General features: G+C 69.3%; 57 protein-coding genes and 1 tRNA gene (2 of these 58 cut by a window edge). 38 read left to right on the top strand and 20 right to left on the bottom strand.

The window, feature by feature from the left end:
- The 7 genes from MICNX66_RS09675 to MICNX66_RS09645 all read left to right on the top strand — a co-directional run.
- Positions 1 to 1,024, top strand: the 3' portion of a protein-coding gene (locus MICNX66_RS09675; RefSeq protein WP_187661698.1) for a glutamate-5-semialdehyde dehydrogenase. Its footprint begins 230 nt before the window's first position; only the last 1,024 of its 1,254 coding nucleotides appear in the window; its start codon lies off the left edge, out of view; it ends in the stop codon at positions 1,022 to 1,024.
- 67 nt (positions 1,025 to 1,091) lie between these two features.
- Positions 1,092 to 1,313 carry a hypothetical protein gene (locus tag MICNX66_RS09670; RefSeq protein ID WP_187661697.1) on the top strand — a complete coding sequence of 74 codons (222 nt, stop codon included), beginning with the start codon at positions 1,092 to 1,094 and terminating at the stop codon, positions 1,311 to 1,313.
- A 6-nt stretch (positions 1,314 to 1,319) separates the two neighbouring features.
- Positions 1,320 to 1,922 carry a nicotinate-nucleotide adenylyltransferase gene (gene nadD / locus MICNX66_RS09665; RefSeq protein WP_082749995.1) on the top strand — a complete coding sequence of 201 codons (603 nt, stop codon included), beginning with the start codon at positions 1,320 to 1,322 and terminating at the stop codon, positions 1,920 to 1,922.
- Positions 1,919 to 2,998: a hypothetical protein gene (locus MICNX66_RS09660; RefSeq protein ID WP_187661696.1), complete on the top strand. Its 1,080-nt coding sequence runs from the start codon at positions 1,919 to 1,921 to the stop codon at positions 2,996 to 2,998. Before nadD ends, MICNX66_RS09660 begins: the two co-directional genes overlap by 4 nt.
- A complete protein-coding gene (gene rsfS / locus MICNX66_RS09655; protein ID WP_187661695.1) occupies positions 2,998 to 3,378 on the top strand; it encodes a ribosome silencing factor in 381 nt (126 codons plus the stop codon). The genes MICNX66_RS09660 and rsfS overlap by 1 nt, the downstream gene beginning before the upstream one ends.
- 1 nt (position 3,379) lies before the next feature.
- A complete protein-coding gene (locus MICNX66_RS09650) occupies positions 3,380 to 4,069 on the top strand; it encodes an SDR family oxidoreductase (RefSeq protein WP_187661694.1) in 690 nt (229 codons plus the stop codon).
- 136 nt (positions 4,070 to 4,205) lie between these two features.
- Entirely contained in the window at positions 4,206 to 4,463 is a 258-nt protein-coding gene (locus MICNX66_RS09645) for a hypothetical protein (RefSeq protein ID WP_231919629.1), read from the top strand.
- A gap of 57 nt (positions 4,464 to 4,520) precedes the next feature.
- Here the strand turns inward: MICNX66_RS09645 and MICNX66_RS09640 are convergent, their stop codons facing one another.
- Positions 4,521 to 4,700 (bottom strand): hypothetical protein, encoded by a 180-nt coding sequence (locus MICNX66_RS09640; protein WP_187661693.1) that lies wholly within the window; start codon positions 4,698 to 4,700, stop codon positions 4,521 to 4,523.
- Between the two features lie 99 nt (positions 4,701 to 4,799).
- Entirely contained in the window at positions 4,800 to 6,005 is a 1,206-nt protein-coding gene (locus MICNX66_RS09635; RefSeq protein WP_187661692.1) for a DUF3500 domain-containing protein, read from the bottom strand.
- Between the two features lie 172 nt (positions 6,006 to 6,177).
- Here MICNX66_RS09635 and MICNX66_RS09630 point away from each other — a divergent pair, with 172 nt between their 5' ends.
- On the top strand, positions 6,178 to 6,600 hold the full coding sequence (locus MICNX66_RS09630; RefSeq protein WP_187661691.1) for a hypothetical protein: 423 nt from the start codon (positions 6,178 to 6,180) through the stop codon (positions 6,598 to 6,600).
- A gap of 88 nt (positions 6,601 to 6,688) precedes the next feature.
- On the opposite strand, the gene MICNX66_RS09625 is transcribed toward MICNX66_RS09630, so the two are convergent.
- The 3 genes from MICNX66_RS09625 to MICNX66_RS09615 form a co-directional block, all read right to left on the bottom strand.
- Positions 6,689 to 7,825, bottom strand: coding sequence for a hypothetical protein (locus tag MICNX66_RS09625; protein ID WP_187661690.1), 1,137 nt, complete (start codon positions 7,823 to 7,825; stop codon positions 6,689 to 6,691).
- Between the two features lie 124 nt (positions 7,826 to 7,949).
- Positions 7,950 to 10,004, bottom strand: coding sequence for an acyltransferase family protein (locus tag MICNX66_RS09620; RefSeq protein WP_187661689.1), 2,055 nt, complete (start codon positions 10,002 to 10,004; stop codon positions 7,950 to 7,952).
- A 172-nt stretch (positions 10,005 to 10,176) separates the two neighbouring features.
- A tRNA-Ala gene (locus MICNX66_RS09615) sits at positions 10,177 to 10,249 on the bottom strand.
- A 135-nt stretch (positions 10,250 to 10,384) separates the two neighbouring features.
- Between MICNX66_RS09615 and MICNX66_RS09610 the strand changes: the two genes are divergently transcribed.
- Genes MICNX66_RS09610 through MICNX66_RS09590 form a run of 5 tightly spaced genes read left to right on the top strand, consistent with a single transcriptional unit; the run spans position 10,385 to position 14,721 of the window.
- Positions 10,385 to 11,452, top strand: a complete 1,068-nt coding sequence (locus tag MICNX66_RS09610) for a flavin-containing monooxygenase (protein ID WP_187661688.1) — start codon at positions 10,385 to 10,387, stop codon at positions 11,450 to 11,452.
- Between the two features lie 42 nt (positions 11,453 to 11,494).
- Entirely contained in the window at positions 11,495 to 12,286 is a 792-nt protein-coding gene (locus tag MICNX66_RS09605; RefSeq protein ID WP_187661687.1) for a hypothetical protein, read from the top strand.
- Positions 12,283 to 12,810, top strand: a complete 528-nt coding sequence (locus MICNX66_RS09600; RefSeq protein WP_187661686.1) for a DUF3592 domain-containing protein — start codon at positions 12,283 to 12,285, stop codon at positions 12,808 to 12,810. Before MICNX66_RS09605 ends, MICNX66_RS09600 begins: the two co-directional genes overlap by 4 nt.
- Positions 12,811 to 12,838: 28 nt before the next feature.
- The gene (locus MICNX66_RS09595; RefSeq protein ID WP_187661685.1) at positions 12,839 to 13,495 is read left to right on the top strand and encodes an SDR family oxidoreductase; all 657 of its coding nucleotides are present in this window, start codon (positions 12,839 to 12,841) and stop codon (positions 13,493 to 13,495) included.
- A 5-nt stretch (positions 13,496 to 13,500) separates the two neighbouring features.
- Positions 13,501 to 14,721, top strand: a complete 1,221-nt coding sequence (locus MICNX66_RS09590) for a glycoside hydrolase family 3 N-terminal domain-containing protein (RefSeq protein WP_232089035.1) — start codon at positions 13,501 to 13,503, stop codon at positions 14,719 to 14,721.
- 3 nt (positions 14,722 to 14,724) lie between these two features.
- Here MICNX66_RS09590 and MICNX66_RS09585 read toward each other — a convergent pair whose 3' ends face one another.
- The 3 genes from MICNX66_RS09585 to MICNX66_RS09575 are packed head-to-tail and all read right to left on the bottom strand — an operon-like array spanning position 14,725 to position 17,291.
- A complete protein-coding gene (locus tag MICNX66_RS09585; RefSeq protein ID WP_187661684.1) occupies positions 14,725 to 15,588 on the bottom strand; it encodes a 3-methyladenine DNA glycosylase in 864 nt (287 codons plus the stop codon).
- 1 nt (position 15,589) lies between these two features.
- The gene (locus MICNX66_RS09580) at positions 15,590 to 16,615 is read right to left on the bottom strand and encodes an App1 family protein (protein WP_187661683.1); all 1,026 of its coding nucleotides are present in this window, start codon (positions 16,613 to 16,615) and stop codon (positions 15,590 to 15,592) included.
- A 4-nt stretch (positions 16,616 to 16,619) separates the two neighbouring features.
- Positions 16,620 to 17,291, bottom strand: a complete 672-nt coding sequence (locus MICNX66_RS09575; RefSeq protein ID WP_025104953.1) for a DedA family protein — start codon at positions 17,289 to 17,291, stop codon at positions 16,620 to 16,622.
- A gap of 41 nt (positions 17,292 to 17,332) precedes the next feature.
- On the opposite strand from MICNX66_RS09575, the gene MICNX66_RS09570 reads away from it, so the two are divergent.
- The 3 genes from MICNX66_RS09570 (at position 17,333) to MICNX66_RS09560 (ending at position 22,035) form a co-directional block, all read left to right on the top strand.
- Positions 17,333 to 18,655, top strand: coding sequence for an anthranilate synthase component I family protein (locus MICNX66_RS09570; protein WP_187661682.1), 1,323 nt, complete (start codon positions 17,333 to 17,335; stop codon positions 18,653 to 18,655).
- 46 nt (positions 18,656 to 18,701) lie between these two features.
- The gene (gene leuS, locus MICNX66_RS09565) at positions 18,702 to 21,266 is read left to right on the top strand and encodes a leucine--tRNA ligase (protein ID WP_187661681.1); all 2,565 of its coding nucleotides are present in this window, start codon (positions 18,702 to 18,704) and stop codon (positions 21,264 to 21,266) included.
- A 169-nt stretch (positions 21,267 to 21,435) separates the two neighbouring features.
- A complete protein-coding gene (locus MICNX66_RS09560; RefSeq protein WP_187661680.1) occupies positions 21,436 to 22,035 on the top strand; it encodes a ComEA family DNA-binding protein in 600 nt (199 codons plus the stop codon).
- 68 nt (positions 22,036 to 22,103) lie between these two features.
- Here the strand turns inward: MICNX66_RS09560 and MICNX66_RS09555 are convergent, their stop codons facing one another.
- Both MICNX66_RS09555 and MICNX66_RS09550 read right to left on the bottom strand, forming a co-directional pair.
- Entirely contained in the window at positions 22,104 to 22,376 is a 273-nt protein-coding gene (locus MICNX66_RS09555) for a hypothetical protein (protein ID WP_187661679.1), read from the bottom strand.
- Positions 22,377 to 22,646 (bottom strand): hypothetical protein, encoded by a 270-nt coding sequence (locus MICNX66_RS09550; protein ID WP_187661678.1) that lies wholly within the window; start codon positions 22,644 to 22,646, stop codon positions 22,377 to 22,379.
- A 256-nt stretch (positions 22,647 to 22,902) separates the two neighbouring features.
- Between MICNX66_RS09550 and MICNX66_RS09545 the strand changes: the two genes are divergently transcribed.
- Together MICNX66_RS09545 and holA are read left to right on the top strand one after the other, a co-directional pair.
- Positions 22,903 to 25,266, top strand: a complete 2,364-nt coding sequence (locus MICNX66_RS09545) for a ComEC/Rec2 family competence protein (protein ID WP_232089034.1) — start codon at positions 22,903 to 22,905, stop codon at positions 25,264 to 25,266.
- 34 nt (positions 25,267 to 25,300) lie between these two features.
- Positions 25,301 to 26,338, top strand: coding sequence for a DNA polymerase III subunit delta (gene holA, locus MICNX66_RS09540; RefSeq protein ID WP_187661677.1), 1,038 nt, complete (start codon positions 25,301 to 25,303; stop codon positions 26,336 to 26,338).
- Positions 26,339 to 26,400: 62 nt separating this feature from the next.
- Here the strand turns inward: holA and rpsT are convergent, their stop codons facing one another.
- The gene (gene rpsT, locus MICNX66_RS09535; RefSeq protein WP_187661676.1) at positions 26,401 to 26,661 is read right to left on the bottom strand and encodes a 30S ribosomal protein S20; all 261 of its coding nucleotides are present in this window, start codon (positions 26,659 to 26,661) and stop codon (positions 26,401 to 26,403) included.
- Positions 26,662 to 26,881: 220 nt separating this feature from the next.
- On the opposite strand from rpsT, the gene MICNX66_RS09530 reads away from it, so the two are divergent.
- Entirely contained in the window at positions 26,882 to 28,255 is a 1,374-nt protein-coding gene (locus MICNX66_RS09530) for a glycoside hydrolase family 1 protein (RefSeq protein ID WP_187661675.1), read from the top strand.
- A complete protein-coding gene (locus MICNX66_RS09525) occupies positions 28,252 to 29,490 on the top strand; it encodes an MFS transporter (RefSeq protein WP_232089033.1) in 1,239 nt (412 codons plus the stop codon). Before MICNX66_RS09530 ends, MICNX66_RS09525 begins: the two co-directional genes overlap by 4 nt.
- Here MICNX66_RS09525 and MICNX66_RS09520 read toward each other — a convergent pair.
- The 5 genes from MICNX66_RS09520 to MICNX66_RS09500 form a co-directional block, all read right to left on the bottom strand.
- Positions 29,482 to 30,213, bottom strand: coding sequence for an alpha/beta fold hydrolase (locus MICNX66_RS09520; protein ID WP_187661674.1), 732 nt, complete (start codon positions 30,211 to 30,213; stop codon positions 29,482 to 29,484). The genes MICNX66_RS09525 and MICNX66_RS09520 overlap by 9 nt on opposite strands.
- A gap of 74 nt (positions 30,214 to 30,287) precedes the next feature.
- The gene (locus MICNX66_RS09515; protein ID WP_187661673.1) at positions 30,288 to 32,000 is read right to left on the bottom strand and encodes an ABC transporter family substrate-binding protein; all 1,713 of its coding nucleotides are present in this window, start codon (positions 31,998 to 32,000) and stop codon (positions 30,288 to 30,290) included.
- Positions 32,001 to 32,131: 131 nt separating this feature from the next.
- Positions 32,132 to 34,060: an ABC transporter ATP-binding protein gene (locus MICNX66_RS09510; protein ID WP_187661672.1), complete on the bottom strand. Its 1,929-nt coding sequence runs from the start codon at positions 34,058 to 34,060 to the stop codon at positions 32,132 to 32,134.
- Positions 34,057 to 34,995, bottom strand: coding sequence for an ABC transporter permease (locus tag MICNX66_RS09505; RefSeq protein ID WP_062766635.1), 939 nt, complete (start codon positions 34,993 to 34,995; stop codon positions 34,057 to 34,059). The genes MICNX66_RS09510 and MICNX66_RS09505 overlap by 4 nt, the downstream gene beginning before the upstream one ends.
- Before the next feature lies 1 nt (position 34,996).
- Complete coding sequence (locus MICNX66_RS09500) at positions 34,997 to 35,980, bottom strand: ABC transporter permease (protein ID WP_101845332.1); 984 nt, start codon at positions 35,978 to 35,980, stop codon at positions 34,997 to 34,999.
- Positions 35,981 to 36,222: 242 nt separating this feature from the next.
- Between MICNX66_RS09500 and lepA the strand changes: the two genes are divergently transcribed.
- Complete coding sequence (gene lepA, locus MICNX66_RS09495; RefSeq protein ID WP_187661671.1) at positions 36,223 to 38,091, top strand: translation elongation factor 4; 1,869 nt, start codon at positions 36,223 to 36,225, stop codon at positions 38,089 to 38,091.
- 58 nt (positions 38,092 to 38,149) lie between these two features.
- Here lepA and MICNX66_RS09490 read toward each other — a convergent pair whose 3' ends face one another.
- The gene (locus MICNX66_RS09490) at positions 38,150 to 38,476 is read right to left on the bottom strand and encodes a GIY-YIG nuclease family protein (protein WP_187661670.1); all 327 of its coding nucleotides are present in this window, start codon (positions 38,474 to 38,476) and stop codon (positions 38,150 to 38,152) included.
- A 257-nt stretch (positions 38,477 to 38,733) separates the two neighbouring features.
- Between MICNX66_RS09490 and MICNX66_RS09485 the strand changes: the two genes are divergently transcribed.
- From MICNX66_RS09485 to MICNX66_RS09415, 15 genes are all read left to right on the top strand, one after another.
- Positions 38,734 to 39,387, top strand: coding sequence for a DUF1990 family protein (locus MICNX66_RS09485; RefSeq protein WP_187661669.1), 654 nt, complete (start codon positions 38,734 to 38,736; stop codon positions 39,385 to 39,387).
- On the top strand, positions 39,387 to 40,604 hold the full coding sequence (gene hemW / locus MICNX66_RS09480) for a radical SAM family heme chaperone HemW (protein WP_187661668.1): 1,218 nt from the start codon (positions 39,387 to 39,389) through the stop codon (positions 40,602 to 40,604). Before MICNX66_RS09485 ends, hemW begins: the two co-directional genes overlap by 1 nt.
- Positions 40,605 to 40,713: 109 nt before the next feature.
- Positions 40,714 to 41,745, top strand: a complete 1,032-nt coding sequence (hrcA, locus tag MICNX66_RS09475; protein WP_187661667.1) for a heat-inducible transcriptional repressor HrcA — start codon at positions 40,714 to 40,716, stop codon at positions 41,743 to 41,745.
- Between the two features lie 36 nt (positions 41,746 to 41,781).
- Positions 41,782 to 42,894 (top strand): molecular chaperone DnaJ, encoded by a 1,113-nt coding sequence (gene dnaJ, locus MICNX66_RS09470; RefSeq protein WP_060922189.1) that lies wholly within the window; start codon positions 41,782 to 41,784, stop codon positions 42,892 to 42,894.
- A 2-nt stretch (positions 42,895 to 42,896) separates the two neighbouring features.
- On the top strand, positions 42,897 to 43,625 hold the full coding sequence (locus tag MICNX66_RS09465; protein ID WP_187661666.1) for a 16S rRNA (uracil(1498)-N(3))-methyltransferase: 729 nt from the start codon (positions 42,897 to 42,899) through the stop codon (positions 43,623 to 43,625).
- A 37-nt stretch (positions 43,626 to 43,662) separates the two neighbouring features.
- Positions 43,663 to 44,010: an HIT domain-containing protein gene (locus MICNX66_RS09460; protein ID WP_101845350.1), complete on the top strand. Its 348-nt coding sequence runs from the start codon at positions 43,663 to 43,665 to the stop codon at positions 44,008 to 44,010.
- Between the two features lie 46 nt (positions 44,011 to 44,056).
- Positions 44,057 to 45,082 (top strand): PhoH family protein, encoded by a 1,026-nt coding sequence (locus MICNX66_RS09455; RefSeq protein WP_232089241.1) that lies wholly within the window; start codon positions 44,057 to 44,059, stop codon positions 45,080 to 45,082.
- Entirely contained in the window at positions 45,079 to 45,540 is a 462-nt protein-coding gene (ybeY, locus tag MICNX66_RS09450) for an rRNA maturation RNase YbeY (protein ID WP_025103688.1), read from the top strand. The genes MICNX66_RS09455 and ybeY overlap by 4 nt, the downstream gene beginning before the upstream one ends.
- Positions 45,537 to 46,829: a hemolysin family protein gene (locus MICNX66_RS09445; RefSeq protein ID WP_187661664.1), complete on the top strand. Its 1,293-nt coding sequence runs from the start codon at positions 45,537 to 45,539 to the stop codon at positions 46,827 to 46,829. Before ybeY ends, MICNX66_RS09445 begins: the two co-directional genes overlap by 4 nt.
- Entirely contained in the window at positions 46,822 to 47,718 is an 897-nt protein-coding gene (gene era, locus MICNX66_RS09440) for a GTPase Era (RefSeq protein ID WP_187661663.1), read from the top strand. Before MICNX66_RS09445 ends, era begins: the two co-directional genes overlap by 8 nt.
- A 54-nt stretch (positions 47,719 to 47,772) precedes the next feature.
- Entirely contained in the window at positions 47,773 to 48,294 is a 522-nt protein-coding gene (locus tag MICNX66_RS09435; protein ID WP_187661662.1) for an RNA polymerase sigma factor, read from the top strand.
- On the top strand, positions 48,294 to 49,274 hold the full coding sequence (locus tag MICNX66_RS09430; RefSeq protein WP_187661661.1) for a hypothetical protein: 981 nt from the start codon (positions 48,294 to 48,296) through the stop codon (positions 49,272 to 49,274). The genes MICNX66_RS09435 and MICNX66_RS09430 overlap by 1 nt, the downstream gene beginning before the upstream one ends.
- A complete protein-coding gene (locus tag MICNX66_RS09425) occupies positions 49,271 to 49,747 on the top strand; it encodes a hypothetical protein (RefSeq protein WP_187661660.1) in 477 nt (158 codons plus the stop codon). Before MICNX66_RS09430 ends, MICNX66_RS09425 begins: the two co-directional genes overlap by 4 nt.
- Positions 49,748 to 49,912: 165 nt before the next feature.
- Complete coding sequence (locus MICNX66_RS09420) at positions 49,913 to 50,401, top strand: hypothetical protein (protein ID WP_187661659.1); 489 nt, start codon at positions 49,913 to 49,915, stop codon at positions 50,399 to 50,401.
- 26 nt (positions 50,402 to 50,427) lie between these two features.
- On the top strand, positions 50,428 to 51,369 hold the full coding sequence (locus tag MICNX66_RS09415; protein ID WP_187661658.1) for a quinone oxidoreductase family protein: 942 nt from the start codon (positions 50,428 to 50,430) through the stop codon (positions 51,367 to 51,369).
- Here MICNX66_RS09415 and MICNX66_RS09410 read toward each other — a convergent pair.
- The gene (locus MICNX66_RS09410; protein WP_232089032.1) at positions 51,366 to 52,013 is read right to left on the bottom strand and encodes a hypothetical protein; all 648 of its coding nucleotides are present in this window, start codon (positions 52,011 to 52,013) and stop codon (positions 51,366 to 51,368) included. The two genes, MICNX66_RS09415 and MICNX66_RS09410, sit on opposite strands and share 4 nt — an antisense overlap.
- A 192-nt stretch (positions 52,014 to 52,205) precedes the next feature.
- Here MICNX66_RS09410 and leuA point away from each other — a divergent pair, with 192 nt between their 5' ends.
- Positions 52,206 to 53,960, top strand: coding sequence for a 2-isopropylmalate synthase (leuA, locus tag MICNX66_RS09405; RefSeq protein WP_187661657.1), 1,755 nt, complete (start codon positions 52,206 to 52,208; stop codon positions 53,958 to 53,960).
- A 73-nt stretch (positions 53,961 to 54,033) separates the two neighbouring features.
- Here leuA and MICNX66_RS09400 read toward each other — a convergent pair whose 3' ends face one another.
- The gene (locus tag MICNX66_RS09400) at positions 54,034 to 54,414 is read right to left on the bottom strand and encodes a VOC family protein (RefSeq protein ID WP_187661656.1); all 381 of its coding nucleotides are present in this window, start codon (positions 54,412 to 54,414) and stop codon (positions 54,034 to 54,036) included.
- 66 nt (positions 54,415 to 54,480) lie between these two features.
- On the opposite strand from MICNX66_RS09400, the gene MICNX66_RS09395 reads away from it, so the two are divergent.
- Positions 54,481 to 55,194, top strand: coding sequence for a TetR/AcrR family transcriptional regulator (locus tag MICNX66_RS09395; RefSeq protein WP_187661655.1), 714 nt, complete (start codon positions 54,481 to 54,483; stop codon positions 55,192 to 55,194).
- Positions 55,195 to 55,260: 66 nt separating this feature from the next.
- Here MICNX66_RS09395 and MICNX66_RS09390 read toward each other — a convergent pair whose 3' ends face one another.
- Positions 55,261 to 55,482, bottom strand: partial view of a trimeric intracellular cation channel family protein gene (locus MICNX66_RS09390; protein WP_187661654.1) — the 3' end only. The gene runs 471 nt beyond the window's last position; 222 of the gene's 693 nt are visible here — the last part of the coding sequence; the start codon falls outside the window, past its right edge; its stop codon occupies positions 55,261 to 55,263.

The raw sequence follows: 55,482 nt of genomic DNA, 5'->3' as shown, positions 1-55,482 counted from the left end.
CTCCGCCCTCGCCGCGGCCGTCCGCGACGTGGCGGCCCTGCCCGATCCGGTGGGTCGCGTGGTCGGCGGACACCGCATGCCGAACGGCGTGGCTCTGGAGCAGGTGCGCGTCCCCTTCGGGGTGGTCGGGGCGATCTACGAGGCGCGTCCCAACGTCACGGTCGACATCGCCGCCCTCGCGCTGCGTTCGGGGAATGCGGTCGTCCTGCGGGGAGGCAGCGCGGCGCTCCATTCCAACACCGTGCTCGTCGACGTCATGCGTTCTGCCCTCGGCGACGCCGGGGTGACGCCCGAGGCGATCCAGACCGTGGACGACTTCGGGCGCGACGGGGCGAAGGCGCTCATGCACGGCCGCGGCTTCATCGACGTGCTCGTCCCGCGCGGCAGCGCTGGGCTCATCGAGACGGTGGTGACCGAGTCGACCGTGCCCGTCATCGAGACGGGCGCCGGGAACGTGCACATCCTGCTCGACGAGAGCGCCCCCGACGACTGGGCCTGCGACATCGTCGTGAACGCCAAGGTGCAGCGCCCCAGCGTGTGCAATGCGGTCGAGACGATTCTCGTCCACCGGCAGGCGGCGCCGCGCCTGATCCCGCTCGTCGCGAGCGCCCTCATGAGCGAGGGGGTGGCGATCCACGGCGACGACGTGGTGGCCGGGCTCGTGGCGAACATCATCCCGGCCACGGAGGAGGACTGGGCGACGGAGTACCTGAGCCTGGACGTCGCGATGAAGGTCGTCGACAGCCTCGACGACGCGCTCGACCACATCCGTCGCTACAGCACGGGGCACACGGAATCCATCGTCACCACCGATTCCCGCAGCGCGGAGCGGTTCCTGGCCGAGGTGGATTCGGCGGTGGTGATGGCGAACGCGTCCACTCGGTTCACCGACGGGGCCGAGTTCGGCTTCGGTGCCGAGGTCGGGATCTCGACGCAGAAGCTGCACACGCGCGGTCCGATGGGGCTCTCCGAGCTGACCAGTACGAAGTGGCTCGCGCGTGGGGCGGGTCAGACGCGCGGCTGAGGGCTAGACTGGGGGACGCTGTATCCCTACAGGACCCCCGAGACAGCACGCCACGAACGGAGTCAGGATGAACCTCGTCGCACAGATCGCGATGGCCGCCGCAGAGACCGAGCACCACGGCAACGTGGCTCTCGAGACCCTGATCTTCGGAGTCATCGCCGCGATCGTGTTCGCCGCTCTCGGCTTCGTGACGCTGTCGTACAAGAACGTCGCGAACCGCCACTCCGCCAAGGCAGAAGCCTGGGCGGCGAAGCACGGCAAGGACCACGAGGCGGGACACGGCCACTAGGCCCTCATGAGCACCGCGACCACGCGCGCACCGCGCATCGGCGTGATGGGCGGAACCTTCGATCCGATCCACCACGGCCACCTGGTCGCCGCCAGCGAGGTCGCGCACTCGTTCGATCTCGACGAGGTGGTGTTCGTCCCGACGGGTCGTCCGTGGCAGAAGGCCGACGTCACGCCCAGCGAGCACCGCTATCTGATGACCGTGATCGCGACGGCGTCCAATCCGCAGTTCACGGTGAGTCGGGTGGACATCGACCGCGCGGGACCGACGTACACGATCGACACCCTCCGCGATCTCAAGGAACAGCGGCCGGACGCCGAGCTGTTCTTCATCAGCGGCGCGGACGCCGTGGCGCAAATTCTCAGTTGGAGAGACCATGATGAACTGTGGGAACTGGCCCACTTCGTCGCGGTCTCCCGCCCAGGACACGTTCTGAGCATCGACGGCCTCCCGAGCGACGACGTCAGCCAGCTCGAGGTGCCGGCGCTGTCGATCTCGTCGACGGACTGTCGTGACCGCGTCCGTGACGATCAACCGGTCTGGTACCTCGTCCCCGACGGGGTCGTCCAGTACATCGCGAAGCATCATCTGTATCGGAGCAAGGCATGAGCACATCGGATCAGCGAGGTCCGCTGACGCGGAAGCAGCTGCGGGAGATCCGGTTGACGGGATCCACCCCGATCATCAGCGAGGAGCAGGCGAGCGCCGCCGCGGCGGAGGCCGCGACGCCCGCACCGCCGCTGCCTCGTGCCGCCGAGCCCGTCGTCCTTCCCTCGGCGCCTGTCGCTGACACGTCCGTCGATCCTGACGCCGCGCCGCTGACGCGGCGTCAGGCACGCGAGCAGGAGAAGATCAAGACCGCCGCGGTCCCGGCCGTCGACGCGGAGGCGGACGACACGACCGATGAGGCTGTGGTGGCACAGCACGATGGGTCCGACGACGACGTCGTCGACGACGAGGTCGCTGCGGAGCCCGTCCGCGCGGCCGACGTCGCCGACACGGTCGGAGACGTGCCGCTCGTCGAAGAGCCCGTCGAGGCGCCGGAGTCCGAGCCCGAGGACATCTCCGCCGTGCTCGGCGTCTCCGAGCAGGACGGCCCCGGTGGCGAGGACCTCCTCGACAGCGACAGCGACGACGACGGCGACGTCGACGAGCGCGATGTCGACGAGGCTGAGCGCCCGACCGTGAGCCCGACGTTCGGGCAGGGCGTGCTGCAGGAGGAGACTCCTGCCGAGCCGGCGCCTTTCCGCCCCTCTTTCGATGAGCTGCTCACGTCGAACGACTCCGGCGGCACCCAGCACTCGGCGCCCAATGCGCTGATCTTCACGCCGTCTCCCGGCGAGGGCTCCCTCTCCGGGCCGGTCGCCTCCACCGGAGAGATCCTCGTCACGGGGTCGTACGAGCTGCCGAAGGGCCTCGGCTCGCAGGGCCACGCCCACGGCACCACGGACGGCAAGGAGGTCGACGCGGTGCTCATCGACGGTGAGCTCCCTCCGGCGTCCTCGCCCACCCCCATCGCCGCGAGCTCTGCGGTCAGCACCATCAAGCCCGCCGGCGAGGTGATCCGTCCGCCGGCCCCTGAGAAGGGCAACCGGCTCATGCTGATCGCCGCCATCGTCGCGGGCGCCCTCGCGCTGGGCCTGGGCACTGCCCTGGTCATCGCCTTCACAGGAAACGTCTTCTGATGCAATCACCCGAAACCGCCGAAGAGATGCTGCGCATCGCCGCCGAAGCCGCCGTGGCCAAGGGCGGTGAGGACCTCGTCGCGCTGAACGTCTCCGAGCCGCTGCCGCTCGTGGACATCTTCCTGCTCGTGACCGGTAACAGCGAGCGGAACGTCGCCGCCATCGCCGATGAGATCGAGGACCGTCTCGTCGAGTCCGGACACAAGCGCGTGCGCCGGGAGGGGCGCGCCGAGGCGCGGTGGGTGCTGCTGGACTTCGGCGACCTCATCGTCCACGTCTTCCACCAGGAGGAACGGGTCTACTACGGCCTGGAGCGCCTGTGGAAGGACTGCCCGGTGATCCCCCTCGAGGTCGCCGAGACCCCGGCCGACAACCGCTGACATGGCCACGCACCTGCTGACCGGTGCGGGCTCCGGCATCGGCGCCGTCCTCGCGCGGCGACTCCTGGAGCGCGGCGACGACGTCGTGGTGCTCGCGCGCGATGCGGGACGGGCCAGGCAGATCGCCGACGACCTCCCCGGGGTCTCGACGCTGGTCGGTGACCTCGCGCAGCCCGGCCGCCTCTCGTGGGCCCTGTCGAAGCAGAGCCTTCCCGATCGCATCGATTCCCTGGTGCACGCGGCAGGGGTCGTGGACCTCGGATCGGTGGGGGACCTCACCCCGGCGCTCTGGGAACAGCAGCTCGCGGTCAACCTCGTCGCCCCGGCGGAGCTCACCCGGCTCCTGCTCCCCGTCCTGCGCGTCTCGCGCGGGCACGTCGTGTTCGTGAACTCCGGAGCCGGGCTGCGGGCGAGCCCGGGGTGGTCGGCGTACGCGGCCTCGAAGCACGGTCTGCGGGCCCTCGCGGATGCGCTTCGGCAGGAGGAGGCCGAGCACGGTGTGCGCGTGACCTCGGTCTATCCGGGACGCACCGCGACGCCGATGCAGGAGCGCGTGCACCGGCAGGAAGGGCAGGAGTACGACGCCGCGCGGTTCATCACGCCGGACGCCGTGGCGACGACGATCCTCGCCGCTCTCGATCTCCCGCGGGATGCGCACCTCACGGATCTCACGGTGCGGCCTCAGGGCTGAACGCCGATCTGACCATTCTCCTGCACCTCATCACGAGGGTGTCAAGGCCCTTCCCCTCCCCGGCGGGGTATCGGAGGCTCGTCATCAGAGAGTCCTGGAGGGCCGACTGATGTCAGAAGTTCCTGATCCCCGTTTCGTGCTTCACCGCATCACGCCGTCGGAGTGGGTGATCAACGACCTGCGCTATCCCCAGAACGATCCGCGCCATGTCGTCGCCTGCGTGTACGAGCTCGCGGACACCGAGGTCGAGGTGACGTGGCTGCGTGATCTTCCGCTCGCCATCCGGTATGGCACCGCGTTCGAGGTACTGGAGGAGGTCGAGCGCATGCAGGGCGCGAGCCGAGCCACGCGCCCCATCGCGATCCCGTCTCGCCCGCCGCTGCTGGCCACCTGAACCCGCACGAGAAAGGGCACCCCTCCGCGAGGAGGGGTGCCCTTTCTCCTTTCCCGCTCAGTCGTCGTCGCCGATGACAGCGGCGCGGTCGGCCTCTGCGCTGTCGATCTGGGCGTCGTCCGCATCCTCGTCGAGCACCTCTTCGCCGTCGACTTCACGCGTGGGGAGCTCTTCGGCGTCCCCATCCCCGTCCGCGATCGGGGGGAGGGGCGGGATCGGGGGAGTCGTGTTGGACATGTCGTCTCCTTTCGTCGGATGCCCTCTGTCTACGCGTGTACGCGATGGTGGAGGAGGCCGTTGACGGGTGGCGGCTTGGACGGGTACGGGCGTCGGGCGTCAGGATGCGGGGGGAGTGCTCCCGCCCCCGGGACCGCCGCTCATCCCGGCAGAGGCTTGCTGGGTGACACTGTTGGCATAGTCGTTCGTCGGATCGCGGTAGATGGTGTGCACATGTCCCCAGCCCGATGTCGTCACACCGTCGACGTCGGCGCCGGCCGAGCCCTGCTGCGCCTGGAAGGCGATGTAGACGTTCGGCCCGGAGATGGAGAAGTCGATGCCGTTCCCGGTGGTCATGTCGTACACCGTCGCCCCGGACCAGGCGATGACGGTGTCGTCCAGGGTCTTGTCGATCTCCGCCAGCGCTGCGGCGGTGGTCTCCTCGTCGCTCATCCCGGCCCAGTTGGCGATGAGCTGGAGAAGGAAATCCCGCTGCTCGTCGGCGAGGTCGGCCCCCGACAGCCCGGCTCCCGTGGCGAAGTCGCAGGTGTCGCCCGGTGCGCACATGCTCACATCGCCGGAGGTCAACGTGGCCTGCTGGTCGGCGGCGAGGCTGTCGAAGAACGCGAACGCGTCCGTGTAGATCCCCTCGAACGGCTGCACCTCCTCGCCGTCCTCGTCGGTGTAGACAGCGGGTTGGACCCCGAGGTGCGTGGGAGCGAAGGTGATCGCGTCGGCGTCGCCGTCCAGCGTGGCGTTGATGCCGAGGTGGTGTCCGCCGAACTGCACCTCGAAGGCGCTGTCGGTCGCCGTGGGATCACCGAAGAAGGCGATGTAGTACTGGCCGAGGGAATCCTCGGTACTGCTGCTGTTCTCGGCGAGGTACTCGTCGCCGCCCATGATCCCGGTGACGGTCGCGTAGGCCTCGTCGCTGAGGAGAGACTCCATCACGGCGAGGGCCGCGGTCCGCTGCTCCTCCGTCAGGTCGGCGAGGTTCAGACCCGCTCTCTGCACGAAGGTCACCGGGAAGTTCGACCACGACGTCGTCTTCGTCTCGTCGTCGAAGTCGTACGACACGGCCTTCTTCTGCTCGTCGCTCAGCGTGGCGAGGAAGGCCGCAGCGGCGGCGGACGTGTCGGCGATCGTCTCCGCGGTCGACCCGGCGTCCGTCGACGCCGCCGTTGAGGTCGCGGCGGAGGATGACGCGGAGATCGTCGGTTCGGCGGTCGTGGCCGCCGCGCAGCCGCTCAAGACGAGGCCGCCCGCGAGGACGAGGCCGGAGAGCCAGGCGAGGCGTTTCGTGACGGGAGAGGGAGTCGTGTTCATGCCCACCACGCTAGGAAGGTGATCGATGGGGTTCCTTTGCGCCGTCGATGCGCATCCTATGAGGTGCGGGGATACCGTGTTTTTCCGGATGACCAGGACCTCATCCGCATGGAGGGGGCGCATACATCGACCGACCGATTCGCGACGAGAGCGCCGGTGACAGCGTGGAGGTATGAGCACGAAGAGAGCAATCGTCCTGGGAGTCTCCATCGCCGCCGGTCTGGCGGTCATCGGAGGACTGGGCGCCGCCGGTTACTACCTGTTCAACCAGCCGACCGACTACCGCATCACGTACGAGCTCCACGGTCTGAGTGGCGACGAGACGATCCGCTACCAGGACACGGCCTTCGCCGAGGGCTTCGTGTTCGGGACCAAGGAGACGGAGGAGACGGTCGTCGATGCCCGCGCCGGCGCTATGACCATCGAGGCCATCGTCACCGAGGGGGAGGAGGCGGCTGTCGTCATCGAGAACCCCGGAGCCACCGTGGCGTGCGCGATCGTGCAGGACGCAGGTGACGCGAACCTCGAGGTCCTTCGCACGGACGAGGAGATCGCGACGGCGGGCTCCGTCACCTGCCGCGCCGTCCTCGACTGAGTCGGTCGGTCCGCATCGCCTCAGGCATTCGCGCGACAACAGGCGTCCCCTCCCAGGGGGGGGGCCTGTTGTCGCGCGATGGCATGAGCTAAGGGAGGTAGCGGTCCACGACCGCGCGGAGCTCTGCGTCGTCGGGCGCGGTGGTCACCCCGGTCACGCGCTGCAGCGTCGCGAAAGGAGTCGACGCCGAACCGGTGGGAGCGGGCTCGATCTGCGTCTTCCAATCCGGGGCGATTCGGTTGAGAAGCAGTCCGAGCTGGGCACCGGTGAAATACGAGTAGTCGCGTTCCAGGACGATCTGCTGCTCGGGATCGGAGATCAGATCTTCGAGGCCATCGGTGAAGGTCCGCTGCACCGGGGTGAGTCCTCGCGCCCTGTCGAAGGCCCGCTCGACGTAGGTGGCGGTCCCCTCGATCGCCTCCAGGTCGATCTCCGCCTTCAGGGTCGGCCACGTCGTGTAGCGCGCCATCCGAACGGTGGCGAGGTCGGACGCGAGGACGGCCAGGGCCTGCGGGTCCGTCTCCGTCTCCACCCGGTCGAAGATCCGCGCCTCGACACGCAGCAGCTCGTACTGCGCCTCGGTGTGCGGGTAGTCGGGGATGAGCCCACCGGCTCCCCATGGCCAGGCGCCGGGAGTCTCCGGGTCGAGCCCCTGCTTCGTGACGTGGAAGTTCTCGTGCAGGGAGAAGCGCTGGAAGCCCTGAGAGGTCGTCGTCTCGGTGTCGAGCATCGCCTGGTTGTACTTGAACGCGAGGACGTCCCGGTCGCTCACATCGATGACAGCGAAGTTCGACGGGGCATACAGCAGCCATTCCCCGACGGCGAACGTCCGGCTGATGCGGACGTCATCGAGGTGGGAGGCCCCGGGGACGTCGATCTCCGCCATGCCCGACGTGTCCGTGACGCCGCTCATGTTGACGAGGATCGCGTGCGACCAGAAGGAGCTGTTCTCCCCGTCCGTGCGCAGCAGCACCAGCGGCTGGTCCTCGTACCGGTACGCATCCGTCCAGATCTCCGCCGCGTGTGTCGCCGTGATGTCGTATTGCTCCGACAGCTGCGTGAGCATCTCCTTGTCGGTGGCATCAAGGCTTTCCCAGTTCGATGGCGCCGGGGCGAGCAGGCGCCATGCGATCACCCCGCCGATACCGAGAGCGATGACGGCGAGGATGCTGAGGATCACGGTGACGGCGCGGCGACCGCGAGACCGGGTGACGGAAGCGTGCATGTGTAACACGCTACGTCGGAGGCTGTGTCGTTTTCATATGCTCCTGCGCAGGCGAGCGCGCCACGTCAGGCCAGACATGCTGCAACCGCCTGATGCGCAGTGAGTGCCTGAACCCGCGAGGCTGTCACCTCGTGATCGCGTCCCGCAGTGCCGCCCTCAGCTGTGGCGCCAAGGTGTCGGTGAACGTGGTGGTCAAGTGGTCTTGATCGCGGTAGGCGTTGGCCCCGCCGATCACGGGGAGGCACTCGCTCGACGAGCAGAACACCGGGGTGAAGTCCAGCACTGTGACCCCCGGGAAGTCCTCGCCGGCAGCCCTGATCGGGTCCGACGCGGCGAGGGCATCGTCGCGCGATACGGAGCAGGCCTCCGGGCTTCGCGTCTGCAGGCACTTGTTCGGGTCCGTCGCCCAGGCCGGGTTGTCCACCAGGGCGATCACCCGTGTGCCCTCGGAGATGACACGTGACCAGGCCGCCCGGTATCCGGAGGCGGCGGCATGCAGGGTGGACTCGTGTCCTGCCTGCGCGAAGGGGGTCGCGGCCAGGGCCGTCGTGAAGACGACGTCGAAGTCGCCGCCTTCCAGTGCGGCCGTGACCTCGTCCCGCCACTCCGAGCAGGCTGCTCCGAATGCGCCGCCCGTCGCCAGTGGGGTCGTGTTCCACGGGCACGCCCCCTTGACGTACGTCGTCAGCGACCAGCCTTCCTTCTCCGCCATCGCCCTGAAGGTGCTCACGTATTGGAAAGCGTGGCTGTCTCCGACGAGCGCGATCGACGGGGCGTCCGTCGTCCGTGACCCGAAACGGCAGGCCACGGCACGAGAATCGTTCAGTTGGACGAAGCACTTCTGCTCGGTGGGGCGATCCGCGCCGGCGAATCCAGGGGTCGGTATGACGGACGCGCTCCGGCTGTCCGCGCAGCGGATGTCGAGCACCGCCTGGGCTCCGAAACACGCAGGGGGGTGTGCGCGGACAGCCGCGAGAGCAGTCGCGTCGCGTTCGTAGGTCGGAGCATTCACCGCCCACGCGGCTCCCGCGCCGGCGCCGACCACCGTCATCCCCGCGAGAGCGAGGGCGAGCACGACCCGCGGGCGCCTGAGCGAGGGCGCGCGCCAGGTTCGGGCGGGATCCTCGATGAATCGTTTCGTCAGCCAGGCCACGACGAAGGAGAGCGCGAGGAGGGCCAGGCGGTGAGCGAGGGAGAGGCCCCAGAAGGGCACAGAAGGAGCGATCACGATGAGCGGCCAATGCCAGAGGTAGAGGCTGAAAGAGATGTCCCCGGTGAATCGCAGGGGGCGGATGGCCAGCAGGCGTGCGGGGAGCCACCAGCGTGCTGCATTCGTCGCCGCGATCACGGCTGCTGCGCCGATCGTCGGCACGGCGGCCGCGTATCCGGGGAACGCGGTCTGTCCGTCGAAGAAGGAGATGCTGAACAGGATGGCGACCAGCCCGGCCCCTCCGAGCAGAGCGCTCGTGAGGGGGCGCCGCGCGCGCAGCGCGGGGAGCAGGGAGAGCAGGGCGCCGACCCCGAACTCCCACAATCGGACGGGAGTCACGAAGTAGGCGGGCGCGGGATACGCTGCGGTCAGCGCCACACAGGAGACGAACGAGGCTATCGACAGGACTCCGACGACGACGGCGATGACCTTTCGGTGTTCGCCGTGGATGCGCTTCACCGCGAGCCATCCGGTGAGGACGAGGAGCACAGGCCAGAGGACGTAGAACTGCTCCTCCAGCGACAGTGACCAGTAGTGCTGAACAGTGGTCGGATCTCCCGTCTGGCCGAGATAGTCCGTGGCCGCACTCGCTAGATACCAGTTCTGCACGGAGAAGGCCGACGCGACGATCTGGCGGAGCTCCTCCGGGAGAGCGGAGATCGGAGTCAACTGGCGGAGGGCGACGACCGTCACGCAGAACAGAAGGACGAGCAGGGACGCGGGAAGGAGGCGTCGGGCCCGACGGGCCCAGAATCGACCGATGTGCACCGTCCCCGTCGACGTGAGCTCGCGAACCAGATGCCCCGTGATGAGGAAGCCGGAGATGACGAAGAAGACATCCACTCCGACATACCCGCCGCTGAAGCGCGCAGGCCAGAAGTGGTAGAGGACGACGGCGAGAACCGCGAGAGCCCGAAGCCCCTGGATATGCGGGAGATGTCCCTGAGGAGGGGCGGGCCGAGTGCTCATGTGTAACACGCTACGAACGACGGCGTGTCGTTTTCGTATGCTCCCGGACAGGCGATCGCGCGAGATCAGGCCGGAGGTGGCGCGACTGCCTGATGCGGCGCGAGGGCCTGACCTCGCGGGACGTCACGGGCTCCAGACACACGAAAACCCCCGGCGAACCGAGGGTTTTTCGTGGACCTGAGGGGACTCGAACCCCTGACCCCCTGCATGCCATGCAGGTGCGCTACCAGCTGCGCCACAGGCCCAGACGCTGCTCCGGAGTGCTCCGGGCAACGTGAAAACACTACTACACGAATCCGCATCCGCACCAATCGGCGCGGGCCGCCCGGGCGCGTCGGGACACGCGGAACATCCGGCGGTGCAACGGCGTTCGATCCATCGTGAGCATCTTCGACAGCCTCGTGATCGGCGCCGGCCAGGCCGGGCTGTCCGCGTCCTTCCATCTGCGTCGCCGCGGAATCGAGCACGTCGTGCTGGACGCCGATGCTCGGGCCGGGGGAGCCTGGCAGCACCGGTGGGACGCCCTCACGATGCGCGATGTGCACGGGGTCGCCGAGCTCCCGGGAGACACCGCGCCGCCGCGGGACGAGCGCCCGGCGAACATCGCGGTGCCGGAGTACTTCGCCGCCTACGAGAAGGCCCATGATCTGCCGGTGCTGCGGCCGGTGCACGTCCGTCGAGTCCACGATGACGACGGGGTCCTCGTCGTGGAGGCCGACGAGGGGGAGTGGCGCACCCGCACCCTCGTCAACGCGACCGGGACCTGGACGCAACCCTTCGTCCCTCACTACCCGGGGATGGAGACGTTCCTCGGGGAGCAGTTCCACACCGTGGACTACCCGGGGCCGGTGCACTTCGCGGGCAAGCGGGTCCTGGTCGTCGGCGGCGGTGCGTCCGCGGTGCAGTTCCTCGGCGCCCTTGCCCCCCTCACGGAGACGCTGTGGGTCACCCGTCGCCCTCCCGTCTGGCGCGACGACGACTTCACGCCGGAGGCCGGCGCTGCTGCCGTCGCGCTCGTCGAGAGGCGTGTGGCGGCCGGCCTGCCCCCGGAGAGCGTGGTCAGTGTGACGGGTCTCATGCTGCGCCCCCAGGAACGGGAGGCGGAGCGTCTCGGAGCGTATGCCCACCGTCGCCCGCTCTTCCAGCGCATCGAGCCCGACGGCGTGCGGTGGGCCGACGGATCGTTCGAACGCGTGGACGTGATCCTGTGGGCGACGGGGTTCCGACCCGCGATCGGTCACCTCGCCCCGCTCCACCTGCGCAGTGCCGCCGGCGGGATCCAGCTCGACCGCGGGGGTCGAGGCACGACGGCGGTGGCGGATCCCCGGGTGCAGCTCGTCGGCTACGGTCCCTCCGCGAGCACCATCGGCGCGAACCGGGCGGGGCGAGCCGCTGCGGCCGGCGTCGTCCGCGCCCTCGAGGGAGTGGGGACCCCGGTCTCGTCCTGACCGGTTCGTCCAGGGGCGGCTCCTATGGATACGCTGGGAGGCATGCTGCGCATCGTCCTGACCGTCGTCTGGCTGCTGCTGTCCGCGTGGCTCGTGGTGTGGGTGGGTGAAGGCCTGTTCGGGGTGAACCAGCGCGAGTCGATCCTCCCCTTCGCGGGTGAGGACGGCCTGGGCGGACCGATCGTGATCGGCGTCGCCTGGGGCCTGCTGCTCACCTTCGGCGGGTCGATGTCGGGTCTGGCGCGGCGCAAGAAGGTCCGCGGGCCGGTGCAGATCGGCGTCGGCACCGTCGTCGAGATGTCCCGCACTGGGGTGACCGTGAACGATGTGCCTCAGTACGACCTCTTCATCCGGGTCAGCCCGAGCGTCGGCGATGACTTCATCGGACAGCTGCGCATGCTGCTCGATGCCGGTGACGTCGGAGCGCTGCAGGTCGGACAGCCCGTCCCGGTCCGCTACAGCCTCGAGGACCCCGACACGGTCGAGCTCGCCGATCTCAGCGACCCGACCGTCCGTGAGGCGATGCTGCAGTGGCGCATCGACCGCGGCCTCATCGACCCGTCCCAGGTCCGCGCGCGCACGACGGGAACCCAGGTTCCCGCCTCCGTCGTCGAGGTCCGTCCGACCGGGCGGCGTCGCGAGGGGCAGAGCGAGCTCGCGCTGAAGGTGCTGGTGGCCCCGGAGGGCGCGGAGCCATGGGAGGCTGACACCACCGTGTTCGTCTACCCGCAGGCCGTCTCGCGGCTGCAGGTGGGGGCTCCCGTCTGGGCGTTCTACCGCCGGGAGGATCCGCACACGGTCGCCGTCACCATCGAGAAGGAGGCGGCACGATGAACCCCCTGGACACGCTGATGTGGCTGGTGAACTTCCCGGCCGCGCACGGCTATGCGATGGTCTTCATCGCGGCGTTCTCGATCCTCGGGCTGTTCGCGATCTCCGCGCGGGGAACGACGCGCGGCGGGTCCCTGCGCGCCGTCCGCGAACGCGAGGGGCTGCTCCCCGCGGAGAGCCGATCCCGCGGGAACGTCGGCGGCACCGTGGTCCGCCTGGTCTTCCGCGTACTGGCCTTCGTGATGCTCGGCTCTCTCATCGTCGGGATCCTGAGCCTGACCGGTGTCCCGGTGACCCGCGCATACATCTTCGAGAACGGCCGCCCGACGACGGGAACCGTCGACGGGGACTGGGTGACGTTCACGGCGGCGGACGGCACCGAGTACACCCTGGAGAGCGATTTCTTCACTCCTGCCGTGTACCCCGATCGCGACGCGTGGATCCCGACCGGCGCGCCTGTCGTCGTGCGGTATCTGCCGTCGCATCCGCAGGCTTTCGTCATCGACAGCTCGCAGACGCCGGGCTGACGTCGGCGGGGGCGCGTAGGGTGAAGACATGTCGCGCATCCTCGTCTTCGGCGGCCACGGCCGCATCGCTCTGCTGCTCGCCCCGCTCCTCGTCGCCCGAGGACATGAGGTCACGGGCGTGATCCGGAATCCCGATCATGTGTCCGAGGTGGAAGACGGCGGCGCCATCGCGCTCGTCGCCGACATCGAGACCATGGACGTCGACGCCCTCGCCGAGATCATCCGCGGGCACGACGCCGTGGTGTGGTCCGCGGGCGCCGGCGGCGGCAGTCCCGAGCGCACCTACGCGGTCGACCGGGACGCGGCGGTGCGGACGATGGACGCGGCGGAGCGCGCCGGCGTGCGGCGGTACGTCATGGTGTCGTGGATCGGCTCCACGGCCGACCACGGCGTCCCGGAGGACGACTCCTTCTTCCCGTACGCGGACGCGAAGTGGGCTGCCGACGAGCACCTCCGCGCCTCGGGCCTCGACGGGACGATCCTCGGCCCCGGCGCGCTGACCTTCGACGACCCGACCGGGCGGATCCGCATCGACCCCGAGGGGCGCGGCGAGGTCTCCCGTGCCGACGTCGCGGCTGTCATCGTCGCGGCCCTGGAGGACCCCGGAACGATCGGGCGCACGATCCGCTTCGGCAACGGCGACGAGGAGACCTCGGTACCGATCGTCGAGGCGCTCGCGCGCTGAGAGCGATGAACCCGGCTCGTTCGTTCGGGCGCCGCATGCGGCGGGGCCTCGGTGCCGCGACGGCCCTGACCGCGCTGATCACCGCCGTGGGCGCCGGGGCCGCCGCCTCGTCGTCGGCGGCACCGTCCAGACCGCCGGCAGACGTGGTGACCGTGCAGGCCGACGGCGACGGCCTGCGGGATCATGCCGCCGCCCTCGTCGCGGAGATGAGCACCGCGGAGCAGGCCTCGTCCATCGTGATGGGTCACATCGGCGGGACCGACCCCGCGGCGCTTCGCGCCTACATGCAGTCGGGGCTCGGCGGCTTCATCCTCATGGGTGGCAACATCCCGGAGTCCGAGTCGGAACTCCGCGCGCTGACGGCAGCGCTGACGATCGATCCCGCTCTGCCCCCGCTGATCGCGGTGGACCAGGAAGGGGGCATCGTCTCGCGGCTGCCCTGGGACACCTACCCGGCGTCGCCGACTCTGAAGAGTCGCCCGGTCGCCGAGACCGCGGCGGCCTTCGCAGCCCGTGGCGCGCTCGTGGCTCGGGCGGGGATCACGGTCGACTTCGGCACGGTGGCCGACGTCCCCGCCGACCCCGGCTCCTTCATCTTCGGGCGGGCTCTTGGCACCGATCCGCAGAGTGCTGCCGACCGCACCGCCGCCGCGACGAAGGGGCAGGAGCATGTCGTGGCTTCGACGCTCAAGCACTTCCCCGGGCACGGAGCGGCGCCGGGCGACTCGCATCACGCGATCCCGAGTACGGGGATGACGAAGGCCGCGTGGCGAGAAGCGGACGGGCTCCCGTTCGCCGCCGGCATCGAAGCCGGTGCTTCGTTGCTGATGTACGGCCATCTCGCCTACACGGCAGTGGACGCGCGGCCGGCCTCGCTGTCCGCCGAGTGGCATCGCATCGCTCGGGACGAGCTCGGCTTCGACGGGGTGTCCGTCACGGATGACCTCGGCATGCTGCTCTCCTCCGGGGACCCGGCGTATGCCGATCCGGTCGCGAACGGCGTCGCGGCGGTGGCGGCCGGCAATGATCTGGTGCTGATGATCGCGGGCTCCGATGCCCGGACGGCGGGAGAGATGGCTGCGGGAATCGCCGCGGCGGTCGATGCCGGCACTCTGCCCGCCGATCGCCTCGCGGATGCTGCGACGCGCGTGCTCGCGTTGCGCCTGCAGCTTTCCGATACGACGTCGTCGTGGAGTGTCTGCGGCGACTGCGCCCCTGCGGGTTGACCCTCAGGCCGCGGCGCGACCCTCGGGTGCGAGCCAGGCGGCGAGGAGGGAAGAGCGGAGAGCGGCACCGCGTTCCGCGAAGCCGCGCTGGCGTCGGACGTACTCCGCCTTGCCCTCCGGGGTCTCGATGTGTACCGGTTCGACGTCCCAGGCCGAGAGATCGTAGGGGGCCGCCTGCATGTCGAGCAGCCGGATGTCGCGCGCGAGCTCGAACGTGTCCAGCAGCAGTTCGCCGGGAATCAGCGGCCCGAGCTTCATCGCCCACTTGTACAGATCCATGCCGGCGTGCAAGCAGCCGGGCTGTTCGAACAGGGGCTGGTCGTCTCTCGTCAACGCCGTGCGGTTGCGGGGCGCCGCATCCGGGGTGAAGAACCGGAAGGCGTCGAAATGCGTGCAGCGGAGGTCGTGCGCCTCGACCACCGCATCCGTGCCCGCCTGACCGAGCCGAAGGGGTACGGCATGCCGATGCTCCGCGGCGTTGTAGACCATCGCCCACTCGTGCAGCCCGAAGCAGCCGAACTGCCCGGGACGGGAGCCGGTGCGGCGCAGCATGAGGGCCACCAGTCGAGCGAGCTCGGGCTTCTCGGCCGCGAAGCGCTCCGCATCGGGCACGACGCCGTCGGGTGTGTTCCCGGGGACGTACCAGCGCCACGCCGCCCGTTCGGACGCATCCTGCAGCTCCACGCCCGCTCCGGGGTGCCAGCGGCGGAGCTGCGCGGGCTTGTAGCCGTAGTAGGTGAAGAGGAAGTCCCACACGGGGTGCTTCTCGCCGCGCGCGACGCGCTCCCGGTGCGCCGCCGTCAGCGCGTCGGCCCGTTGCCGATGCGCGTCCTCCCGCCGCAGCCAGTCATCACGCGTGAGGATCATGTCACTGCAGGATGCCGGCGTCGCCGAGCTGGTCGCGAAGGCCCGCGCCGTCCTCTGCGCTCACCCACGGCGCCTCGTCCGCATCATGGGACTCCATCTCGGCACGACCGCCGGCGAGCACCGCCTCCGCGGGCAGCAGTCGACGGATCGCGACACCCGCGACGGAATCCGGGTGCTCCTCCTGGAACTGCGTGTAGATGGCCTCGTCATGCTGGCCGTCGTCGCCGATGAGCAGCCACTTCACGTCGGGGAACTCGGTGGCCAGTCGGCGCAGGTTGGTGAGCTTGTGCTCGCGCCCGCTCCGGAACCAGCGATCGTGCGTGGGACCCCAGTCGGTCAGCAGCAGCGAGCCGGCGGGGAAGAGATGCCGGCCGAGGAACCGGGAGAGTGTGGGTGCGACGTTCCAGGCACCCGTGGAGAGGTAGATCATGGGCGCTCCGGGGTGCTGCCGGAGGAGCTGGTCGAGCAGCACGGCCATGCCCGGTACCGGGATGCGCGCGTGCTCGTCGACGACGAACGAGTTCCAGAAGGCGATGAATGGTCGAGGGAGCGCCGTGACCATGACGGTGTCGTCGACGTCGGAGACGACGCCGAACCGCGTGCTCTCCGCGACGATGAAGGCGCGGGCCTCGATGGGCTCCTGCCCTTCGACGGTGATGGTGAAGGTCTGCCAGCCGGGTTCCAGCTCGGCGCGGATGACCGAGTCGATCACGCCGCCGCGGTCGGCGACGACCTGATGAGTGCCGTCTCCGAGGTGCACGCTGACCGAGGCGAAACCCACGGGGATGCCGACGAAGCTGCGCCAGCCGCGGATGCTCGCCGGCTCGCCGTCACGGTTGTTTCGCTGCGGCGGGACGATCAGCACCCGGCCGAGCACGCGCACCCATCCGGGGCCTCCGTAGCCGGGGAAGGGCAGGACAGTGGCGTTGCGACCGCGGCGGCGCGCTCGTCCCTCGCGCCACACGTGCAGACGGTGCTCGAGTCGGGCGAACCAGTGGATCCTGGGCGCCGGGGGTGCGGGGGCCATTGCCTCAGTCTTTCACGTCGGCGTCGGACTCCGCCGCCGGGGCCTCCAGATGACGGGCTTCGAGACGGTGCAGCAGCCTCTTGCCCAGATAGGCGAGGACGAGGAACAGGGCGATGACTCCGACGAACAGGTAGCCCGCGAAGTGCACGCGGTCGACGAGCTCGCGGAAGCTCCCGGCCGCCAGGGAGGTGACGCTCACGTACGCCGAGGCCCAGATGATGCAGGCCGGGGTCGTCCAGGCCAGGAAGCGCCGGTAGGGGTACTCGCTCATCCCCACCGTGAGAGGGACGAGGGAGTGCAGGACCGGGAGGAAGCGGGAGAGGAAGATGGCGATGCCGCCGCGCCGGGCGAGGTAGTTCTCCGCGCGGACCCAGTTGTGCTCGCCGATCCGTCGACCCAGCCAGGAGGCGCGGATGTAGGGGCCCAGCCAGCGGCCGAGCCAGAACCCGATGCTCTCCCCGATCAGGGCGCCGACGACGACGGCCACCCCCATCGCGATGCCCTCCAGGGGAGTGGCGACGCCCATCGAGGCGATGATGACGATGGTGTCGCCCGGGACGATGAGGCCGATGAGGATGCTCGTCTCCAGCATGACGGCGAGACCGGCGACCAGTGTGCGCGTGACCGGATCGATCGACTGCACGGTGTCGAGGAGCCAGAGCAGGAGGTCGTCCACCCCATGAGGATACGGGAGCGGCCCGGTCCTAGGCTGGAAAGGTGCCCGACCGCCTGAGCCCCCGACCGCTGCCGTCCTGGGTGGCGTCGGAGCGTCTGTTCCCGGCGCTCGCGCAGCGGGAGGCGGACGTGTTCTGGCTCGATGCGGGCGCTGACGCCGTCGAGGGATGGAGCTTCCTCGGCACTGGCGTCGCGGAACCGCTGCCCGGGGACGTACGTCTCGACACCGATCCCGTGGAAGCGGGGATGCCGCCGTTACGCGGGGGATGGGTGGGCTGGCGCGACTACGAGAGCGGTGCGGCTCTCGCGGGGGCGCCGGTCGCCGGGGAGGCGGAACCGGACGCTCGGACCTGGCTGCGCGTGACCAGGGCTCTCGCGTTCGACCACGGCGCGCGCCGACTGTGGCTGCTGTCCCCCGAGGGCGAGACCGACGACGAGGGGGAGCGCTGGCTGCAGTCCCTTCTGACCCCACCCCGTGCGGAGGCTCGCGTCCGTGCGGCGGAGGCCCGTCCGGTCGCGGAGGCCCGACACACCCCCGACGCGTACCAGGGGCTCATCGACCGCTGCCGTGACCTCATCCATGCGGGCATCGCCTACCAGCTCTGCCTCACGACGCGGTTCACCGTGCCAGGCACCCACGACCCCGTCGCCGTGTACGAGCGGCTCCGGGCCGCCACACCGGCGCACCATGGCGGTTTCCTGCGCATCGGAGGACGTGCGCTCCTCAGCGCCAGCCCCGAACAGTTCCTCCACGCCAGCGGTGGGGTCATCCGCACCCGTCCCATCAAGGGGACCCGTCCTCGGGGCACCGACGCCGTGACCGATGCCGCGCTCGCCGCAGAGCTCGCCGCGGACCCGAAGGAGCGGGCCGAGAACGTCATGATCGTCGATCTCATGCGCAACGACCTCTCCCGGGTCTGCGTTCCGGGGTCGATCCGCGTCGAAGGCCTCTGGGAAGTCGAGAGCTATCCGGCCGTGCATCAACTCGTGAGCACGGTCAGCGGCACGGCCGCGGAGGGGATCACCGTCGGAGTGCTGCTGGAGGCGGCGTTCCCCGCCGGGAGCATGACCGGGGCCCCGAAGCTGTCGGCCATGACGCAGCTGCACGATCTCGAGGGCGCTCCTCGCGACATCTACGCCGGCTGCTTCGGCTACATCGGCGTGGACGGGGCTCTCGATCTCGCGATGGTCATCCGCAGCATCGTGGTTGACGCGGATGCGGCGTTCGTCGGCGCGGGCGGGGGGATCACCTGGGGTTCGGTGCCGGCGGCCGAGGTGCGTGAGGTCGCCACCAAGGCCAGGGCCCCCCTCGCGGCGCTGGGCGCGGAAATGCCCGCGACCTGGCGTTCCGATATCCTGAACTGATCCCGTTTTTTCCTTCAGATTGGTCGTGCGTTCGTTGTCCGAGAACATGTCCACCGCTCCCGTCGACGAGGAGTTCTCCTCGCCGCACGCCATCCAGGCCAAGTGGCAGAAGTACTGGGCGGAGCACGAGACGTTCCTCACGGGCGGCGACGAGGACACCCGGCCGCGGCGCTACGTGCTGGCCATGTTCCCGTACCCCTCCGGTGACCTGCACATGGGGCACGCGGAGAACTACCTCTACTCCGACATCGTCGCCCGCTTCTGGCGTCACCGCGGTCACAACGTCCTGAACCCGATCGGATGGGACTCCTTCGGTCTGCCGGCGGAGAACGCCGCGATCCGTCAGGGTGCCGATCCGCGCGAATGGACGTACCAGAACATCGCGCAGCAGAAGGTCGGCTTCCAGCAGTACGGTGTCTCGTTCGACTGGAGCCGGGTGCTGCACACCTCCGACCCGGAGTACTACCGCTGGAACCAGTGGCTGTTCCTGAAGATGTATGAGCGCGGCCTGGCCTACCGCAAGAAGAGCCCGGTGAACTGGTGCCCCAACGACCAGACCGTGCTGGCGAACGAGCAGGTCGTCGATGGGCGCTGCGAGCGCTGCGGCTACGAGGTCGTCAAGAAGAAGCTCACGCAGTGGTACTTCCGCATCACCGACTACGCGGACCGTCTGCTGGACGACCTGAACCAGCTCGAGGGATTCTGGCCGCACAAGGTGCTGCAGATGCAGCGCAACTGGATCGGCCGCTCGGTCGGCGCCGACGTCGACTTCCGCATCGAGGGGCGCGAGGAGCCGGTGACGGTGTTCTCGACGCGCCCCGACACCTTGCACGGTGCGACGTTCTTCGTCGTGGCCCCGGATGGCGACCTGGCCGCGGAGCTCGCCGCCGACGCCGAACCGGAGGTGCGCGAGCGCTTCCAGGCGTACCTGGCCGAGGTGCAGAAGACCACCGATATCGACCGTCAGTCCACCGACCGCCCCAAGACGGGCGTGTTCCTGGGCCGCTACGCCATCAACCCGGTCAACGGCGAGAAGCTCCCGATCTGGGCCGCCGACTACGTGCTGGCCGACTACGGGCACGGCGCCGTCATGGCGGTCCCGGCGCACGACCAGCGTGACCTCGACTTCGCACGCGCGTTCGACCTGCCGGTGAAGGTCGTCGTCGACACCACCGCTCCGGTGACCGGTGCCATGCCGGTCATCGAGGTGGACGAGGACGGCGTCCCGATCGATGCGGATGCCGCGCTCGACGAGCAGAACCCGGCGAAGACCGGTGTCGCGCTCACCGGCGAGGGGCGCATGATCAACTCCGGTCCGCTGAACGGACTGTCGAAGCGCAACGCGATCGCGCGCGCCATCGAGCAGCTGGAGGCCACGGGGACGGGTCGGGCGGCGAAGAACTATCGCCTGCGTGACTGGCTGATCTCGCGTCAGCGCTTCTGGGGGACGCCGATCCCCATGCTGCACGCCGAAGACGGCCGGATCATCCCCGTGCCAGAGGACCGACTGCCCGTGAAACTGCCGAGCGTGGAGGGCCTCGACCTCAAGCCGAAGGGCACCTCGCCGCTGGGCGGCGCGGAGAGCTGGGTGCGCACGACCGATCCCGAGACCGGTGACCCGGTGCTGCGCGACCCCGACACGATGGACACCTTCGTAGACAGCTCCTGGTACTTCCTGCGGTTCCTGTCCCCGAACAGCGACACGCAGGCGTTCGACCCGGCCCAGGCGGCCCGCTGGGCACCGGTGGACTCGTACATCGGCGGCGTCGAGCACGCGATCCTGCATCTGCTCTACGCCCGCTTCATCACGAAGGTCCTCTTCGACATGGGGCTGATCGACTTCACGGAGCCCTTCTCCAACCTGATCAACCAGGGCATGGTTCTGCTCGACGGGCAGAAGATGTCGAAGAGCAAGGGCAACCTGGTGCTGTTCCAGGAGGAGCTCGACGCCCACGGCGCCGACGCCCTGCGCGTCGGGCTGGCCTTCGCCGGTCCGGTGGAGGACGACAAGGACTGGGCCGACGTCTCGATGACCGGTGCGCAGAAGTTCCTGTCGCGCGCCCTGCGTGTCGCCCACGAGGTCGCCAGCCCGGTCGACGTCGTCTTCGACGGGGGCGACGCGGCGCTGCGCCGCGCGACGCACAAGCTGCTCGCCGAAGCGCCCGCGCTGGTCGAGCAGACGAAGTTCAACGTGCTCGTCGCCCGTCTGATGGAGCTGGTCAACGTGACCCGGAAGACGATCGACGGCGCTGCCGGTGCTGCCGACCCCGCCGTCCGTGAGGCGGCGGAGACCATCGCCGTCATGCTCGACCTCATCGCCCCGCACACCGCGGAGGAGATGTGGGAGATCCTCGGGCACGAGCCGTCCGTCGGACTCGTGTCGTGGCGCTCCGCCGATCCGGCGCTCCTCGTCGAGGACACCGTCACCGCGGTCGTGCAGATCGGCGGCAAGGTGCGCGCGCAGCTCGAGGTGCCGGCACGCATCGGCGAGGCCGAGCTCGAGGCGCTGGCACGAGCCGATGAGCGCGTCATCCGGTCGATCGGTGATCGCGAGATCGTCAAGGTCGTCGTGCGGGCCCCGAAGATCGTCAGCATCGTCGTCAAGGGCTGAGTCCTCGGCGTGCTCCGCGGTTCCGCCTACCCCGGCGCGAAGGGATGATGCCCGGATCACGTCGCGACCGGGAACGGCCGTCCTCCACGACGAGTCCCATCTGAGCGTCTCTCCACGGTCGCTGTGTCCGGAGCCGGGAGGCGGTGGACGCGACGCATAGGGTGACTGGATGACCTCGTCGCCGCCTCCACCTCCTCCGCCCCGTCGGAGGCTCCGCCTCGGGCTCGGCGCGGCGGTCGTGCTGGCGATCATCGCGCTTTCCACGGCCGTCGGCCTCGGGCTGTTGCAGGGCCGACCGTCGTCCGTCGAGGCCGTTCCGCTCGCGGAGAGCTCGGCGTCGGTCGAGTCCGCGCCCGCGGAGATCTACGTGCATGTGCTCGGGGCGGTCGAGCGCCCGGGTCTGTACGTGTTGCGAACCGACTCCCGGGTCGTCGATGCTCTCGCGGCCGCCGGCGGGTCGACGGATGCCGCCGACCTCGCGGGGGTCAACCTCGCCCGACGGGTCGAGGACGGGGAGCAGATCCTCGTGCCGGTCGTGGGTGCCGTCGCCGACCCCTCGGCCGGGCCTCCCGGTGATGGCGCCGTCGACCTGAACACCGCGGATGAGGCAGCTCTGGAAGAGCTTCCGGGAATCGGGCCGGCGCTTGCCGAGCGCATCGTCGCGTGGCGCGAGGAGAATGGTCGGTTCCGCACGGTGGACGACCTCCTGGCGGTACCGGGGATCGGGGAGAAGGTCTTGGAGGGGCTGCGCGACGGGGTACGCGTGTGACGAGCGTCACGCCTCGGGCGCCGCTGCCATGGTCCCGGAGTGCGCAGGGGCGAGAGAGGAGCGTCGCGCTACGGCTGCTTGCCAGCGTCCGGTCCGTGGGCAGCCTCGAAGGCACGCACCTTGCGGCGGTAGTCGAACCAGAGCTTCACTCCGTACGACGCCAGCGCCAACGGTAGGAGGAAGGCGATCCAGTTGACAACGTCGGCGACGTCATGGATGCCTACGCCCCGGAGTGCCGCGACTGCGCCCCAGCCGATCATCATGAAGAGAGCGGTCAGACGCAAGCGTCCGAGAGCGAGGCGCTGCTGGATCAGGGACGGTGCGGGGTCAGGCGCAGCCATCTATTTCCCCGGACCGCTGCCCGCATCGGAGAGTTCCCGTCTCCGCCGCTTTTGATCTCGAATCACGGGGATGAACACACCGAGGCCGAACGTGAGTCCGAGGAAGACGGTAGGGATCCATCGTCCGGTGAGGTCGGCGACAAGAAATGCTGCGCCGATTGTCAGTGCGAGCCACCCCACTGCGAAGAGCGTGATCAGCCATCCCCGACGGCTGAGCTTGCGCTCCGCTACAGGGAGTTCGTCCGGAGAATCCCCCAGAGATTCAGTCATGCGCGAAGCATAGCGGTGTCGTCGTGAACCCCACGATACGCCTGTCTGCCGCAGTCAGGCTGATGGAACGGTCGCGCCCGACGCCGACTGTTTCTCCGCCCTCGGAGAGTGCTCCTCCACGTCCTGACCTCGAGAGGTGTTGTCCTCCGCTCGTGCAGCGGCGGTCGCGGCGGGCGGAGTGGGCACCGGCGCGACTCTAGGGTGATCGGATGCATGAGCCGCAGCGATCGTCCCCGGGGTCCGAGCGGGGATCGGCGTGACCCGTGATCTGCGCCTGCTGCCGGTGGCGGTCGGTGCGTGGGGTATGGCCCTGGTCTGCGTTTTCGTGCCGGGAACGGCGGGGTGGTTTGCGGGTGGATGCCTGGCATCCGCGGTGATCATCGGCGCCGTGCTCGCGCTCCGGCGTCCGGCAGCCGCGACGTGGAGCGGCCTGATGATCGTGGTTCTCGCGGCCGGGGCCGCCGTGGCGTTCACCGTGCTCGTACAGTCTGCGGACCGTGACGCCGTGCACGGGTGGGACGGCAGGGTCGTTGAAGCGGTCGGTGAAGTGTCGTCATCGGCGTCCGTGGGGCGGGACGGGCGCCTGTGGATGGACGTGCAGCTGAGCGGCATCGGTGCGCCGGGTGCCGCGGGGCCGGCGGGCGGACCGGTGCGTATCGGGATCGCGGAGGCTGAGGGGTTCGTCCTCGGTGCGGTCGTGCGCGTGACCGGCGAGAGTATGGCGACGGATCCGGGGGAGCGGGCGGAGCTCGTCGTCTTCGTCACCGCGGGAACCGTGGAGCGAGCGGCGCCGGGCGTCTTCGGAATCGCTGCCGACCTGCGACGGTCGTTCGTCGAGCGCGCCACCCGACTCCCGGAGCCCGGTGCGGGGCTCCTTCCGGGGTTGGCCGTGGGCGACACCACCGCCGTGCCCGCCGCGGTCGACGCCGATATGCGTACCAGCGGCCTCAGCCACCTCACCGCCGTATCCGGGGCGAACTGCGCGATCGTCGTCGCTGCGGTCTTCGGGATCGTCGCGTTGTGCGGAGGGGCGCGGGCGTTGCGGGTCGTTTTCGCCGTCGTGGCGCTGGCCGCCTTCGTGGTGCTCGTGACGCCGGAGCCGAGCGTCATCCGGGCCGCCACGATGGCCGCGGCGGGCATGCTGTCGATCCTCGTCGGGCGGCCGAGCGCAGGTGCCGGAATCCTGGCCCTGTGCGTGACCGCCCTCCTCGTGGCCGACCCCTGGCTCGCATCGACACCGGGATTCGCGCTGTCCGCGGTGGCCTCCGGGGCCCTCATCCTCCTCGCCCCGGCGCTGGCGGACGGGATCGCGCGCTGGCTGCCCCGTCCGCTCGCCCTCGCGATCGCGGTGCCTCTGGCGGCGCAGCTCGCGTGCGCGCCCGTGATCGCGCTGTTCGCGGAGCAGCAGTCGCTCGTCTCGGTCGTCGCGAACCTCCTCGCCGAGCCGGCCGCGCCGCTCGCGACGGTGATCGGGCTCCTCGCCTGTCTCGCTGCCCCTGTCCCCGTCGTCGCGGATCTGCTCGCCGCGTCCGCCTGGTTGCCGTCGGCGTGGATCGCGACGGTCGCGCGGGTCACCGCCGGGCTCCCGGGTGCTCAGGTGCTCCTCCCTGCCGGCCTCGGCAGCGCTGCGGTGGTCACGCTGGTGAGCGTCGCGATCGCCGTCGTGTGCTGCCGCGGAGGGCCGCGCGTCCGGGAAGTCGCGCGAACCGACGTCGTGACGGCGTCGGTTCGCGCGGGACGGGCCTGGACGCCCGGCGCTGTGCTCCCCGCCGCTCGACGCGTGGCGGCCGGCGTTCTCATCGTCGTCGCGTCCGTCGGCGCCTCCCGTGCGTTGATCGACGGTCCGCTCGCCTCGCTCGTGACGCCCCACGGGTGGGCGATCGCTGCGTGCGACGTGGGCCAGGGCGATGCGGTCCTGGTGCGTTCGCAGGACGCCGTGGCCCTCATCGACACGGGACCGGACCCGACGGCGCTCGACGCCTGTCTGCGCTCGCTGAGCATCGACCACATCGACCTCCTCGTGCTCACACACTTCGACGCGGACCACATCGGAGGCGCGACGGCACTCGAAGGCAAAGTGGGCACGGTGCTGCATGGACCACCTGCCGATGCCGCCGATGCGCGTGCGCTCGACGGCCTGGCCCGAGCGGGCGGAGCCCTCCGGCCGGTCGACGCCGGGGACCGGGGCGCGCTGGGCGGAGCGGCATGGCGGGTGCTCTGGCCGTTGCCGCACAGTGCCGCCTTCCCGCCAGGGAACGACGCGAGCGTCGTCACCGAATTCGTCGGGGGAGGAGTGCCCCGAGCGCTCTTCCTGGGTGACCTCTCCGCTGCCCCGCAGCGCGCGCTGCTCCGGAGCACGCCGCTGACGGGATACGACGTGGTGAAGGTCGCCCACCACGGCAGCGCCGACCAGGAACCCGCCCTCTACGACGCTGTGCAGCCGAGGGTCGCGCTCATCACGGTCGGCGCCGACAATGACTACGGGCACCCGCGTCGGGAGACCCTGGATCTCCTGTCGGCTCTCGGGACGCAGGTCTACCGCACCGATCGCGACGGCCGCACCCTGCTCGCCGTCGAGGACGATGTCCTCCGCGTCTGGACCGACGTCGCGCCGCCCTGAGTCGGGTGTCCGACACCGCCGGTAGGCTGGTCCCATGGCAGCCTCCCGTCCTCCCTCCCGTGGCGGCGCGAAGGCCACGAAGATCCCGCAGGTGTCCTGGCGGGAGCCGCATCCCGCGCCGCTGGTGCTCGTCTCGGGCCCGGAGGAGGTCTGCGCCGAGCGCGCGATTGCCGGGGTGCGCGACTACCTCCGTGCCGAGGACCCGGCACTCGAGGTCAGCGACGTCCGTGCCGACGACTATGCTCCCGGCACACTGCTCTCCCTCACCTCACCGTCCCTGTTCGGTGAGCCGCGACTGGTCCGCGTGTCCGGCGTGGAGAAGTGCTCCGACGCGTTCCTCCATGAGGCCATCGGGTATTTGGAGAACCCGCAGGAGGGCGCGACCGTCGTGCTCCGGCACACGGGCGCAAGTGTCCGCGGGAAGAAGCTCCTCGACGCCCTCCGCGCGGGGACCGGCGGTGGGATCGAGATCGCCTGCCCCGCCATCAAGCGCGACGGCGACCGGGTCGACTTCGCGGCGGGGGAGTTCAAGGCGGCGAAGAAGCGCATCGCTCCACCTGCGCTCCGGGCGCTCGTCTCGGCCTTCGCCGACGACCTCACCGAGCTCGCGGCCGCCTGCCAGCAGCTGATCGGCGACGTCGAGGGCGACATCACGGAAGAGGTCGTCACCAAGTACTACGGCGGCCGGGTCGAGGTGTCGGCGTTCGTCGTCGCCGACACGGCCATCGCCGGCCGATACGGTGAGGCTCTCGTGGCGCTTCGGCATGCCCTGTCCTCCGGTGCGGACCCGGTGCCGATGGTCGCCGCGTTCGCGATGAAGCTGCGCACGATGGCGCGCGTCGCCGGCAATCGTGAACCCAGCAGGCAGCTCGCCCAGCGCCTCGGGATGAAGGACTGGCAGGTCGACCGCGCGCGTCGCGACCTGGCGGGCTGGAACGAGCGATCCCTCGGGATGGCGATCCAGGCCACCGCGCGCGCCGACGCCGAGGTCAAGGGTGCGGCGCGTGACCCCATCTTCGCGCTCGAGCGGATGGTGACGGTCATCGCCACCCGTGAGCCATTCGGGGGATAAGCCCCTGCGCGAAAGCAGAAAGCCCGCCTCACGAGGAGACGGGCTTTCCGGAAGTCAGAAGCTCAGAGAGCGGAGACCTGCTTGGCGATCGCCGACTTGCGGTTCGACGCCTGGTTCTTGTGCAGGACACCCTTGCTGACGGCCTTGTCGAGCTTGACCGAGGCCTTCTTCAGGTTCTTCTCGGCGGCGGCCTTGTCGCCGGCGGCGACGGCCGCGCGGGTCTGGCGGACGAGAGTCTTCAGCTCGCTCTTCACGGCCTTGTTGCGCTCGTGAGCCTTCTCGTTGGTCTTGTTGCGCTTGATCTGCGACTTGATGTTTGCCACGTGTGGACGCTTTCTGTACAGGAGTTATTCGGAGTGCCGGCAGCAGAAGAGGGCTGCTGCACGGCGGTCGTGAGGGAAGAACCCACACGCAAGCCAAGAGTCGAGTCTACCAGTACCGGGTGGGATCGTGCGAAACGACATCGCCCAGGCGAGACGCCGTCGCGGGGAAGGCGGGACCGGGTGCAGAATCATCCACAACGACGACGACGTCAGGAGCCCGATGACCCCCCTCAGCACCGACCCGACCGCGCGTGCGCGGCTACGCTGGTCCGCCGCCACCTCGTCCGTCCAGATCGAGGGTTCCCGTCGTGCCGACGGTGCGGGACGGTCGATCTGGGACGACGAGATCGCCAAGCCCGGACGCATCCGGGACGGCTCGACCGCGGAACCGGCGTGCGACAGCTATCGCCGTGTGGAGGATGACGTCGCCCTGGCAGCCGGACTCGGGCTCGATCGCTACCGGTTCTCGATCCCGTGGGCCCGCGTGCAGCCGGACGGTCACGGACCCGGGAACGTCCCAGCGCTGGACCACTACGCCCGCGTCGTCGATGGTCTGCTGGCGGCCGGTGTCACCCCGTTCCCGACCCTCTATCACTGGGAGCTGCCGAGCGCGGTCGAGGCCGACGGTGGCTGGCTCGCCCGCGACACCGCCGAGCGCTTCGGCGAGTACGCCGCCCTCGTCGCCGCCCGTCTCGGTGACCGGGTGTCCTCGTGGTACACGCTGAACGAGCCCGCCATGACGACGCTGCAGGGCTACGCGGTCGGGGCACTCGCGCCGGGGAGACAGCTCCTCTTCGGTGCGCTTCCGACCGTGCACCACCAGCTGCTCGCCCATTCCCGAGCCGCCGAGGCGCTGCATGCCCGAGGCGCGGCGAGCGTCGGTCTCGTCAACAACCACACCTGGGTCCTGCCGCTGCGGGACACCGAGGAGGATCGCACCGCTGCCGCGGTGTACGACCTCCTGCACAACCGGTTGTTCAGCGAGCCTCTGCTGTCCGGGACGACACCGCACCTGGAGGCACTCGGACTCCCGCCGTTGCCCATCCTCGGCGACGACCTCGCCCGCATCGCGGGATCGATCGACTTCTACGGGGTGAACTTCTACAACCCGACGACCGTCACCGCCGGTGCTCCGGATGCCGACATCCCGTTCGAGATCGTGCCCACGCCCGGAGTCCCCGTCACCGGGTTCGGACCGGAGTGGCCGATCATGCCGTCCGCCCTGCGCGACCTCCTCATCGATCTGCACCGACGACACCCGGACATGCCACCGATCATCATCGGGGAGAACGGAGCGTCCTTCCCCGAACCCGACCTCGCCGGTGCCGTCGAGGATGCCGACCGGATCGCCTACCTCTCCGCGCACATCGACGCGGTGGGCGAGGCCCTCGATGCCGGCGTCCCGGTCGAGGAGTACACGGTCTGGTCCCTGCTCGACAACTGGGAATGGACGGACGGCTACACTCAGCGGTTCGGTCTCGTGCACGTGGACTTCTCGTCGGGGGAGCGCACGCCGAAGGCCTCCTACGGGTGGTACCGCGACCTCGTCGCCGGCGCTCGTGAGGCCAGGGACGCCGCGGCGGCACGGGCATGACCGGTACTCCGGGCCTCATCGCCCGCCGCGCCGGTCTTCGCTGGATGTCGCTGTTCACGCTCGCCTGGCTCGCCATCTGGACCGTCCAGCTCACCCCGGTCCAGCTCCTTCTCCCGCTGCAGCTCGACACTCCGGAGGACGACTGGATCCGCGGCGTCGTCTCCTCCGGGATCGTGCTCGGAGTGGGTGGTCTCGCCGGCGTCGTCGCCGGGCCGCTCGCCGGGGCGCTCTCGGATCGAGCCCGCGCCGGCGCGCACCGGCGGCGGCCATGGGCTCTGGGAGGGGTCGCGCTCACGGCCGTCTGTCTCGTCCTCACCGGGTTCGCCGAGGGCCCATGGGCAGTCGGCGCCGGCTGGGTCGGCGTCTCGATCGGCGTCGCCGTCTCCTCCGCCGCGTTCACCGCGCTCATCGCCGACCAGCTCCCGACGACGCAGCGCGGTGCCGCGTCCGCCGCGGTCGGGTCGAGCCAGGCGGTCGGGATCGTGCTGGGGGTCGGGCTCGTCGTGCTGCTGGGCCTCGACATCGTCGCCGGGTATCTGCTCCTCGCCGGCATCATCGCGGTGGTCGGCGTCGCGGCGGCGCTGCTGCTGCCGGACCCGCCGAGCACGGAGGCGATGCGTCCTCAGCGCATCGGGCGGCCCCGCCTGGCGTCGCTCCGCGACCGCGACTTCGCCTGGATGCTCTCCGGACGACTCGTCACCAACATTGGCAACGCCCTCGGCACGGCGCTGTTCCTCTTCTTCCTCCTCCACGGCCTCGGACAGGAGAGCACGACCGCACAGGACAACCTCCTCCTGCTGATCGTCGTCTACACGGTCTTCGTGGTGCTCGCCTCCGTGATCACCGGAATCGTCTCCGACCGCACCGGAGAGCGGCGCCGGCTCGCCGTGGGGGCCACGGTCGTGCAGGCGGCGTCGGGTGTGGTGATCGTGGCCGCACCGACCTTCGAGATGACGATGGTGGCCGCCGCGCTCATGGGCGTCGGCTACGGCGCCTTCTCTACGGTGGGCCTCGCGTTCGCCGCCGATCTGCTCCCGGATGAGCAGGATCACGCGCGCGATCTCGGAATCGTGAACGTGACCGCCGCCCTCGGACAGCTCATCGGGCCCGTGCTCGGCGCAGGACTCGTCGCCCTGGCCGGCGGGTTCTGGCTCGTCTTCCTGGCGGCGGCCATCCTGTCGCTCGTCGGGGGAGCGCTCACCGCTGCCGCGCGGCCGCGGGTGTCCTCAGCGTGACGCCGCGCGCTCCTCGATCGTCGCGATCGCGAGGGCGAGGACGGCGTTGAACACCCGCGGACGCATGGCGGTGAGCAGGTGCGTGGTCCGCGGCACGACGATGAGTTCCGCCTGCGGGGCCAGGCGCCGGAACAGGGGCTCGTTCAGCCGGAGCTGATCGTACTGGCCGTTCACGAACCACAGGGGTACCCGGATCCGCGGGACCGCGGCGGCGACGTTCAGGGCGGCGAGGCTGCGGAGCGTCTGGTCCTGGATGTCGAGCGCGTATCCTCCGGCGGAGAAGTCGCCGCGGTTGTCCTCGGGGATCGTCGCGGCGAGCATCCGCTGCGTCAGCCACATGCCGCGGTCCGGCAGGGAGTCGACGGCCCGGGCGAACAGCCGATAGGCACGCAGCCCGGGGCCGCGGGGGAGCGACGTGCACGCGGCGGCGACGAGTCCGTCGACAGGGGGAGGCTCGGCCCCGCCGGTGTACGCGAGGGAGAGCAGCCCGCCCATCGAGTGGCCGACCAGCAGGACGGGGCCCTTCTCCGCGGCGGCGCGGACGGCCGCGTCGATCGTGTGCAGCGCCTCGTGAAGGGTGAAGTCCTCGTCCATCCGGCTGCCGTGGCCGGGGAGGTCGACGGCGGTGACGGGGTGTCCGTGCGCCTCCAGGTACTCGACCTGCGACCGCCACATGGTGGCCGACGTGCGGATGCCGTGCACGAGGACGGTCTGGACGGTCACGCCTCCAGCATAAGGAAGCGGGGCCGGTGGATGGACCACCGACCCCGCTTCGACACGAGATGTGTCAGAGAGTGTTACTTCTCCCAGCCGACGTTCTCGACCGGCGTGACACCGAACAGGTCGAGACCGACGTAGGGCTCCGGAGTGAGGTTCGCCAGGCCGTTCTTGACCACGTAGATCGAGGGGCCGCTGTACAGCGGGATGAGGCCCCACGTCTGCTCGATGATCTTCGGCTCGAGGTCCATCGCCGCGGTGGTCCAGGACTCCGCGTCCTTCTGGCTCTCGACCTCGTCGGCGATCTGCTTGTCGATCTCCTCCGTGCCGGTCGCCGACAGGTTCAGACCGCTGTCCGAGCAGTAGAGCTGGCAGAACCAGGCCGGGCCGAACGGGTCGGAGTCGGTGAAGCGGAGCGAGACGACGTCCCAGTTCTTCGTGGTGAAGTCGCTGGAGAAGTCGGCGGAGGCGCGGACATCGATCTTGAGGTCGATGCCGATCTCCTTCTGCTGCGCCTGCAGCGACTTCGCGAGGGCCTCGATGGTCGGGTCCTCACCGAAGATCGGGAACGTGACGGAGAGCTTCTCGCCATCCTTCTCGCGGATGCCGTCCTCGCCCTCGGTCCAGCCGGCGTCGTCGAGGAGCTTCTTGGCGCCCTCGACGTCGTGCTTCAGACCGGCTTCGGCGAACGAGTCCTTGTAGCCGTCCTGGAACGAGTACAGGTTGAGCGAACCGGCGACCGGCTCCTCGTAGCCGAGGCCGTTCCACGCGATCTGCTTCTGCTGGTCGACGTTCACGCCGAGGAAGAACGCCTTGCGCACGTCGATGTCCTCGAACTGCGGCTTGTCGGCGTCGACGAGCAGGACCGTCTTGGCGGTCTGCTGCGCACGGCGGACGACGGTGTCGTCCACTTCCTGGACCTGCTTCAGGCGGTCGTTGGTGTTGGCGCCCACCATGTCGATCTCGCCGTTCTTGAAGGCGTTGATCGAGGCGTCGGGCTCCATGGCCGTGAAGGTGACCGTGTCGAGCAGCGGCGCGTTGCCCCACCACTCGGGGTTCGGCTTGAACGAGACGAAGCCGCCGTTCGCGTCGAACGTGTCGACGGTGTACGGGCCGGCGCCCCACTCGGGGTGCATGTTGCCGATGAAGGCCTCGTTGAACACGGCCGGGTCGGCGATGTCCGGGTGCAGGACGCCACCCGTGAGGAACGCCATGGACGGCCAGGCGTAGATGCCGTCGAACGTCACGACGGCGGTCTTCGCGGTGTCACCCTGCTCGACGGTCTTGATCTGCTTGTAGCCGTCGGTCGCGTTCGGGTTGAAGCCCTCGTCGTAGGAGCGGTTGGCCTTCCACGTGGCGTCGATGGACGTCCAGTCCATGTCGGTGCCGTCGTTGAAGTGCGCCTCGTCCTTGAACGTGAAGGTGATGGTCGTGTTGCCATCCTCCTCGCCGATCTCGTACGCATCGAGGTAGGCGTCGTTCTTCGTGACCTCGCCCTCCGGCGAGACCAGGAGGATCTGCGGCATGTACCACGACCACAGGCGAGCGGTGTCAGCACTGGCATCGCTGTTGAAGCCGTTCAGCTGCTCCGGGATCTCGTTGATGGGGAAGTTGACCTCGCCACCTTCCTGGAGGTTGCTGCGGTCCTGCGGGTTGTAGTCGGCGGTCTTGGTCTCGACCTTCTCGCCGTTGTCCCCGCCACCGGTGTTCCCGGAACCGCTCGCGCAGCCCGCGAGGGCGAGTGCGAGGGCGCCGCCGATCGCGACCGCCCCCAGCAACTTCTTGTTCTTCATGGTGCTCCTTTCGCCTTTCGGCGTTTCATAAAGGGAAGACTAGTTCGAGCTTTATCCCGGTACACCGCACTGCGGTGAATGCCGCCTAACCGTTATCGGACGGTGACCAGGAACGGGCGCATGGTTTCGGGTCAGACCGTCGCGGGCTTCGTCGACATCGTCTCGGCGTCGAAGACCACCCGCTCGCGGGTGCGCTCGATGTCGGGATCCGGCACGGGGATCGCCGACAGCAGCGCCTTCGTGTACGGGTGCTGCGGGTCGTCGAAGACCTGGTCGACGTCGCCGTGCTCCACGAACTCGCCGAGGTACATCACGGCCACGCGGTCGGCGATGTGACGCACTACCGAGAGGTCGTGCGCGACGAAGAGGTACGAGAGCCCGAGCTTGGTCTTGAGTTCGTCGAGCAGGTTGATGACGCCGGCTTGGATCGAGACGTCGAGCGCGGACACCGGCTCGTCGAGCACGACGATCTTGGGGTTCGTCGACAGGGCCCGGGCGATGCCGATGCGCTGCCGCTGACCGCCCGAGAACGCCTGCGGGAAGCGGTCGCTGTGCGCGGGGTTGAGCCCGACGAGGTCCATGAGCTCGTCCACCCGCCGGTGCGCCTCCTCCTTGGGAGTGCCGATCGCGAAGAGCGGCTCCGAGATGATGTCGGCCACCGTCATGCGCGGGTCGAGGGCTCCCATCGGGTCCTGGAAGACGATCTGGATGTCGCGGCGCAGGGCGCGCTCGACCTTGCGGCTGTGGATGTCGTTGACACTGGTGCCGGCGATGACGATGTCGCCCTCGGTCTGCTTGACCATGTCCATGATCTGCAGCAGCGTCGTCGTCTTGCCCGAGCCCGACTCGCCGACGATGGCCATCGTCTCGCCCTCGCGCACGTCGAAGCTGATGCCCTTGATCGCCTGGACCTCGCCGACCTTGCGCTTCAGGAACGCGCCCTTGACCAACGGGAACGTCTTGCGGAGGTTCTTCACCTCGAGCGTGATCGGCCGCTCCTCGCGCGGCGTCCGTGTGAGGTCGCTCTCCGGGACGGGGCGGACGGGGTAGACGGGCAGGCCACCGAGGAGGCCGCCGTCCTCGATCTCGTGCGCGCGGATGCAGGCCGCCTGATGCAGGTCGCCCGAGCCCGTCGGCACGGGGAGCAGCTCGGGCTCCTTGGCGCGGCAGGCGTCCATGACGATCGGGCAGCGGTCGGCGAACGGGCAGGCGTCCGGGAGGTTGATGAGCAGCGGCGGGTTCCCCTTGATGGGGGTCAGCGGCTCCTTCTCGGCCTTGTCCACGCGCGGGATGGCGCCGAGCAGACCGATCGAGTACGGCATGCGGGTCTTGTGGAACAGCTCGCGCACGGGCGCGTGCTCCACGGGCTTGCCGGCGTACATCACGAGCACGTCGTCGGCGGTGCGGGCGACCACGCCCATGTCGTGCGTGATCATGATCACCGCGGCGCCGGTCTCGTCCTGCGCCTTCTCGATGAGGTCGAGGATCTGCGCCTGGATGGTGACGTCGAGGGCCGTGGTGGGCTCGTCGCAGATGATGAGCTTCGGATCGTTGGCCATCGCGATGGCGATGACGACACGCTGCCGCATGCCTCCGGAGAACTCGTGCGGGAAGGACTTCATCCGCCGCTCGGGCTCGGTGATGCCGACGAGCTTGAGCAGCTCGACGGAGCGGTCCCAGGCGTCCTTCTTGGACAGGCCGCGGTGGACCGTGAGGGCCTCGATGAGCTGATCGCCGACCGTGTAGACCGGCGTGAGCGAGGTCAGCGGGTCCTGGAAGACCATCGACATGCCGTTGCCGCGGATGACCGACAGCTGCTTGTCGCTCATGCCGACGAGTTCCTTCCCGTCATACATGATCGAGCCGGTGACCTTGGCGTTCTCGTCGAGGAGACCCATGATCGCGAGCGAGGTCACGGACTTGCCGGAGCCGGATTCGCCGACGATGCCGAGGGTCTTGCCGGCTTCGAGGTCGAAGGAGACGCCGCGGACGGCGTCGACGCGGCCGGCCTCGGAGGCGAAGCTGACCTTGAGGTCGCGGACGGAGAGGACGTTGGTCATGCGCGGCCTCCAGCAGCCGAGGTGGGATCGAGGGCGTCGCGCAGGCCGTCGGCGATGAGCGCCATCGACACGGTGAGCAGAGTCAGCGCCGCCGCCGGGAAGTAGAACAGCCAGGGCGCCGTGGTCAACGAGCTCGAGCCGGCGCCGATGAGGGCACCGAGCGACACGTCGGGGATCTTGACGCCGAAGCCCAGGAAGGACAGGCCCGTCTCCGTCACCACGGCGTTGACGACGCCGAGGGTGAAGTTGATGACGAGGAGAGAGCCGATGTTGGGCAGGAGGTGGCGGAGCACGATGCGCATGCCGCCGACGCCCATGTACCGGGAGGCACTGACGTACTCGCGCTCGCGGAGCGACAGGGCCATCGTCCAGATGACGCGGGCGGGGAAGTACCACCCGATCACGAAGATCATGATGAGGGCGATGACGCGCCAGTCGCCGCCGGCCTTGTTCGAGATCATCGCGAGGATGAGGAAGCTCGGGATCACCATCATGAAGTGGATGACCAGGAGCGAGATGCGCTCCGTCCAGCCGCCGAAGTAGGCCGCGGCCGTGCCGACGAGCGCGGACACGATCGTGACGCCGACGGAGACGGTGATGGCGATCATGAGCGACCGCTGCAGGCCGACGGCGACCTGGGCGAAGAGGTCGTTTCCGGCGTTGTTCGTGCCGAACCAGTGTTCCGCGGACGGGGGAGTGCTGAGGTTCAGGAAGTCGAGTTCGATGTGGTCGTACCGGGCGATGAAGGGCCCGAGGATGGCGAACAGCACGAGGACGACGAAGATCACGAGGCCGATGAGGGCTCCGCGGTTCCGGGAGAAGCGTCGCCAGTACAGCGTCCACTTCGACAGCCGCTTGGTGGCGACGCGGGTGGTCTCCGGGCCGGCGGTCTCCGGCTCCGGGTGGATGGTCGGGTCGAGCATGTCGGTGCTCATGTCAGCTCACTCTCACGCGCGGGTCGAGGACGACGACGGCGATGTCGGCGAGGATGGCGCCGATCGCCGTGAGGACCGCACCGAAGGCGGCGATCGCGACGGTTCCGTGGATGTCGTTCTTGGTGATGGTCTCGATGAAGTACCGGCCCATGCCGTTCCACGCGAAGATCGTCTCGGTCAGCACCGCTCCGGTGAAGATCGCGGGGATCGTGAAGGCGACCTGCGTGGCGACGGGGATGAGCGACGTCCGAAGTGCGTGCTTCCGGATGGCCTGCTGCTTGGTCAGGCCCTTCGCGCGGGCCGTCCGGACGTAGTCGGCGTTGATGTTGTCCAGGAGGAGCGATCGCTGCAGGAAATGGATGCTGGCGTAGCCGGTGAGCACCAGCGCGATCGTCGGCAGCGTCAGGTGTTGCAACACGTCTATGAGCGTGGGGAAGAAACCCTCGACGCCTTGGCTCGCGTTGCCGGTCACGTAGAAGATGCGGGTGCCGGTGGCGTTGTTCAGGCCGATCGCGAGGAGGACGATCGCGAAGGCCGCGACGACGATCGGGATGTTGAGCGTGATGATGCTCGTGGCCTGGCCGATGCGGTCGGCGAGCTTGTACTGCCGAGACGCGGTGTAGACGCCGAGCGCGATGCCGAGGACCGTCGTGAGGATCGTCGCCCCGAGGACGAGCTCTGCGCTGACCCACATGCGGTAGGCGACCTGCTCGTTGACGGAACCCCCGGTCGGGCTCACGCCCCAGTCCCAGCGGAGGAGGATGCCGGTGAACCAGGTCCACCACCGCTCGATGAGCGGGACGGTGTCGCTCAGGTTGCGGGGAGCGAGGGTGTTCACGATCTGCTCTTCGGTGAGCGGAGGGCGACGACCCACATAGTTGCTGCGCGGATCGAGGAAGCCCCACGCGAGGAAGTAGGTGAGGTTCGTCGCGACCACGATCATGAGCAGCCAGCCGAGGGCACGGCGCGCGAGGTACTTGATCAAGGGGGATTTGTCTTTCTCTTCTCCAGACGCGCTCGGGGTCTGCCGACGCAACGCTGAGCCGGGCGGATGATCGGGTGTCATCCGCCGTTCCGCGCGACGCGACAGCCCTCACGGAGTCTGTGACGGAGTCGTATCGCTTACGGGATCCGGTGTCACGGATTGATCCCGGGCAACTTCGGGAGACTATCACCGATACGCCCGAATGGGGATTATGAGAGCCCTCACCGTACAATCGACGGGACATGTCCCCACGCGCTCTCACCCCTCTTCAGCCTGCCGCGACGCCGGCTGCGCAGATCCGCAATTTCTGCATCATCGCCCACATCGACCACGGCAAGTCGACCCTGGCCGACCGCATGCTCCAGATCACCGGCGTGGTCGCGGAGCGGGACATGCGTGCCCAGTACCTCGACCGCATGGACATCGAGCGTGAGCGCGGCATCACGATCAAGAGCCAGGCGGTGCGGATGCCCTGGGCGCTCGCCCAGGCGCAGGGGGCCGACGAGGTCTTCGCGCTCAACATGATCGACACACCGGGTCACGTGGACTTCACGTATGAGGTGTCCCGGTCGCTGGCCGCGTGCGAGGGCGCCATCCTCCTCGTCGACGCCGCGCAGGGCATCGAGGCCCAGACGCTGGCCAACCTCTACCTCGCGCTGGAGAACGACCTCCACATCATCCCCGTCCTCAACAAGATCGACCTCCCGGCCGCCGATCCCGAGAAGTACGCGAAGGAGCTCGCCTCGCTCATCGGCGGCAAGCCCGAGGACGTGCTGCGGGTCTCGGGGAAGACCGGCATGGGGGTCGACGATCTGCTCGACCGGATCGTTGAGGAGATCCCGGCTCCGGTCGGGGACGCGGACGCACCGGCGCGCGCCATGATCTTCGATTCCGTGTACGACGCCTACCGCGGTGTCGTCACCTACGTGCGGATGGTCGACGGCAGCCTCTCGCCCCGCGAGCGCATCCAGATGATGTCCACGGGCGCGAACCACGAGGCTCTCGAGGTCGGCGTGTCGAGCCCGGAGCCCACTCCCACCAAGGGTCTCGGCGTCGGCGAGGTGGGCTACCTCATCACCGGCGTGAAGGACGTGCGTCAGTCGAAGGTCGGCGACACGATCACGAACGCCCGCAAGCCCGCGGCGGAAGCTCTTCCCGGCTACACGGACCCCAAGCCGATGGTCTTCTCGGGTATCTACCCGATCGACGGCAGCGACTACGCGGAACTGCGCGAGGCGCTCGACAAGCTGAAGCTCTCCGATGCCTCGCTGCAGTACGAGCCGGAGACCTCTGTGGCTCTCGGGTTCGGATTCCGCTGCGGCTTCCTCGGCCTGCTGCACCTGGAGATCGTGACCGAGCGCCTCGCGCGGGAGTTCGGCCTCGACCTCATCACCACCGCGCCGAGCGTGATCTACGAGGTGCTCACGAGCGACACCGGCGAGACCGTCACCGTCACGAACCCGAGCGAGTACCCCGATGGGCGCATCGGCTCGGTGTCGGAGCCCATGGTCAAGGCAGCCATCCTGTTGCCCAAGGACTACGTCGGCACCGTCATGGAGCTGTGCCAGTCGCGTCGTGGCACGTTGCTCGGCATGGAGTACTTCTCCGAGGAGCGCGTCGAGCTGCGCTACAACATGCCGCTCGGCGAGATCGTGTTCGACTTCTTCGACCAGCTCAAGTCCAAGACGCAGGGCTACGCCTCCCTGGATTACGAGCCCTCGGGGCAGCAGGAGGCCGACCTCGTCAAGGTCGACATCCTGCTCCAGGGCGAGAAGGTCGACGCGTTCAGCTCGATCGTGCACCGTGACAAGGCGTACGCCTACGGCACGATGATGGCGGAGCGGCTGCGCAAGCTCATCCCTCGCCAGCAGTTCGAGGTGCCGATCCAGGCCGCGATCGGTGCCCGCATCATCGCTCGCGAGACGATCCGCGCGATCCGCAAGGACGTGCTCGCGAAGTGCTACGGCGGTGACATCACCCGTAAGCGCAAACTCCTCGAGAAGCAGAAGGAGGGGAAGAAGCGCATGAAGATGGTGGGCCGCGTCGAGGTCCCCCAGGAGGCGTTCATCGCCGCGCTCTCCGGCGACGTCGAGACCAAGGACAAGAAGTAGCCTCGGTTCTTCCGGGCTGCCCGCGCTGGGTCGCTGAGCTCGTCGAAGCGCGCGGTTCTCAGGGTCGGTCCACGCTGGGTCGCTGAGCTTGTCGAAGCGCACTGTACGAGGTCGACAACGACGGAAGGTCCTCCCACCGGCCCTCGATCAGCGCCATCTTCTTCCGACGGCTCCACCCCTGGATCTGCTTCTCCCGGAAGAAGGCGGCGTCGACGGTGTCGAAGTGCTCCGCGTACACCAGCGCCGCGGGTCTCCGGTTGCGAGTGAAGTTGGCGGAGAAGGCGTCGTCGTGGTTGTGCTCCCAGACGCGGGCTTCGAGGTCGCCGTTCGTGCTGCCCGTGTAGAAACTGCCGTCTGCGCATTCGAGGATGTAGGTCCATGGCATCGGGCCATCATGGCGGAGGTGCGTGCGGCTTGGCCGGGGCGTGCGGAGATCCCTTCGACAAGCTCAGGGACCCAGCGGTGTGGAGGAGCCTTGGACTGAGTGTTGTGCGCCCTTCGACACGCTCAGGGACCCAGCCCTTCGACACGCTCAGGGATCCAGCCCTTCGGCAGGCTCAGGGACCCAGCATCATCCGGGGGATGTGACGGCGTGCGGCGCGGGGGGTGTTCGCTCAGGGAACCCGAAGTAGGCTGGAACTCATGCGGCGCGGGACTTTCCGAGACGACACGGTGGACTATGCGGCCGTGGGTGCGACCCACGCCCCGGATCTGATGCAGTACCCGCCGGAGCGCAGCATCCCGGCGGAGGAATCCTGGCGCATCGGCAGCGGTGAGGAGCGTTTCCAGACGGCCGGCGAAGCCCTGCTCTCGTGGACGGCGCAGCGCGCCGCCGGGCTCTCCGTGGAAGACGTCCGTCCTGCTCCGGGTCCGGCGTACGCGGGCGTGAGCTTCGACGCCGAAGGGAACCCGATCGCGCCGAGCAAGCGCGACGTGGAGCCGCGGTACGACGCGGAGGGGATGCCCTTCGTGGGCGCGGGAATGACGCTCCACCTGCGCGGCCGTGTCGGTGGCATGCGCGCCGATTCGGAGCTGCGCGTGATCTCCGTCACCGAGGAGACCCGCCGGATCGGCTTCGTGCTGGGCACGGTGGGCGGATCCGTGGTCCGCGGCGAGGAGTCGTTCGATGTGGACTGGCGTGAGGACAACGACGAGGTGTGGTTCACCGTCCGCGCCTTCGACGCCCCGAACACGCTGCTCTATCGCCTCGTCCCCGCCCTCATGAAGCGCCGCCGTCGCGAGCTCTTCGCGCGCTACCTCCGCGCGATCTCCCCGCTCTACGCGACCCCGGTGTGATGGCGGGACCGCTTCCGCTCGGGGATCCCGCGCCGCCGGACGGGCGACTCCCTGCCGACCTCCCGATCTCCGCGGAGACGCCGTTCTCCGCCTACCTCCACATCCCGTTCTGCCGGGTGCGCTGCGGCTACTGCGACTTCAACACCTACACGTCCAGCGAGCTCCGCGGGGCGAAGCAGGAGGACTACGCGTCCACCCTCATCGGCGAGATCGCCCTCGCCCGCACCGTGCTGGAGGACGCCGGAGCGCTGCGGCCGATGGACACGGTGTTCTTCGGTGGCGGCACACCCACGCTGCTGCCGGCAGGCGATCTGGCGCGGATGCTGGGAGCGGCCACCGCGGCGTTCGGGCTCGCTCCGGGTGCCGAGGTGACGGTCGAGGCCAATCCCGACACGGTGACGCCGGAGGTCGCGCGCATCCTCGCAGAGGCGGGGGTCACGAGACTCTCCGTCGGCATGCAGTCGGCCGTCCCGCACGTGCTCGCCGCGCTCGATCGGACGCATCGGCCCGAGAACGTGCGCACCGCGGTCGCCGCCGCGAAGGACGCGGGCCTCGCCGTCAGCGTCGACCTCATCTACGGCGCGCCGGGGGAATCGCTCGCGGATTGGGAAGCATCCCTGGACGCCGCGCTCGCCCTGGAGTCCGACCACATCTCCGCGTACGCGCTCATCATCGAAGACGGCACGAAGCTCGCGCGGCAGATCCGTCGTGGCGAGGTGCCGACACCGGACGACGACCTGCAGGCGGACATGTACGAGATGGCGGACGAGCGCCTCGCCGCCGCCGGGTTCGAGTGGTACGAGGTCAGCAACTGGGCCCGCAGCGAAGGGCAGCGGTCGCGGCACAACCTCGCATACTGGCGGGGGAGCGACTGGTGGGGCTTCGGCCCCGGGGCGCACAGCCACGTGGCCGGGCTCCGGTGGTGGAACGTCAAGCACCCGGCGGCCTACGCACAGCGGCTGGCCGCCTCGTCCTCGCCGGCGGCGGGTCGCGAACGTCCCGACCAGGAGGCGCAGACGCTCGAGCGCATCCTCCTCCTGAGCCGCATCCGCGAAGGGATCGCGGTGACGGACGTCCCGGAGCGGAACAGGGACCGCGTCGCCGGACTCATCGCCGACGGCCTGATCGATGCGCCGGCGGCGATCCGGGGTCGCGTGCAGCTCACGCTGCGCGGACGTCTCCTCGCCGACGCGGTGGTGCGTGAGTTGACGGACTGAGCGACGCCGCCTGGGCCGTCCCGCCTTCGGAGAACTCCCGATCGCAGGAGGTAGGATTGGCACTCAGGGCGGCAGAGTGCCAGCATCCGGTCGGCGGGAAGGGGAACCCATGGTCACAGAGCGAGGGCTGCAGGTTCTCCGCGCGATCGTGCAGGACTACGTCGAGACGCACGAGCCCGTGGGCAGCCGTTCCATCGTCGACCGCCATTCCTTCGGCGTCTCGGCCGCGACGATCCGCAACGACATGGCGCAGCTGGAGGACGAAGAGCTGATCACGGCTCCGCACACGTCGTCCGGGCGCATCCCCACGGACAAGGGCTACCGGGTGTTCGTGAATCACCTCGCCCAGCTCCGACCGCTCTCCCCCGCGCAGCGCTCGGCCATCGAGTCGTTCCTCGCCGATCCGGCCGACCTCGACGATCTGATGGTCCGTACGGTCCGCGTGCTCACGCAACTCACCGGACAGGTCGCGCTGGCCCAGTACCCGTCGTTCGCGCGGGCCCACGTGACGCACGTCGAACTCGTGACGCTCGCTCCCAACCGGCTCCTCACGGTCCTGGTCACGGACGCCGGCGGGGTATCACAGCGGATCACCGCGCTGCCGGACACGATCGACGAAGCGGACCTCGCGGTGCTGCGCGCTCGACTGTCCGCCCTCATCACCGGGCAGGCGATCGCGGCGGCTTCCGACCGTCTGCAGGCACTCCTCGCCACGGAGGAGACCCCCCAGGACCGCGTTCTCCGCGCCGTCGCCGGAGTCGTGATCGACGAGCTCGGCGGCTTCCGGCAGGAGCGGCTCGTGATGGCGGGCGCGGCGACCCTGGCGCGACGGGAACAGGACTTCCGCGGCAGCATCCACCCCCTCCTCGAGGCTATCGAGGAGCAGGTCACGCTGCTGCGGCTGATGAGCGAGATGGTGCCGGACGAGCACGGCCTCGCGGCGAGCATCGGCACCGAGAACGCCTCCTTCGGGCTCGGCGAGGCGTCGATCGTGGCCAGCAACTACGCGGCACCCTCGGGGACCGCGCGGGTCGGTGTCATGGGACCGACCCGGATGGACTATCCGAGCAACCTCGCAGCGGCACGGGCGGTCGCCCGCTACCTGTCGCGGATGCTCGACGATGACGAGGCCGGCCGCTGAGGCGGCCCCACGGAAAACACGCGCAGAAAGGCGATTGTGGCGGACCACTACGAGGTTCTCGGGGTGTCCCGGGACGCTTCCACCGACGAGATCAAGAAGGCGTATCGGCGCCTGGCACGGCAGCTCCACCCGGACGTGAACCCGGGCGAGGAGGCCGCAGAGAAGTTCAAGCTGGTCACGCACGCCTACGACGTGCTCAGCGACGAGGAGTCGCGCCGCCGCTACGACATGGGCGGCGGTGACGGCGCGAACAACTTCGGCGGCTTCGGCGGCTTCGGCGACATCTTCGAGACGTTCTTCGGCGCGTCCCAGGGCGGCGGGCGCGGTGCTCGTCCCCGGTCACGACGGGAGCGCGGGCAGGATGCCCTGGTCCGGGTCACCCTCGACCTGGGGGACGTGGTCTTCGGTGCGCACCGCGACATCGAGGTGGACACGGCTGTGCTCTGCGAGACCTGTCAGGGCTCGTGCTGCCAGGAGGGCACGTCGCCCGTCACCTGCGACATCTGCGGTGGCACCGGCCACGTGCAGCGTCAGGTGCGCAGCCTGCTCGGCAACGTCGTCACCTCTCAGCCCTGCGGCACCTGCGAGGGCTACGGCACGACCATCCCGTACCCCTGTGGCACCTGCGGCGGTCAGGGACGCGTCCGGTCGCGCCGCACGGTGTCCCTCGACATCCCGGCGGGCGTCGAGACCGGCCTGCGGCTGCAGCTCCCGGGTTCCGGCGAGGTCGGTCGCGCCGGTGGCCCGAACGGCGACCTGTACGTCGAGGTGACGGTCAACCCGCACCCCGCGTTCAGTCGGGACGGCGACGACCTGCTCGCCACGCTCGAGGTGTCCATGACCGACGCCATCCTGGGCACCGAGACCTCGATCGAGGGGCTCGACGGTGAGGTCGACCTGGAGATCCGCGCGGGCGTGCAGTCCGGCGACGTGCTGACCATCAAGGGACGGGGCATCACGCCGCTGCGCGGCACCCAGCGTGGCGATCTCCGCGTCGGTGTGCAGGTGGTCACCCCCACCAAGCTCGACTCCGCGCAGCGCAAGCTCATCGAGGACTTCGCGAAGAAGAACAAGGCGCCGGGCCCGCAGCTCGCGCAGTTCCAGCAGGGCCTGTTCTCCAAGCTGCGCGACCGGTTCCGTACCCACTGATCGTGGCGCTGCACTTCCTCGTCGAGTCCGCGGGTGACGCCGCGGTGGGCGGTCTCGTGTCGCTGACGGGCGCCGAGGCCAAGCATGCGGCCGTCGTCCGGCGTCTCCGCGTCGGCGAGGCGGTCACCGTCGGCGACGGTCGAGGCGTCTGGCTGACCGGCGTCGCCGAGGAGGTGTCACCGTCGCGCGTCGATGTCCGGATCGCCGAGCGCGTCGAGCACGAGCCGGCGACTCCGCGTCTCGTGCTCGTGCAGGCGCTCGCGAAGGGCGACCGCGACGAGCTCGCGGTGCAGGCGGCATGTGAACTGGGGGTCGACGAGATCGTGCCCTGGCAGGCAGGCCGGAGCGTGTCGCGCTGGGAGGGTCCGAAGGCGGCGAAGGGACGCGAGCGCTGGGCGACGATCGTCCGCGAGGCGGCCAAGCAGGCGCACCGGACCTGGGTGCCCGAGGTGGCCGCCCCCGAGTCGACCGCACAGCTTGCGGCGCGCGTGGCGACGCAGCGGGTGCTGCTGCTCGACCCGACCGCTCCGGCCCGGCTCTCCACGCTCGTTCCCGACGACCGTGACCTCGTGCTCGTGGTGGGTCCGGAGGGCGGGATCGCTCCGGAGGAGCTCGAGAAGCTCACGGCGGCCGGCGCTGAGCGCGTCCTGCTCGGCGACACCGTGTTGCGCACGTCCACTGCGGGACCTGCCGCCATCGCCGTGCTCTCGGTGGCCCTCGGCCGCTGGTGACCGGCCGCGGCCCGCGTCCCCCCAGTAAGCTGAGAGCATGAGCGAACCCTCGATCTTCACGCGCATCCTCACCGGGGACATCCCAGGGGAGATCCTGCTCGACACCGGTCGCGTCTTCGCGATCCGCGACATCGATCCGCAGGCGCCGCTCCATGTACTCGTCATCCCGAAGACCGAGGAGTACCGCGACGTGACCGCACTCGCAGCCGGGGACCCCGAGCTGCTGGCGGAGATGGTCGCCGCCGCCAAGCGCATCGCCGAGGAGCATGCCAACGGCGAGTACCGCCTCATCTTCAACAACGGCGCGAGTGTCGCGCAGTCCGTCTTCCACGTGCACGCCCATGTGCTCGGCAACCTCGAGGAGAACAAGCTCGTTGGCTTCTGACGATCAGGAAACCGTCACCGAAAGGCTCTACGCCGACGGTGTCGCGATGGTGCAGCTGCTCGGTCCCCAGGACCGGCTGCTGCGGATGCTGGAGCGGGAGCACCGCGACGTGCAGGTGCTCGTCCGCGGCAACGAGATCACGCTCACGGGTGAGCGCGAGGCCGTCGCCAAGGCCAAGAACCTCGTCGACGAGCTGCTCGCGATGACCAAGGCCGGCCACGACCTCGCCCCGAGCGACGTGTCCAGCTCGGCGCGCATGCTCCGCCAGGAGGGGGGCCCGCGTCCCAGCGAGGTGCTCGGCGAGGCGATCCTGTCCACGCGCGGCAAGGTGATCCGGCCGAAGACGCTCGGCCAGAAGGAGTACGTCGACGCGATCGAGGAGAACACGATCGTGTTCGGCATCGGTCCGGCGGGAACGGGCAAGACCTACCTGGCGATGGCGAAGGCCGTCCAGGCGCTGCAGCGCAAGGAGGTCACGCGCATCATCCTCACGCGTCCGGCGGTCGAGGCGGGGGAGCGCCTCGGGTTCCTCCCCGGTACGCTCACCGACAAGATCGATCCGTACCTGCGGCCGCTCTACGACGCGCTCAACGAGATGATGGACCCGGAGATCGTGCCGCGCCTGATGGCGACCGGGACCATCGAGGTCGCGCCGCTGGCGTACATGCGGGGGCGCACGCTCAACGACTCCTTCGTCGTGCTGGACGAGGCGCAGAACACCACGCCCGAGCAGATGAAGATGTTCCTCACCCGTCTCGGGTTCGGGACGAAGATGGTCGTCACCGGCGACATCACCCAGGTCGACCTCCCGCAGGGAGCCTCCGGTCTCCGCCTGGTCACCCGCGTGCTCGACGGCATCGACGACATCCACTTCTCCCGCCTGACCAGCGACGACGTGGTGCGGCACTCGCTGGTCGGTCGCATCGTCGACGCGTACAGCGAGTACGACGAGCGCCGCGTGGCGCAGCGCACCGAGCGCGAACAGGCGCACGAGTTCGCCAACCGTGCCGAGCGACGCGGTGCCCAGCGACCAGGACCACGCGATCGCATGCCGAAACGAGGGCTCTCATGATCGAGATCAACAACGAGTCGGCGATCGATGTCGACGAGACCGTGCTGCAGCGGCTGACCGACTTCAACCTCGCGCAGCTCCACGTCAGCGCGGACGCCGAGGTCGCCATCGTCCTCGTCGACGAAGGGGCCATGGAGGCGCTGCACGTGCAGTGGATGGACGAACCGGGCCCGACCGACGTCCTCAGCTTCCCGATGGACGAGCTCCGCCCCGGTACCGAGGACCGGCCGACGCCCCCCGGGCTGCTCGGCGACATCGTCCTCTGCCCGCAGGTCGCGGAGACGCAGGCGCAGGCCGCCGGCCACACGCTCATGGACGAGCTCATCCTGCTCACCACGCACGGACTGCTGCACCTTCTCGGCTTCGATCACGCGGAGCCGGATGAGGAGCGGGAGATGTTCGGTCTGCAGAAGCAGCTCATCCAGGGCTTCGCCGCGTCCGAGCGTCGCCGGCGATGACGGAGCTGCTGCTGCTCGTCGCCGCCGTGCTGCTGGTGGCGTTCGGCGGCCTCATGGCCGCGATCGACGCGGCATACGGCGTGACCTCCCGTGCCGGCCTGGCCGACATGGCGACCGAGGGCCGCCGCGCGAAGGCGCTGGAGCGGATCGCCGCCGACCTCGACGCGCACGTCAACGCGGTCGCTTTCATCCGCGTCCTCGCGGAGGTGACGGCTGCCGTGCTCGTCACCGTGGCGTTCACGATCGTCTTCGAGAACATCTGGTGGGCGATGCTCGCCGCCGCCATCCTGATGACCGGCATCACCTTCGTCCTCGTCGGGGCGAGTCCGCGGACCTTCGGGCATCAGCACGCCGAGAGCATGATCCGGGGGAGTGCGAACGTCGTCCGCGGACTGCGCATCATCCTCGGGCCGATCGCCCAGGGGCTCGTCGTCCTCGGCAACCGGGTGACGCCGGGAACCGGACGCAGCTCGTTCTCCAGCGAGGACCAGCTGCTGAGCATGGTCGACGAGGCCGCGTCCAACGACCTCATCGAGGAGGACGACCGCGACCTCATCCACTCGGTGTTCGACTTCACCGACCAGTTCGTCCGGGCGGTGATGGTGCCGCGCACCGAGATGGTCACCGTGGGTGCGGAGGCGACGACCGACGAGGCGATGTCGCTCTTCCTGCATCGCGGCGTGTCCCGTATGCCCGTCGTCGATGATGAGGCCGACGACGTCGTCGGGGTGCTGTACCTCAAGGACCTCGTGCAGTTCGCGTACCGCGACGACAGCGCCTGGCGTGCGGCCTCCATCCGTCCGATCGCGCGACCGGCGACCTTCGTCCCCGAGTCGATGCGCGCGGAGACCCTGCTGCAGCAGATGAAGCGCGACGCGGTGCACGTGTGCCTCGTGATCGACGAGCATGGCGGCATCTCCGGCCTCGTGACCCTGGAGGACCTCATCGAGGAGCTCGTGGGGGAGATCTCGGACGAGTACGATCAGGTATCCGCCGAGTTCGTCGACCTGGGCGACGGCCGCTATCGCGTGAGCTCCCGGCTCTCGCTGGAGGACGTGGGCGATCTGTTCGGCCTGGAGCTCGAGGACGAAGACGTCGACTCCATCGGCGGTCTGCTCGGCAAGACGCTCGGCCAGGTGCCGCAGCCCGGTGCGACGGCCACCGTCCACGGCCTCGTGCTCACCGGCGGGGCTTCCCGCGGGCGGGGCCGAGGGATCGCGACGGTGTTCGTGGAGCGGGCAGCAGAGCCCGAAGATGTGCAGGATGAAGGAGAACGGCGCGATGACTGAAGACACCCGGAGCGGCTTCGTGACCTTCGTCGGACGGCCGAACGTGGGCAAGTCGACGCTCACCAACGCCCTCGTCGGCGAGAAGATCGCCATCACGAGCGAGAAGCCGCAGACCACGCGTCGAGCGATCCGCGGCATCCTCAACCGCCCGGACGGACAGCTCGTCATCGTCGACACCCCCGGCATCCACAAGCCGCGCACGCTCCTGGGCGAGCGGCTGAACGACCTCGTCGAGCAGGTGCTGGGCGACGTCGACGTGATCGGCTTCTGCGTGCCCGCGACCGAGAAGGTCGGCCCCGGCGATCGCCGCATCGCCGCTTCGCTGGACGGCTACCCGCGCGCGCAGAAGATCGCCATCGTCACGAAGACCGACGCGGCCGGGCGCGATGAGATCACCGAGCGGCTGATGGAGGTGGACTCCCTCCGCGAGGACTGGGCCGCCGTGATCCCGCTGTCGGCGCTGACGCGCGATCAGCTCGAGGTGCTGGCGGACGAGATCCTGCAGCTCATGCCCGAGGGGCCCGCGCTCTACCCCGAGGGGGTCACCACGGACGAGTCGACGGAGGATCGCATCGCCGAGATCATCCGCGAGGCCGCCCTCGACGGCGTGCGCGATGAGCTCCCGCATTCGATCGCCGTCGTGGTCGACGACATCGCCCCGCGCGAGGACAGCGACCTCACCGACGTGCACGCCTCCATCGTGGTTGAGCGGGACAGCCAGAAGGCCATCATCATCGGCCACAAGGGCAAGCGCCTCCGCGACGTGGGTGCCCGCTCCCGCGCGGGGATCGAGGAGCTGCTCGGGACCCGCGTGTTCCTCGGGCTCCACGTCAAGGTCGCGAAGGAGTGGCAGCGCGATCCCAAGCAGCTCGGCCGGCTCGGGTTCTGACATGCAGGCCCGCAGGACGTCGGAGGCGGCGGGCAGACCGCCGACCCCACCGACATGATCGGCCGCGGCGAAGACCCGAGCTCGCTGCGGGACCAGATCTTCACACGAGTGTTCGACGAGCACTGGGCGACGGTGCGCCACCATATCGAGGGCGTCGTCCCCGACGACGACGAGGTGAGCGAGATCGTGTCGGAGGTCTTCCTCGCGGCGTGGTCGCGACTCCGACCGACGCGGCCCCCGGGGAGGGTCTGGCTGCTCCGGGAGACCGACCGTCGGTTGCGCGCGCGGTCCCGGCGCTCATCCACCGCCCACGGGGCGATCGACGCCGTGCACTCAGGGCTCTCCGGCGACCCCGAGACCCTCGGCGGATTCGGACGCCGCGAAGTGCTCAGGGCTTTGGGTGTCCTCACTCCGCTGCAAAGGCGTATCATCATGCTCACGTACTGGGATGGACTCGCGGTGGGGGAGATCGCGGAGCTGCTGCGCACTTCTGAGTCCCGGGTACGGAAGACGTTGGCTCGTGCCGAGGATCGGCTGCGAGAGACGCTGGGACTGGAGGGGACGGGGAGTGCGTGATGAGTGACAATGCTCTGCTCGAGCGCGTGCTCGTCGAGGCCGATCCCGCGCGCACCCCGCGGGACGCCCCTCCGGACGCGCGCGCCATCGCCGCGCGTGATCGCATCATCCGATCTGCTCGTGCGCCGCGACGACGGCGTGCCAGGACGATCGGCTGGGCAGCGGGCCTCACGGCCGTCGCGGCGTCCGCCGCGGTGGCTTTCGGCGTCCTCCTCCCGCAAGGAGCCGCCGTCGCGGGAGCGCCGTCTCCGCTCGTGTTCGAGGCGGCCGGCTCGCTGAGCGATACGGTGGCCGCGGCGGAGGCGGACCTCGAGATCTTCAGTCCACCGGCGGAACCCGAGCGCTCGACGCGCACGGCGTTCTGGTCGTACAACGTCGAGGTCGACACCGAACGGGCCGAGGTCGTTCCGCAGTTCGCGACCTTCACCTGGGAGGAAGACCTCTCGGGAGAGGCCGTCGCCATCAACGGTGAGCCGTATGCGCCGACGGATGCGGTGGCGAACGGACAGGCCGAGGTGAAGAGCACGGGCGAGGTGGCATCCCGCGTCGTCCTCGCTCCGGGCGAGTTCGTCACTCCTGTCGTCGACGTCCCGGGCGATTCCGCCGCGGACGTGCGGGCGCTGCTGGTCGCCTTCGACATGCCCGAGCAGCCGACCGCGTTCGAGGCGGTCACGGCGATCACCTCCGTCTTCGGGCAGTGGACGCTGACGAACGCGCAGCACGCCGAGTTGCTGACTCTGATCGAGGAGTCCGGGGGCGCGGAGGCTCTGGGGACGACGACCGATCGTCTCGGCCGCCCGGTCGCCGGGATCCGTGTCATCTCCGCGGACGGCGTCGTCCGTGACGACGTGCTCGTATCGCTCGACACCGGCCGCATCGTGGGTCTCGAACGGACGGTGCTCAAGGACGACGGGGTGTTCCCCGCGGGGGCGATCGTCGACTACCGGATGTGGGACATCGACGAGGAGATGCTGCGATGACACGGCTGCGCATCGCCGTCGTGGTCGGACTGGCGCTGGTGCTGACCGGAGCAGGCGGTCCCGTCGCCGCGGCCACCGCTGAGGAGCCGACGCTCGACCCGTTGATGGTGCGTATCCTCGACGAGGTGCCCGGTGGTGTGGTGATCGACGCCGGCAGCGCCGTCTGGCCGAAGCTCGACATGGAGTACACCTCGAACACCGGGACCGTCCGCACTATGGCGCGTGCAGTCGGGAACTGTGCGACCGGCCGCATCTGCGCATACCGGGAGCTCAATCGCGTCGGCGCCATGCTGAGCTGGGGGAGCTGCACGACCATCGCGATCCCGTCGTCCTTCGCGACGAAGTCGGCGGCGAACGCCCGCACCTCCGGTTACATGCAGGTCCGGAACGGCAGCTCGGTCCTGGCGACGGTCTCCGCCAACGCGTGGAGCAACGTCTCCGGTTCCGCGACCAACATCCGCTGCTTCCTCTGAGCGTGCGTAGCGGCGATGCGGGCGAGAAGGTCGGATCGAGGGATAGGTCGATGAGTCGTGGCCGCGTTGCTGTCGCGTGCTGCATGTAGCCGATGCCGACGGAGGACCGTTCGAGTGAAGCGGGGCTTTCTCCGCGCTGCGGCCACCGGACTGACAGTGCTGGGTGTGGCGGCGTCGGCGGGGTGCGTGCCCACACGCCCCGTCTTCCTGGAGCCGGTGGCACTGACGGTCGTCGATGACCAGTTCGCGTGGGTGCATTGCCTCGACGAGCCCTGGGAGATCGACTACATCTCCACAGCGCTCCGTGAAGAATGGGGAGTTGAACAGGAGATCGTGCTCTTCTCGGCGACTGCCGATGAGGGAGGAGCGGTGGAAGTCCTGCCCGCTGAACCGATTCTCCCCGACACCTTTCCCGACTTCTCCGTGACCAGCAGCCACGCGTATCCCGTGTCGAGTCTGGAAGGGCCCGTCACCGTGTACGTCATACTCTCCGGGGCCGACCACCGCGCGGAGATGTCGTTCAAGGACGTTGCTGTCGAGGCCCTCGTTGAAGGTTCTTACGTCGACCACTCCGGGGAGGTGACCACTGAGCCCTGCGGCGGAGCAGGTTCTGTGCCGAACGCAACGCGCCGTCATGCTCCCGCGGGCGCATGATGGAAGCGAGGATGAAGGGTGGAATCATGGCGACGCACTGGGTGGCGACGGCGGCGGGGTCTCCCGAGTCGTGGGAGTTCGAGGAGTACGAGCCCGCAGCGCCGGGAAAGGGCGAGGTCACGATCCGCGTCCGGGCCGCCGGTGTGAATCCGGCCGACGCGAAGCATGTCGCGGCCCCCCGACCGGGGCTCGAGTTCCCCGTGCCCGTCGGATACGAGGTCTCGGGTGAACTCGCGGCGATCGGCCCTGCGACCCGCATCGGTTCCGGTGAGGCCGAGGTCGGCGATGAGGTCGTGGCGTTCCGCGTGCGGGGCGGTTACGCGACCGAGGTTACGGTGCCCGCGGCGAAGGTGTTCGCGAAGCCGTCCACGCTCACCCACCCGGAAGCGGCCAACCTTCTGCTCGTCGGCACGACGGCCGCGGAGATGCTCGCCGTCACCGGGGCGTCGCCGGGGGAGACGGTTTTGCTGCACGGGGCGTCGGGCGCGGTCGGTGTCAGCGTGCTGCAGCAGGCGCGGCTCCGGAACGTCCGGGTCATCGGCACCGCCAGCCCCGAACGCTTCGACGAGGTGCGGCGTTTCGGCGGGGTCCCGGTGGCCTACGGACGGGGCCTCGCTGATCGGGTACGAGCGCTGGCCGACGGACCGATCGCCGCGGCTCTGGATGCGGTGGGCACCGACGAGGCGATCGACGTGTCCCTCGCCCTGGTGTCCGATCGCCGCCGCATCGTCACGATCGCGAACTTCGCGCGGGCATCGGCCGACGGGTTCCTCGCGATCGCGGGGTCGATGCCGGACAGTGCACGATTCCGCGACGAGGTGCGCAGCGAACTCGTCGCCCTGGCGCAGAACGGCGACCTGGTGGTTCCGCTCGCGCGCACGTTCCCGCTCACCGAGGCGCCGGCCGCGCACCGGCTCCTCGCCACAGGGCACCCGGGCGGCAAGCTCGCGCTGGTCACCGACGCCTAGTCGATCTCGCGGAGCGCGGACGTGACGATGACCACGTCCTCGCCGTACTCGGCGTCGACCGCGTCCTGCAGCGTCCCGTCATCCCAGACGACCTGGAGCCACACGTAGCCGCGGTCCGTCGACACGGCGAGCGCGTCCGCGCCGAGGCGTCCGGCGATGTCGTTCTGCACGCGGTCGAGCTCATCCGCCGTGCTCGCGCCGTCCGCGCCGTCGGTCGGATCCTCCGGAGCCATCGGATCGTGGAGCGCGAGGAGGGCGGGCGGTGCGGTCACCGTGAACCGCTCGCCGTCCCAGGTGCCGGTGACCGCGTACGCCCCCCAGCGCGTCTCCCCGGACGCCTCGCTGCCGTCCACACCGTCCCAGCTCCACTCGTCGAGCGCGACTCCGTCGCACTGCGGCGGATACGACTCGCGGATCGCACCGAGACACAGCCGGACCTCCCCGGATTCGTCGAGGACCGTTCCCGTGGCGACCACGGTCCCCTCCGGCGGCGCGGGCTCCGCCTCTTCCAGGCGGGAGTCCGACGGGACCGTCGTGCTGGTCGGCGGCGACGATGCTCCTGGGCTCGCGGCGCAGCCGGCCAGCAGCAACAGCGCCGACACGACGCCGACGGCGAGGAGGGGACGGTCGCGGAAGGTGCTCATACCGACCAGTGTCGCGGGCACTCGCATCGTCTCGGGGCGTCGAAACACCTGCGGCTTCCCTGCTAGCATGACCACATGCCTTTCGGCGGTCTGCTTCTTCTTAGCTGCCGCGACGAGTCCTAAAGCTAGGGCCTTCCTCGTCGCGGCGCTTGTGTTGGCCCGTTCATCTTGACGAAGAGAAGAAGCCCCATCATGCAGAACACTCAGCGCCCGTCCGCGATGCCGATCCACAAGTACCGGCCGTTCCACGAGCAGATCACCGTCCACCTGCCTGATCGCACGTGGCCCGACGCCCGCATCACCGAGGCCCCCCGCTGGTGCGCGGTCGACCTCCGCGACGGCAACCAGGCCCTCATCGACCCGATGTCACCCGAGCGCAAGCGCGTCATGTTCGAGCTGCTCGTGAGCATGGGCTACAAGGAGATCGAGGTCGGCTTCCCGTCGGCGAGCCAGACCGACTTCGACTTCGTGCGCCAGCTCATCGAGGAGAACGTCATCCCGGACGACGTCACGATCCAGGTCCTGACGCAGGCGCGCGAGCACCTGATCGCTCGCACCTACGAGGCGATCGCGGGAGCCAAGCAGGCCATCGTGCACCTCTACAACTCCACGAGCGTGTTGCAGCGCGAGGTGGTCTTCCGCACCGACAAGCAGGGCATCATCGACATCGCGCTCGAGGGCGCTCGGCTGTGCCGCCGGTTCGAGAAGACCATCCCCGACACGCAGGTGTACTACGAGTACTCCCCGGAGAGCTACACCGGCACCGAGCTGGAGTTCGCGGTCGACGTCTGCAACCAGGTCATCGAGATCTTCGAGCCCACGCCGGACCGCAAGGTGATCATCAACCTCCCCGCGACGGTGGAGATGGCGACGCCGAACATCTACGCCGACTCGATCGAGTGGATGAGCCGTCACCTCGCCCACCGCGAGAACGTCATCCTGTCGCTGCACCCGCACAACGACCGCGGCACCGCGATCGCCGCGGCGGAGCTGGGCTACATGGCCGGCGCCGACCGTATCGAGGGCTGCCTATTCGGCAACGGCGAGCGCACCGGCAACGTCGACCTCGTCGCGCTGGGCATCAACATGTTCACTCAGGGCATCGACCCGCAGATCGACTTCAGCGACATCGATCAGGTCAAGCGGACGGTCGAGTACTGCAACCAGCTGCCGGTGCCGGAGCGCAGCCCGTGGGCCGGCGACCTCGTCTTCACCGCGTTCAGCGGTTCGCACCAGGACGCCATCAAGAAGGGCTTCGAGGCCATGGCCGCCAAGGCCGAGGCGCAGGGCGTGACGGTCGACGAGATCGAGTGGGCCGTGCCGTACCTGCCCGTCGACCCGAAGGACCTCGGCCGCTCGTACGAGGCCGTCATCCGCGTGAACTCCCAGTCGGGCAAGGGCGGGGTCGCGTACCTGCTCAAGTCCGATCACGCGATCGACCTGCCGCGCAAGCTCCAGATCGAGTTCTCCGGGGTCGTGCAGGCCAAGACGGATGCCGAGGGCGGAGAGGTCACCAGCGAGCAGATCTGGTCGATCTTCACGGACGAATACCTGCCCGCCGCCGACACCGAGGCCAAGTGGGGGCGGTTCGAGCTGCTCGCCACGCAGACCAGGAGCGACATGTCCGGTGACGTGGTGCTCGATGTCGTGCTGCGGGACGACGACCAGGAGGTCTCCGTCTCCGGCAACGGCAACGGTCCGGTCGCGGCGTTCGTCGAGGTGCTCCGGGGTCAGGGGTTCGACATCACGGTCTATGACTACGTCGAGCACGCTCTCAGCGCCGGCGGCGACGCGCAGGCCGCGGCCTACGTCGAGCTGCAGGTCGGCGACCAGCGCCTGTGGGGAGTCGGCATCGACGGCGACATCTCGACCGCGTCGCTCAAGGCGATCGTGTCCGGCGTGAACCGCTCGATCCGCAGCCGTCAGCAGGAGCTGGCCGCCGTCTGATCTTCCTTCGAATCGCGCGATCGGTCGTATCCGGCCGCCGGATGGGACCATTCGCGCGATTCGAAGGAGGGGGTCAGTCCATCCACTGCACCAGCTGCCAGATGAGGCCGTTGGGATCGGCGAACTGGCAGTAGCGTTCGCCCCATGGCTCGGTCTCGGGAGCGGTGACCACCCGCGCACCCGCGGCGGCGATGCGGGCGAACTCCCGGTCGATCTCGTCGACGACGAAGACGATCAGGGTGCCTTGACCGGCGGATCCGGCGATCTCCTCCGGACGGAACGTCGGGAGCCCGGTCTCGAGGAAGATGACGTTCGGGACGGGTCCCGGGTGCTGCAACGAGACGAAGCCCTCCGCGGACATCGCCTCCTCGAAGCCGAAATGCGTCATGGCGAAGGCGGCGGAGGCCGCCACGTCGGGGACGTTGAGCGAGAGGGCGGTCTGAGTGATGTTCACGATGCTCCATTCCGAAAGTCTGTACAGCGTACAGGGTTAAGTCTGGAGCGGTCTAGGCTATTCCCGATGACCAGGAATCTCGTCGATCTGCTCTGGCGGCACAGCCCCGCGGCTCCCGTGGCTCGGCAGCGCGGTCCGAAGGCGCGCCACTCGACGGATGACGTCGTGGATCGTGCCGTGGCGCTGGCTGACGCCGAGGGCCTCGGCGCGGTGACGATCCGGTCTCTCGCGCAGTGGCTCGAGCTGACTCCGATGTCGATCTACACGCATGTCAACAGCCGCGCCGACCTGCTCGTCCTGATGACGGATGCGATGCACGCCAGGATGCCCACCGAGCCTGCGCAGGCGTCCGGGTGGCGCGCGGAGGTCCGGGCGGTCGCCGAGGACAACCTGCGCCTCCTCCGGGCTCACCCCTGGCTCATCGACATCCACGACCCGCGGGTCGCGCTCGGCCCTGGAACCATCGCCAAGTACGACCGGGAACTTCACGCCTTCGACGGCCTCGGCCTCACCGCCGTGGATCGTGATGCGGCGCTGAGCTTCGTGCTCGACTTCACTCTCTCCGCGGCAGCACGCATGCGGGAGGAGGAGAGCGCGGATTCGTTCGCGGCCTCGTGGGCAGAGGCCGCACCGCGTCTGGCGGCCTATCTCGGTGACGGGATGCCGCTCGCCCGGTCAGTGGGTCAGGCTGCCGGGGAGTCGATGGGCGCCCCCTACGACGCTCGAGCCGCCTGGGACTTCGGTCTCGCGCGCGTGATCGACGGGCTCGCAGGCACCTGACCCTCCTTCGAATCGCGCGATTGGTCGTATCCGGCTGCGGGATGGAGTCAATCGCGCGACTCGAAGTCAGTCCTGGGGCTTCACGATCGCGATGGCGCCGGTCTCCGCGGCGACCTTGCGGCGGTACAGACGGCGCTGCTCCGGAAGCGAGACGTCGAACGTCACGGCGAGGATGCGGATCACAGCCGTCACGACGATGCCGATGACCGCCGCGAGCGGGATCGGCATGCCGACCGCGTTCGCGGCGACGATGAACGTGCAGCCGGCCGCGGCGGCCACCGCGTACAG

Origin of the sequence: Microbacterium sp. Nx66, from assembly GCF_904066215.1 — a bacterium.
Lineage (GTDB): Bacteria > Actinomycetota > Actinomycetes > Actinomycetales > Microbacteriaceae > Microbacterium > Microbacterium meiriae.
Note: the sequence above shows the minus strand (reverse complement) of the source record. Positions and strands in the feature narration are given on the sequence as shown.

Coding starts and splice junctions, on each gene's coding strand:
- MICNX66_RS09515 (WP_187661673.1), bottom strand. CDS start 32,000: ATGAAGAACAAGAAGTTGCTGGGGGCGGTCGCGATCGGCGGCGCCCTC.
- era (WP_187661663.1), top strand. CDS start 46,822: ATGACTGAAGACACCCGGAGCGGCTTCGTGACCTTCGTCGGACGGCCG.
- MICNX66_RS09580 (WP_187661683.1), bottom strand. CDS start 16,615: ATGGCCCCCGCACCCCCGGCGCCCAGGATCCACTGGTTCGCCCGACTC.
- MICNX66_RS09445 (WP_187661664.1), top strand. CDS start 45,537: ATGACGGAGCTGCTGCTGCTCGTCGCCGCCGTGCTGCTGGTGGCGTTC.
- MICNX66_RS09660 (WP_187661696.1), top strand. CDS start 1,919: ATGAGCACATCGGATCAGCGAGGTCCGCTGACGCGGAAGCAGCTGCGG.
- ybeY (WP_025103688.1), top strand. CDS start 45,079: ATGATCGAGATCAACAACGAGTCGGCGATCGATGTCGACGAGACCGTG.
- holA (WP_187661677.1), top strand. CDS start 25,301: ATGGCAGCCTCCCGTCCTCCCTCCCGTGGCGGCGCGAAGGCCACGAAG.
- lepA (WP_187661671.1), top strand. CDS start 36,223: ATGTCCCCACGCGCTCTCACCCCTCTTCAGCCTGCCGCGACGCCGGCT.
- MICNX66_RS09560 (WP_187661680.1), top strand. CDS start 21,436: ATGACCTCGTCGCCGCCTCCACCTCCTCCGCCCCGTCGGAGGCTCCGC.
- MICNX66_RS09435 (WP_187661662.1), top strand. CDS start 47,773: ATGATCGGCCGCGGCGAAGACCCGAGCTCGCTGCGGGACCAGATCTTC.
- MICNX66_RS09530 (WP_187661675.1), top strand. CDS start 26,882: ATGACCCCCCTCAGCACCGACCCGACCGCGCGTGCGCGGCTACGCTGG.
- MICNX66_RS09395 (WP_187661655.1), top strand. CDS start 54,481: ATGACCAGGAATCTCGTCGATCTGCTCTGGCGGCACAGCCCCGCGGCT.
- nadD (WP_082749995.1), top strand. CDS start 1,320: ATGAGCACCGCGACCACGCGCGCACCGCGCATCGGCGTGATGGGCGGA.
- MICNX66_RS09640 (WP_187661693.1), bottom strand. CDS start 4,700: ATGTCCAACACGACTCCCCCGATCCCGCCCCTCCCCCCGATCGCGGAC.
- MICNX66_RS09625 (WP_187661690.1), bottom strand. CDS start 7,825: ATGCACGCTTCCGTCACCCGGTCTCGCGGTCGCCGCGCCGTCACCGTG.
- hemW (WP_187661668.1), top strand. CDS start 39,387: ATGGCGGGACCGCTTCCGCTCGGGGATCCCGCGCCGCCGGACGGGCGA.
- rsfS (WP_187661695.1), top strand. CDS start 2,998: ATGCAATCACCCGAAACCGCCGAAGAGATGCTGCGCATCGCCGCCGAA.
- MICNX66_RS09555 (WP_187661679.1), bottom strand. CDS start 22,376: ATGGCTGCGCCTGACCCCGCACCGTCCCTGATCCAGCAGCGCCTCGCT.
- MICNX66_RS09410 (WP_232089032.1), bottom strand. CDS start 52,013: ATGAGCACCTTCCGCGACCGTCCCCTCCTCGCCGTCGGCGTCGTGTCG.
- MICNX66_RS09510 (WP_187661672.1), bottom strand. CDS start 34,060: ATGACCAACGTCCTCTCCGTCCGCGACCTCAAGGTCAGCTTCGCCTCC.
- MICNX66_RS09595 (WP_187661685.1), top strand. CDS start 12,839: ATGTCGCGCATCCTCGTCTTCGGCGGCCACGGCCGCATCGCTCTGCTG.
- MICNX66_RS09505 (WP_062766635.1), bottom strand. CDS start 34,995: ATGAGCACCGACATGCTCGACCCGACCATCCACCCGGAGCCGGAGACC.
- MICNX66_RS09525 (WP_232089033.1), top strand. CDS start 28,252: ATGACCGGTACTCCGGGCCTCATCGCCCGCCGCGCCGGTCTTCGCTGG.
- MICNX66_RS09460 (WP_101845350.1), top strand. CDS start 43,663: ATGAGCGAACCCTCGATCTTCACGCGCATCCTCACCGGGGACATCCCA.
- leuS (WP_187661681.1), top strand. CDS start 18,702: ATGTCCACCGCTCCCGTCGACGAGGAGTTCTCCTCGCCGCACGCCATC.
- MICNX66_RS09485 (WP_187661669.1), top strand. CDS start 38,734: ATGCGGCGCGGGACTTTCCGAGACGACACGGTGGACTATGCGGCCGTG.
- MICNX66_RS09635 (WP_187661692.1), bottom strand. CDS start 6,005: ATGAACACGACTCCCTCTCCCGTCACGAAACGCCTCGCCTGGCTCTCC.
- leuA (WP_187661657.1), top strand. CDS start 52,206: ATGCAGAACACTCAGCGCCCGTCCGCGATGCCGATCCACAAGTACCGG.
- MICNX66_RS09430 (WP_187661661.1), top strand. CDS start 48,294: ATGAGTGACAATGCTCTGCTCGAGCGCGTGCTCGTCGAGGCCGATCCC.
- MICNX66_RS09630 (WP_187661691.1), top strand. CDS start 6,178: ATGAGCACGAAGAGAGCAATCGTCCTGGGAGTCTCCATCGCCGCCGGT.
- MICNX66_RS09490 (WP_187661670.1), bottom strand. CDS start 38,476: ATGCCATGGACCTACATCCTCGAATGCGCAGACGGCAGTTTCTACACG.
- MICNX66_RS09670 (WP_187661697.1), top strand. CDS start 1,092: ATGAACCTCGTCGCACAGATCGCGATGGCCGCCGCAGAGACCGAGCAC.
- MICNX66_RS09620 (WP_187661689.1), bottom strand. CDS start 10,004: ATGAGCACTCGGCCCGCCCCTCCTCAGGGACATCTCCCGCATATCCAG.
- MICNX66_RS09605 (WP_187661687.1), top strand. CDS start 11,495: ATGCTGCGCATCGTCCTGACCGTCGTCTGGCTGCTGCTGTCCGCGTGG.
- MICNX66_RS09415 (WP_187661658.1), top strand. CDS start 50,428: ATGGCGACGCACTGGGTGGCGACGGCGGCGGGGTCTCCCGAGTCGTGG.
- MICNX66_RS09550 (WP_187661678.1), bottom strand. CDS start 22,646: ATGACTGAATCTCTGGGGGATTCTCCGGACGAACTCCCTGTAGCGGAG.
- MICNX66_RS09590 (WP_232089035.1), top strand. CDS start 13,501: ATGAACCCGGCTCGTTCGTTCGGGCGCCGCATGCGGCGGGGCCTCGGT.
- hrcA (WP_187661667.1), top strand. CDS start 40,714: ATGGTCACAGAGCGAGGGCTGCAGGTTCTCCGCGCGATCGTGCAGGAC.
- MICNX66_RS09425 (WP_187661660.1), top strand. CDS start 49,271: ATGACACGGCTGCGCATCGCCGTCGTGGTCGGACTGGCGCTGGTGCTG.
- MICNX66_RS09455 (WP_232089241.1), top strand. CDS start 44,057: ATGGTGCAGCTGCTCGGTCCCCAGGACCGGCTGCTGCGGATGCTGGAG.
- MICNX66_RS09600 (WP_187661686.1), top strand. CDS start 12,283: ATGAACCCCCTGGACACGCTGATGTGGCTGGTGAACTTCCCGGCCGCG.
- MICNX66_RS09650 (WP_187661694.1), top strand. CDS start 3,380: ATGGCCACGCACCTGCTGACCGGTGCGGGCTCCGGCATCGGCGCCGTC.
- MICNX66_RS09585 (WP_187661684.1), bottom strand. CDS start 15,588: ATGATCCTCACGCGTGATGACTGGCTGCGGCGGGAGGACGCGCATCGG.